The organism is uncultured Aquimarina sp., from assembly GCF_947492115.1.
Classification (GTDB): domain Bacteria; phylum Bacteroidota; class Bacteroidia; order Flavobacteriales; family Flavobacteriaceae; genus Aquimarina.
In genome coordinates, this window is sequence record NZ_CANLMM010000009.1 from 115,344 (window position 1) to 173,014 (window position 57,671).

Sequence of the window (57,671 nt, forward strand, 5' to 3'; positions counted from 1 at the left end):
GAGCAAAACATCCTTGGAACCACCATAAAATGCCTAAAGATTTAACAATAATTACTGAAAAATCCATAGAATTTACTTCATTTTAACAGGAATTGAGGTTAAAAAATAAAATCTATTAAACTTTTTTTCGTTTATTTGCTGTCATGAAGTCAAATAAACACATAATTGCGTCCGTTTTTCTGGCACTTTTTTGTGTAATTCAGTTAGCAGAATTGCACATAATTGGTCATGAAGATACAGACTCTGAATGTGCATTGTGTTTGTTAACTTTAGATCAAGCAGAAGATGATTATGTTTTATTTTCTTCTGATATTGATATCCCAGAACCAACAGTTGTTTCTTTGGATATTGTTAAAACAAATTATGTAAACAGATATTTTGACTCTTATTTTGGATGCTTACCAACCAACAAAGCTCCTCCTGTTGCATAATACCTCTATGTCATAATATCCATTATATCTTGGATATTACCCTCTTGTATTGATAGCAAGTTTCAGTTTTATTTTTACCCATGAAAAGATACACATTAGTGTTAGTATCGATTTTAGGGACTCTTATTTCGAAAGCTCAGGATTGTACAATTAGTATTTCAGGAAGAGTAATCGATTTTCATGATGGTGTCCCCTTAAAAGATGCAACTATTACATTTAACGATCAAACCATTGTCACTGATAAAGAAGGAAATTATATAATTTCTGATCTATGTCCTGTTGCGTATGCTTTTACCATTTCGCATCCAAATTGTAATTCGCAAGTGATTACTCTAGACGTAGCTGAAGTAACTAAGAAAGATTTCTATTTAGAACATCATTTAGACGAATTGCAAGAAGTAAAAGTTTCTGGTAAAAAGCGTACCAAAACATCTTCTGCTCAAGAAGAGACAATAAGTAAGGATGTTATAGAGAAATATAGCAGTGCAGCCCTAGGAGATGCTCTTAAGGAAATTACAGGGGTTTCATCGCTTAATACTGGCTCTACTATTGTAAAACCAATTATACAAGGTTTAAGCGGAAGTAGAGTGCTAATAATGAATAATGGTGTTCGAATGCAAGATATGGAATGGGGAGATGAACATGCGCCCAATGTAGATATCAATACAGCAGGCAACCTTACTGTCGTTAAAGGAGCAGCAGCACTGCGCTATGGAGGAGATGCTATTGGAGGTGTTATTGTTATGGAGCCTAATAAAGTTCCTGCAAAAGATACATTAACAGGAAGAACAATCATTACAGGTGCTTCTAACGGAAGAGGAACAACGGTTTCCTCCGAAATTATAAAAGGATACAAATCAGGATGGTTTTTAAAGGCGCAAGGAACCCTAAAACGTTTTGGTGATGTAGAAGCTCCTGATTATGTTTTGTCTAATACAGGTATTTTTGAGAGAGGTGGATCTTTATCTTTTGGAAATAATAAATTTACTAATGGATGGGATGTGTATTATTCCTACTACCAAAATGAAATAGGCGTTCTGGCGGCATCTCATATTGGAAATGCAGATGATCTGATAGAATCAATAAATAGTGGACAACCTTCTGTGATAAACGATTTTACATATACCATTGATAATCCAAAACAAGACGTCACCCATCATTTGGGGAGACTGCGCTACTTTAAACGCTTCGAAAAGTTGGGCAAATGGACCACACAATATGATTTTCAGCATAACCAGCGTTTTGAGTTTGATATTAGACAAACGGAAGAATTAAGAAAAATACCTAGTTTAGATTTAGAACTTACTACACATACACTTACTTCTGATTTCGTATTGGATTCTAAATTTGATTACAATTTAGATTTTGGATTATTAGTACGTTATCAGGATAATTTTGCCGATCCCAGTACAAGAGCAAGGAGGTTAATTCCAGATTATGATAAATATGATGCGGGGTTATTCGTAACTGGGAAATACAACCTCAATGACAATATAACTGTCGATGCAGGGGTTAGATATGATTATAACCAAATAGACGCTAAAAAGTTTTATATAAAAACTAGATGGGAAGAGCGAGGTTATGACCAAGAGTTTAATGATCTTATCATTGCTGATGAAGGTACGCAATGGCTTACAAATCCTAAATTTGAATATCATAGCATTTCTGCAACAACAGGTTTTAATTATGTTTTTGGAGAAAGCTATGAACTAAGAGGTAATTATGCGTTGGCGCAAAGAGCTCCTAATCCTGCGGAGCTATTTAGTGATGGTTTGCATCATTCTGCTTCCAGAATAGAATTAGGAGATTTAAGAATAGAACAAGAGACTTCTCACAAAGTTTCATTTTCTTTTCAAAAGAGTGATGAAAATTGGGGTTGGGAAATAGCTCCATATGCTAATTTTATTAATGATTATATTGTTTTAGAGCCCACCGATGTAGAATTGTCGATTAGAGGAGCATTTCCAGTTTGGGAATATAGACAAACAAATGCTAGGTTATTAGGAATTGATGCTAAACTGAATAAAAAATGGTTTCCTAATTGGAAAACAAACCATAGTTTTTCTTTAGTAAAAGGAAGGGATATTGAAACAGAAATTCCTCTGATTAATATACCAGCGGCTAATGTAAGCAATTCACTAATTTTTCATAAAGAGAATTGGAATGACCTAGTAGTAAGTCTAGAAAGTGAATATACATTTAGACAAAATGAATTTCCAGATAATATCATGGTTTTTTCACCACAGGAACAGGAAGATGTGCTTCTCGAAATTAATACACCACCAGGTGATTATCATCTTTTGCATCTAAATGCAGATATGACAGTACCGTTTATTAAACAGAACAAATTAAATATTGGTGTTACCATAAATAATATTACAAATAATACATACAGAAACTATTTAAACCGTCAGCGCTTTTTCGCAGATGAAGTGGGGCGGAACTTTTTATTGAGATTAACTTTTAACTATTAAATTTTAAAATGATGAACACACGTAAATTTTTATCAATGTTAGCAATTGCAGGCTTATTCGCATCTTCATGTTCTGATGATGATGACAACCCTGTTGTAGTAAATGAAGAAGAAGTAATCACAACAATGAACGTTACTTTAACGGCGGGAACAGATGTTGTTACTTTAACCTCTGTTGACCTAGATGGTCCTGACGGACCTAATGCTCCAGTTGTAGAAGTATCAGGATCTTTAGCAGCTAATACTACGTATACAGGTGCGATAGAATTATTAAATGAAAGTGAAATGCCAGCTGAAGAAATTAACGAAGAAATAGAAGAAGAAGCAGATGAGCACCAATTCTTTTTTGAAGTAGCAGGTACTCTTAATGCTACAGCTGCAGCTACGGATACTGAAGCTGACTATCCACCATTAACAGGTACAAACCCTGTAGGATTAGCTTTTGAATTAGTTACTACAGATGCTAGTACAGGTAGTTTAACTATTACCTTACGTCATATGCCTACAAAGCCAAATGATGGAACTTTAGCAGATGCTGGTGGAGATACTGATATTGCTCAGTCTTTTGATCTTACTATCGAATAATAATTAGATACCATAATTATCAAAGCTATAACAGATTAGTTGAGTTTGTTGCAAAACAAACTGTTTATCAAGTCAAGGCTCTTGAGGAGTAGTTACCTCGAGGGTCTTGATTTATCTTATCAAAACACAATTAAAATTGAAACAGCATAAATCATAAGTATAAATAATAAAGTTGAGTTTGTGTATTTATTATTAGTACAGATTTGTTTCAATAAAAGACCCTTAGTATAACGTGTACTAAGGGTTATTTTTTTGAGGAATTTTTAACCATTCTAAGCAAGATTAGGCATAAACTTTGCTTAAATTTTATTAAAAAATTATTAAATTTTTGGGTTTGTAGGTAAAAAAAACTGAGAATATGGTAACAAAATGGCTGCAAAAGATACTAATATATAGTAAACGCTGATTTTTAGTGGTTTAATCTCAATAATTTTAAAGAGATATTATGGCATCGTTAAATGTGCATTACCACTTAAAATTTGCTCGAATATATAAAGATTTGATCTTATATTCGCGGCGTAAAAACCTAATCGAAAAAACAGCAAAATTGAAACAATCATAATTATTGTATAAGTTGAGTTTGTGTTAAATATTATAATTTAGTTTCAATTCAGACCCTTAGGAGTAGTTAACCTAGGGGTTGTTTTTTTATAATAACTTTTTCTTCATAAAGTGGTATTTTTAAGTTGACGTAATTGAAAACAAATTCATAATATATTTAATTACGTTTTTAGGAGATTCCCTTTTAGTATCTATACTCACAATTTTTCATTTTTTACGAAAACTTGTTAAGTAGTTTTCGTTCATAATTTAAGTCCCATAGCGGTAATATTTTAAGGATTTTAGATTTTTACAAACAACAAGTTTACCTGCAGATGTATTATATAGGATTTGATATTGGGAGTTCATCGATAAAAGCTGCTTTAGTTCATTCTACTACAGGCGAAAACATAGCCTCTATTCATGAACCAAAACGGGAAATGAACATTATCTCTGTCAATAGTAATTGGGCAGAGCAAGATCCTGATTATTGGTGGGAACAGGTATGTATTGCAAGCAAACGATTATTAAAAGAAAATTCAATTTCTTCAGAATTGGTTTTAGGTATTGGAATTTCCTATCAGATGCATGGACTTGTATTAGTGGATCATGATGGTAAGTTATTAAGAAATTCTATTATTTGGTGTGATAGTAGAGCCGTTGCTGTTGGTAATAAAGCTTTTGAAGACTTAGGGACTCAGAAATGCAAAGAGCATTTACTCAATTCTCCAGCAAATTTCACAGCCTCTAAATTGAAGTGGGTGCGAGATAACGAACCTGAGATCTATAAAAGCATCTACAAATTTATGTTGCCCGGAGATTATATAGCGTATAAGTTTTCGGATACTATTTGTACCACAATATCGGGCTTATCAGAAGGAATACTTTGGGATTATGTATCTCAAAAACCAGCCGAATGGCTTTTAGAGTATTATGATATTGATTCAGCTCTTATTCCAGATATTGTAGATACATTCTCTAATCAAGGTAGCGTTAGTATTAAAGGAGCTAAAGAAAGTGGATTTAAAGAAGGAACCCCTATATTTTATAGAGCGGGTGATCAACCCAATAATGCATTGTCCTTAAATGTTTTTAATCCAGGAGAAGTTGCCCTTACTGGAGGAACATCAGGCGTTATTTATGCCGTTGCAGATAAGCTACAAGGCAACGAGCCAGTTAAGTATAATAATTTTGCGCATGTAAATTATAAAACCGATAAGCCGGTAATAGGAAAATTATTATGCATCAATGGTGCTGGAATTCAATATAGATGGCTTAAGAATAACCTGCACTTAGAATCAGATTCCTATCAAACCATGAATGCACTGGCTGCAGAAGCTCCCGTGGGAGCCGATGGCTTGCAGTTGATACCTTTTGGTAATGGTGCCGAGCGAATGTTTGAAAATAATACTATTGGGACTCAATTGTGTAATATAAACCTTAATAAACATACCAAAGCACATATATGTAGAGCAGCATTAGAAGGGATAGCATTTTCCTTTGTATATGGTATGGAGATCCTAAAGAATGATGGAGCAGACATACGAGTGCTAAGAGCAGGAAATGATAACTTATTTAGATCAGAGATATTTTCTAATACCATAGCTACTTTAATCAATCAAGAAATAGAAATTTATAATACTACTGGTGCTATTGGAGCAGCAAGAGCTGTTGGAAGAACCCATAATACCAGTAATAGCTTTGAGAAAACAATTGCTAAAAATGATAAGGTAATGACTTTTCACCCACTTAAAAATAGTGAAGATTATCAATTAGCATATGAAAAATGGAAAAACGAACTTAATAGAATTTTAATTCATAAAAAATGATACTACTAGGAAACCAAGAATATTTTAAAGGGATTGATCAAATTAAATACGAAGGAAAAGAATCTGATAATCCTTTAGCATTTAAATATTATGATCCAGAAAAAGTTGTAGCTGGAAAAACATTAAGAGAACATTTTAAATTTGCGATTGCTTATTGGCATACCTTCTGCGGACAGGGATCGGATCCATTTGGCTGGGGAACTCAAAATTTTGGATGGGATGTGTCTTCAGATCCGATTCAGGCTGCAAAAGATAAGGCAGATGCCGCTTTCGAATTCATTAGCAAAATGGGTTTTGATTACTTTTGTTTTCATGATTTTGATCTTGTACAGGAAGCACCCACATTATTAGAATCGGAAAAGAGATTATCTACGATTGTAGAATATATCAAGGAGAAAAAGAAAGAATCTGGAATAAAACTACTTTGGGGTACGGCAAATTGCTTTTCGAATCCAAGATATATGAACGGTGCGGCTACCAATCCAGATTTTAAGGTGTTAGCACGAGCAGGTGCACAAGTAAAATTAGCCTTGGATGCAACCATAGCCCTAGACGGAGAAAATTACGTTTTTTGGGGAGGTAGAGAGGGTTATATGTCTTTATTAAATACAGACATGAAACGAGAATTAGATCATTTGGCACAGTTTTTAACAATGGCCAAGGATTATGCAAGATCTCAAGGTTTCAAAGGAACATTTTTTATAGAACCGAAACCAATGGAACCTACAAAACACCAATATGATTTTGATACAGCAACATCTATAGGGTTTTTAAAAGAACATGGATTGGATAAGGATTTTAAAATCAATATCGAAGTAAATCATGCAACGTTAGCGCAGCATACATTTCAGCATGAGATAGAAGTCGCTGCAAGTGCCGGTATGTTAGGAAGTATCGATGCCAATAGAGGAGATTATCAGAATGGATGGGATACAGATCAGTTCCCGAATAATATTTTGGAAGTTACCGAAGCAATGTTAGTTTTCTTGAAAGCAGGTGGATTGCAAGGTGGAGGAGTTAATTTTGATGCTAAAATCAGAAGAAACTCAACAGATATAGAAGATGTTTTCTTAGCGCATATTGGAGGAGCAGATATCTTTGCAAGAGCTCTAATAACAGCCGATAAAATCATTACATCATCGTCTTATGATAAATTAAGAAAAGATAGATATAGCTCTTTTGATGGAGGAAAAGGGAAAGAATTCGAAAGTGGAGCATTGCAATTAAATGATCTTTATAAGATAGCTTTGGATAATGGTGAAATTTCCTTAACAAGCGGAAAACAAGAATTATTCGAGAATATTATCAATCAATATATTTAATCAAAAACAATCGATTTCTATAATAGATGTAGATGATACAAAATACCTTATATACGTCGGATGATCCAGATTGCGTTTCGCTAGTGCTTGGTAATGCAAATGGAGCTAAATTAACAGTAACTAATTATGGAGCATCTGTAGTAAGTCTGGAGATTCCGAATAAAAAGGGTGATTTGATCAACGTAATTGCAGGATTAGATAATGTAGCAGATTATGAAGAGGTTTCTTATCATCCAAGTGCAAAGTTTCTAGGTGCCTCGATAGGGAGATATGCTGGTAGAATTAGAGAAGGTAGGATTAAAATAGACGATGAACAGTATGCATTATATGATCAAAATGAAGTTCATCTGCATGGTGGTTTAAAAGGGTTTGATAAAAAGTTTTGGAAGTTAGAAAGTACAGGAGATAATACCATTACCTTTTCTTATGATAGTAAACATCTAGAAGAAGGATATCCAGGAAATCTAAGGGTAAAAGTGATGTACCAATTATCTAATGATAATGAACTCATTATTTCCTATCATGCTACTACAGATAGAGATACTTTTGTTAATTTAACAAATCATGCATATTTTAATTTAGATGGATCAGGAAGTATCTTAGACCATTCTTTGCAACTAAGTTGTTCGGATTATTTAGAAGTTGACGCACTTCAATTACCAACAGGACAATTAAAATCGGTAATGGGAACTCCATATGATTTTTTGAAACCGAAGAGTTTACAAAGTTTGGAAAATTATGGACTCATTGATGACACTTTTGTTTTTAGTTCAACTAATAAAAAAGTGGATAATCAAGTTCCAAAAATTAGTTTAGTATCTGATAAAAGTGGGTTAAAAATGGAAGTAAGGACGAATCAACCTGCAGTAGTTATCTATACTCCAGAAAGTTTTCCTGATTGGAATTTCAAAAATCAATCGATATATGGTCGCTTCCCTGCGATTTGTTTTGAGTGCCAGAATTATCCCGATGCTCCAAACCACCATCATTTTCCATCTGCTTTGGTAAAAGCAAATGACAAATATGAGAATAGAACTATTTTTAAGTTTTTAGCAATACAAATTTAGGAGAGTTTTTATTGCTCAATGCTATAATTACATTCTTCTGGTAGATTCTCTTTCTATAAGATTTGTTTTAATGACCTTAGTAGTATGCGAAGTTTCTATATTTTCGTTTTCTATTTTATCAATTAATATTTTGGCTGCAGCTTCTCCAAGATACGTACTATGTTGACTAACTGTAGTAATAGAAGGTGTGACATGGCGAGGCAAAACACCGTTGGTAAATCCAATAATAGAAATATCTTCGGGTACTTTATATCCTTTGTATAGTACCATTTTAAGAGTACTAATAGCAGAATCTTCTTCTAGGCATAAGATTGCATCTACTTTTTTCGAGTCTAATAGTATTTTTAGCAATGTATCTACATCATTAAACTCATCAACTTTTAGAATATAGTCGTCATCAATAGGAATATCTGCTTCTAATAAGGCTCTTTTGTAACCGCTAAGTCTAAGTTTTCCAACACTAAGTTTATGAATGTTAGAAACAATTGCAATGTTTTTACAACCAGTTTTGATAAAATAATTTACAGCATTATAAGAACCTTCTTCATCATTAACTATAACTTTATCACATTCTATCTCATCAGTTACTCTATCAATCATTACAATAGGAATACCCTGATTTATGGCATTCTGAAAATGTTTAAAATCTTGTTTAATTTGAGTTTCTTCTGCAATAGATAAAATGAATCCATCCAAATCAGAGTTTTTTAGAAGCTCCATTACTGTCATTTCTTTTTCTAGGGATTCATTAGAAATACAAGTTATGAGGTTATATCCTTTTTGAGTGGCAATTTTTTCGATACCCACAAATACTTTGGTAAAGAAATGATTGAGCATATTAGGAATAATCACTCCTATTGTTTTGGTATTTCTTTGTTTGTCGTTGTTATAAAAGCTATTATTTGATTTATATTCTAACTCTTTTGCATATTCCTGAATCATAGATTTTGTTCTGGTGCTAATCTCATAGCTATCATTGAGAGCTTTTGAGACTGTAGCAATAGAAACGTTGAATTCTTTGGCAATATCTTTTAATGTAATTCTCTTTTTTTTCATGACGATAGTGAATACTTTTTACTTCTAATTTTTTAAAAACCAATAGGGACAAATGGCTAATAAAAATTCATGTAAACTTCCCTTTTTGTAAAATAATCTTAATAATTCGATCTACAATGATGCAATATTCGGATTGCAACAAAATTTGCACATATTGCTTCAAATATTTCAGAAGTCTTTTGATAAAGAGTTAAATACTTGTTAGTATTTTATTTTTTAGCAATGAACAAATGGAAAGGATTATTCTTACAAGAGAAAGATAGGTGTAATTCCAAATTACAAGAAACATTTATTTGATTTACAAGGGTTTATGTGTTTACGAAAAGTTTTCGTAGAATTTGCTATTAAACTATGCGAATTAACAACTATTCGATTATAGAGTTATAATTTTGAGCATTAACTAAATTTTTAACACAAATTCATTCATATTTATAATCATTCTGCGCAGATAATTAGATGTGGATTATTTTAACTAAAACGTATGTAATTATGAAAACTTATTTATGTATTTCTTCCTTGTTTTGTTTGTTTTTATTTTCTGGTTGTTCAGATGATTTAAATGCAGACAATCTTCCAGAAACTGCGGAACTAGAACAAAAGTCAATAGATAGTAACGGATATATTAGTGATAACCGAACAGATGGATATAACAAAGGTTATTTCTGGACGATTTATAAAGAAGGTGGTTGGGGTAGATTGCGTTTTCCCTATGCGAACCAGTATGGTGGTAATTTCGAAATTGAATATAAGGATAATCAAGATATTGTTGGAGGTAAAGGGTGGCGTACCGGTAATGGTAGAACTATAAATTATAATATAGGAACACTACAAGGATCATACAATTTCGTTGGTGTATATGGGTGGACACAAACGCCATTGATGGAATACTACGTGGTTGAAAAAGGGAGCATTCCTGGACAAAATCAGAACAGAAATTATAGAGTTAACGGTAAGAATTACAAATTCAAAAAACAATTAAGATCGAATGCTCCGTCTATATTGGGAACAAAAACATTCTACCAATATATTAGTGAACACGGAAATGCTCCAACAGGGTCTAATCAGAAAGTAAATATGCAAGCACATATTAACCATTGGAATCAGCATGGTGGTCATCAGGGTAATCTAAGAAATTTTGACTATCAAGTGTTTGGAATCGAATCGTATACAGGAGGTTGGGGAAGAATCAACGCCAGTATATGGTAGATTATATATAATTAGATTTAAAAACATAGGATCCATATTCTGTAGAGTATAGATCTTATGTTTTTTGTTTTAAACACATTAAGTAAAATAACAATAAGAATTCGTTTTTAATTCAGAATATGCAAAAGGGTTTTAGTTATTTTTTTCTCGGAATAATCTTCGTATTCCTTTCCTGTAACCAAGAAGATTTTAATAAAAATGATATAGATAATTTGGTATTCATAAAGGGTGGCTCTGTTAAGAATAACAAGTCAAATCTTTATAATAAAAATGTATTTGTAAAAGACTTTTATATAGGAGCACATGAAGTGACGCAAAAGGAATGGAAAGCAATTATGGGAACTAATCCATCCAAATTTAAAGGTGATAGTTTGCCTGTAGAAATGGTAAGTTGGTATGATTGTGTTGAGTTTTGTATCAAAAAAAGTGAGCAAAAAGGTTTGGTGCCATATTATAAAATCTACAAAGATTCTACAGATTCTTTTAATACTTCCCAATTTGATAGTATCAAGTGGTTAGTGAAAAGAAATCCAAAGGCAAATGGTTATCGTTTACCAAGCGAAATCGAATGGGAATATGTAGCGAGCGGCGGACAACAAAGTAAAAATTATATCTATAGCGGTAGCAATAAGATCGATGATATCGCTTGGTATTGGAGAAATAGTGGCGATACTATCTTAGACCAACAATGGAATTATATAATTATAGAAAAAAATAAATGTAGGACACATATAATCAATAATAAAGAACCAAATGAATTAGGTGTTTATGATATGACTGGAAATGTAAGAGAATGGTGTGATGATTGGTATGAAGATGAGCGGATACCAAGAGGATTATTTCGTGCCCAAAGAGGCGGTGGATGGATTGGTCTCGAAGTTTATTTTAAAAATAGTGATCGAGATTACTTCGAGGCTAGTGGCATCGGACCTGATCAAGGTTTTCGTATTTGCAGAAACAAAAGTTAGATTTTAAAAATGATAAAATTTGATTGTAAATAACTAATTAAAAAGATTGATTGACCATAAAAAGTATCCTAATTAGGGATTATGGAAAACTTCCTTATAATAGAAATCTGAGAAATAGTTTTTTAAACTATCATATATACATAGAATGCTTCATAATTTACAACATTCGCTTCAAATTTTCTACCTGTTTGCTACCCCAACAGATAGTTTTGACTTTAATAAAATTTTAAGTAAAAATTAGATGAATTGTTAAACTATGCTTTTTAAAATTAAAGATAGTGTAACACTTGTAAGATGTTTCCTTTTTGTTCAAAAGGAAATACAAAGCATTTGTCTACTTGTAAATTACTGAAATTAACAATCAACATTAAATTATATAATAACCAAAAACAATTTATGGAATCAGTTTTAGAACAATTGGATTGGGTGGTATTAGGAGTATACTTTTTAGCACTTATTGGAGTAGCTGTATGGGTGATATTACAAAGAAATAAGGATACTGCGGATTATTTTCTCGCAGGTCGAAATGTAGGTTGGTTTGTTATAGGAGCTTCTATTTTTGCATCTAATATAGGTTCTGAGCACGTTGTGGGATTAGCAGGTACTGGAGCCGAATCTGGTATGCCTATGGCACATTATGAATTGCATGCATGGATTGTATTATTACTAGGATGGTTGTTTTTGCCTTTCTACATGAGAAGCAAAGTATTTACAATGCCAGAATTTTTGGAGAAAAGATTTGATAGCAGATCGCGTTGGTTTCTATCTGTTTTTTCATTAGCGGGATATGTGATAACTAAGGTTTCTGTGACCATTTACGCAGGTGGTATAGTAGTGTCTGAGTTATTAGGGATTCCTTTTTGGTATGGTGCAATTGGTATTGTAGTTTTTACTGGAGCATATACCATTGTGGGAGGAATGAAAGCAGTAATTTATACAGAAACATTACAAACGGTTGTGTTGATAGCTGGTTCTATAATTATAACTTATTTAGGATTGCAAGAAGTCGGTGGATGGGAGAACCTAAAAGCAACAGCAGGATCTGATCATTTTAATATGTGGAGACCAATGTCTGATCCAGAATTTCCATGGACAGGATTGCTGTTTGGAGGAACAATAGTAGGTATTTGGTATTGGTGTACTGATCAGTATATAGTACAGCGTACCTTAGCCGCAAATAATATAAAAATTGGGAGACGTGGAGCAATTTTCGGAGCGTATCTTAAGATATTACCAATTTTTATTTTTCTAATACCAGGTATCATAGCTTTCGCTCTTGCTAAACAAGGAGTGTTGTCTTATGATAAAGCAGATGAGGTATTTCCTGTATTGGTAAAAACGTTATTGCCAACCGGTTTAAAAGGGCTCGTAGCAGGAGGTTTGATGGCGGCACTAATGAGTTCCTTAGCATCTGTTTTTAACTCTTGTTCCACGATATTTACTATTGATATTTATAAAAAATTAAAACCTCAAACCCCAGAAAAGGATTTGTTGAATATCGGAAGAGTTGCTACTGCTTTAGTTGTAGTATTGGGAATTATATGGATTCCGATTATGAATAAAATAGGAGGAGGAGTTTTATATCAATATTTACAAAGTGTACAGTCTTATATAGCTCCTCCAATAACAGCGGTATTTATTCTGGGGATTATATGGAAAAGGGTAAATTCGAAAGCGGCAATAGTAACTTTATTTTCTGGGCTCTTGGTTGCAGCACTAAGAATAACTGCAGAGATTGTGAAGGATGATTTGTCAGGTTTCGCTTATGAGTTTGCAACCATAAATTTTGCTCACATGGCAATCTTTATGTTTATTTTTTCGGTAATTGTATGTATCGGTACAAGTTTGGTAACTACAGCACCAGATTATGCTACCATTCGAGGTCTTGCTTTTGGAACCTTGTCATCAGAACAAAAGAATGAAACAAAAAATAGTTATACTGGAATTGACATTGCTTTATCTGTACTGCTAGTGGTAGTAGTTGTTTCTATATTAACATATTTTACAGGGTGATAATAAAGACTATTTGGGTATCAATTGAAGATAGCTTCTTTCCAAGCTTTTTTTAAAAAAGTGAAAAATATTATATTTTTAGAATAGAACTTTTTTGATATATCAGCAAGAAATAAAGATCAAGTTGTTTTCAATTACAAATGAAAAGAGAGCATTTTTTATTAGATTTAGGAAAACAAACAAAAATGTCAATGGGTTTTGACGAGGAAGATGCTACGTATAATTTAAAAAAATTATACCGGTCTGAATATATCAACTGGATCATCTTCAGTGTACTATTATTCTATTCTTGTGTAAACTGTCTTACAGCACAAGAAAAATCTGAGCATTTTAATTTCGTAAGTGTCAAAGATGGTGTATCTAAAATAGCAGTTCCAGTAATTAATCAGGATCAGAATGGTTTTATCTGGATCGGAACCGCAGGAGCTGGAATCAAGAGATATGATGGAATTGACTATGTATCCTACAAACACAATCTAAAAGACACCACATCCTTAAGAGGTAGTTTTATTTATTGTTCGTATGTAGATAAAAAGAATAGACTTTGGGTTGGATCTGAAAATGGTTTAGACCTTTATGATCGGGAACGGGATCATTTTATCAGAATCAAAATACTAAAGCAGTTAAGAGAATTACAGCAAGCTAGTATTGCAATCAGCAGTATTGTTGAGGATGTAGAAGGAAATTTATTTGTTGGAACTTTCGAAACAGGCTTGATTAAGTTAGATCCTGAAACGAAAACAGTAGAACGAATTAAGAACGTAAACCTCGATAAAGGAAGTCTATTAGATATTAATGACCTAAAAGTAGACCAGAAAGGAAATTTATATGCGGCAACTAATTACGGTTTAAGAAAATATGATCCCGTTTCAAATACCTTAGGTCTGGCTACTTTTGAAACAGAAAATGGGAAAGCATCTATTGAAACACCTTTGCAAAAACTTCTTTTTGCTGCTGATGATATTTGGCTAGGATCTATATCAGATGGTGTCTATAATATCAATAGTGTTAACTCAAATCGATTTACAATTCAGAATTTTCTTTTTTCAAAAAAGAAAATCTTATCGATGATTACCAATTCCGATGGTACTATTCTTATCGGTACCGAAAACGACGGATTATTTCATATAACTGACAAAGGTGTCATCATTAAAAATTATCTTTTTGACAAGAACAATGAAAATAGTATTCGATCAAATTCTATATGGTCTCTGTATTTGGATCGTAATCAAAGGATATGGTTGGGATATTATAATAAGGGTATAGCAGTTTATGATAAATTGTACGATAAGTTTAAAAATATCGAAAGTCTTACCAGTAATCCTAACTCTTTAGAGTCTGGATCTGTAACAGGAATTGTTCAGGATGCATCAGGTCTATTTTGGATTGGTACCGATGGTGGCGGAATAGATGTTTATAACCCCAAGACACAGAAGTTTATTCATATTAATAAGATCAATACCAAAGACTATTCGAACCTAACTTCCTATGATATTCAGACTATTTTTATTGATAGTAAAGAAAATGTATGGGCAGGTAGTTGGAGTGGTGGTCTTTTTTTACTCAAAAAAGGAACAACTAGATTTATTAATTATACCATAGAAAATACAAATGGAGAACTCTCATCTAATAGTATTATAAGTTTTGCAGAAGATAAAGAAGGTATTATATGGATAGGTACTTTTTTTGGCGGTTTGATGTCATATGATCCATCTACTTCCAAGTTTATGCATCATAATTCGGTTGGATTTACAACCTATGGAATTCATACTAGTGACATTCGTAAAGTGTTGGTTGACTCCAATAACAATCTTTGGATCGGGGCAACCAACGGTTTGTATATAGCTAATAAAAAGGATGATGGTCATTTATCTGTACGATTCTTAGGTGGTAATATGAAGAATGCTAACCAAAATGCAACCAACATTAACCATATCTTATCTATTTACGAAGCTTCAGATGGTTCCGTTTGGTTTGGAACAAGAGGTGGAGGATTATGTAGATACGATCCAACAAAGTATAGTTTTACTTGGTATGACGAATTATATGGATTGGAAGATGAAAATGTTTCTGCTATTATAGAAGATCAGAATAATAATATCTGGACAAGTGGGAATACAGGAATTCATAAATTAGATCTTAATAATGGAAACATTACGGATTATAATATTAACGATGGATTATTATCGAATGATTTTAATTTTAATGCAGCATTTATAGACAAACAAGGAACTATTTATTTTGGAAATTATGATGGTATCGATTATTTCAACCCAGAACGTATAGAGACCAATAATAGTTCTACAGAATTACATCTTACCGATTTTAAGTTATTTAATAAAAAGGTAAATCTTAATGATCCTGAATCGCCATTGACTAAGGTAATTTCCGAAACAGATAGTATATCCTTAAGTAATGAGCAGTCAGTTTTTACCATAGAATATACAGGAATTAATTATACACGTCCAGAAAAAAATACTTACGCTTATTATCTAGAAGGATTAGCAGATGATTCTTGGAATTATGTGGGTAATATGAGAAGTGCTACTTATACAAACCTAGATCCAGGTGATTATACTTTTAATTTAAAAGTTGCTAATAATGATGGGCAGTGGAGTGAAAAACCTTTACAACTGTATATAAAAATCTTACCTCCTTGGTGGAAAACTAATATTGCTTTATTATCATATATTTTACTGTTCTTACTAGGGATTTACATACTTAATAAAGTTACCCAAAATAGAATTAAAGAAAAACAGCAAATAAAATACGAAAGAGAAAAAAGAGCCAAAGAAGAGGAGTTAAATAATAAGAAGCTACAGTTTTTCACCAACATATCTCATGAGTTTAGAACTCCTTTAACGCTTATCATTAATCCGATAGAAGATATACTTAAAAACGAAAAACTAAATCTTCCTAAAGAAGTCACCGAAAAACATTTGGTAATTCATAAAAATACGGATCGATTATATCGATTAATAAATGAATTAATGGATTATAGAAAATTAGAGGTTAATAAACTAAATGTTAAGGCAAGGAAAGTTGATGTCATAGCGTTCATTAGAGATATAGTAAGTTATTTTGTAATTGAAGCTTCACATAAAGAAATAACGCTCGATGTTCAAAAAGAAGTTAATGAGCTTACTGCATGGGTAGATGTTGGCATGCTCGAAAAAATTGTTTTTAACCTGTTGTCTAATGCATTTAAGGTAACTCCAGAAGGAGGTAAGATTACAGTTGGAATCAAAAAATCGGGGCAACTGCTTTTGGATAATCTTGATAATAACATCTCTAACGAAAGTTTTCAGATCAGTATTTCTGATACTGGACCAGGACTTAAAAAGGAACAAGTAGATAAAATATTTGAGCGATTTTATCAGGTTGATAACTTAAACAAGTGGTATTATGGAGGTACAGGAATCGGTTTAGAAGTAGTAAGAAGTTTTGTAGAATTACACAAAGGTAAGATTGATGTAGATAGTGTAGTAAATGAAGGAACTACTTTCGCGGTAACCTTACCACTAGGTAAATCACATTTTAAGGAAAGTGAAGTGGTATCTGAAGAAGAAGATTCCGAAGTATTGCTAAAAACTAAGTTCATAAGTCATGTTCATAATCAGAACTTAGAAGAGCAAATAGAAGAGGAACAAAAATCCAATAGATTACTTATCGTAGAAGACAATACAGAATTAAGAAATTATCTTAAAACCGAATTGAGCAACCACTATAAAGTTTATGAAGCTAAAAACGGAAATGAAGGTCTGGAAATAGCTAAGAAAGAGGCGCCAGATATTATCATTACAGATGTAATTATGCCCGAAATGGATGGGTTTGAATTTTGCTCCAGGATAAAAAAAGATATAAAAACGAGTCATATTCCTATACTTATGCTTACTGCTAAAACTATGGAAGATGATAAATTAAAAGGTATAGAATCTGGTGCAGATGTTTATCTAAACAAACCATTTGATATGAGGGTGTTGAAATCATATCTAACACAAATGCTTACCATTCGACAAATACTTTTTAATAAATATTTTGGAGATATCAGCGATGCAGAAATTAATGAACATAATACATCATTAGATAAGGAGTTTATTCAGAAAGTCTTAAATCATATTTATGAAAATCTGAGTGATCCTAATTTAAGCGTAGAGTCCTTATCATCGGAATTACATCTTAGTAGAAGTCAGTTTTACAGAAAAATAAAAACACTTACTGGACAGACAGCGAATCAGTTTTTAAGAAACATAAGGCTACAAAAGTCAAAGGAGATTTTAGAAAGCGGTTCTACTAATGTTAGCGAAGTTTGTTATAAAGTAGGTTTCTCTTCTCCCTCCTATTTTACAAAATGTTTCAAAGCACAGTTTGGAATATTACCTACAGAAGTTAGTGTGAATGAAGAGTAATCTTACTTCAAAATACCGCTAACATTACCCTAAGTCTTTACTATTTCCTGGATTTCATTTTTGTTGAGATATTTTTAATACAACTACTCGCTATTTATCAATACATCAAAAAAGAGAATCAAAACTTCCTTTCTTGATAATTTCCTTCATCATAGAAGCCATACACTATAACGATTGAGGCAAAAATTACTTAGAATGTTGTAAAACAGGCGTTTTAGAAGCAAAATGCAACAAATGTTTTAGTATATGCTTTATATGTACTACTGTTTTTTTGATACTGTACATAAATTGTTAAAAATTTATTAATTGTTTAATCAGGATGAGAAAGAAATACTCTAACATTAAAATTCTAGCCGAGATATTCTTGATAGTAGTGGTGTTGGGATTGTTTGTTTTTATCCTTGATTTAATCTCATGAAAAACAATCTGTTTAATAGGTAATAATGACAAACACGAATTCCAGAAAAATATTTAAAAAACTTTATAAAATTAATAAGCTCCTTATAGTATGTATACTTCTTCAATTAAGTATAAGTTGTAATACAAAGAAAGAGGATGAAAAGGAGTATAAATATAAGGATCCTAAATTATCTACAAGCGAAAGAGTAAATGATTTAATCAGTCATATGACACTTTCAGAGAAAGTATCACAGATGCGATATGACGCTCCTGCTATAGAACGTTTAGGGGTTCCTGCTTATAATTGGTGGAACGAATGTTTGCATGGAGTAGCTAGAGCAGGAAAAGCAACTGTTTTTCCACAGGCAATTGGGATGGGAGCAACTTGGGATGCACCATTATTATTTGATGTGGGTACGGTGATTTCTGATGAGGCAAGGGCTAAACATCATCGATTTATTAAAGAAGATAGAAGAGGGATTTACCAAGGATTGACTTTTTGGACTCCTAACATCAATATTTTTAGAGATCCTAGATGGGGAAGAGGTCAGGAGACCTATGGAGAAGATCCTTATCTCACCAGTAGAATGGGAGTTAATTTCATAAAAGGCTTACAAGGCGATGACCCAAATTACCTTAAAGTGGTAGCAACAGCAAAACATTTTGCAGTGCATAGCGGTCCAGAAAAATCAAGACACGAAGACAATTACCATACATCTGATCGAGATCTAAAAGAAACGTATTTGCCTGCTTTTGAAGCTGCAATTAAAGAAGCAAATGTACAATCGGTAATGTGTGCATATAATAGGTATAGAGATGAAGCTTGTTGTGGAAGTAATTTATTATTAAATGATATACTTCGAAAAGAGTGGGGGTTTGATGGTTATGTGGTTTCGGATTGTTGGGCAATCAACGATTTTTGGGAGCCAAATAAGCATGAATTAGTCGAAACCCCTGCTGAGGCTTCTGCTCTGGCAGTAAATAGAGGAACTGATCTTAATTGTGGAGATGTATTCGACCCTAACCTAAATGATGCTGTGCTTCAGGGTTTAGTAGATGAAGATAAAGTAGATCGAGCATTAGCCAGGTTAATGGAAGCAAGATTTAAACTAGGAATGTTTGATCCAGAAGAAATAGTGCCTTGGTCAAAAATATCGTATGATGTTGTGTGTAGCCAAAAGCACTATCAGTTATCTGAAAAAACGGCAAGAGAATCTATGGTGTTATTAAAAAATGACAACAACACCCTTCCCTTAAAGAAAGATATTAAATCAATTGCAGTAATAGGACCTAATGCAAATGCAAAACAAGTTCTACTAGGAAATTATCATGGAACTCCTTTAAATAATATTACACCCTTAAAAGCGATTCAAGATAAACTTCCAAATGCACAAATAAACTATGCTAGTGGAAGTCATATAGCAAAAGGTTGGCCTTTATTACAACCGATACCATCATCGGTACTTAAGAATGGTGACACTAATGGATTAAAAGGAGAATATTTTGATAACAAGGAATGGAAAGGAACCCCTAAGGTAACTCGAAATGACAGTATTGTCAACTTTATATGGGTGTCCACAAAACCATTCGAAAATGCTACATCTGATAATTTCTCTGTAAGATGGACAGGAAAAATTGTTCCAGAAGAAAGTGGAAACTATAGAGTAGGATTAAGAGCTAGTAGTGCTGGTAAATTGTATGTAAACGATTCATTGAAAGTTGATTTTAAAGATGATCACGAACCTAAAATGAAGTATTTGGATATGAACATGGTAGCAGGAGAATCTTATGATATAAAAATCGACTATTATAATTATCATACAGATCCACAGGCACAGCTAGTTTGGGCCAAATTAGATCAAGACCTTTTGGCTCCGGCAATAGCAGCAGCAAAAAAATCAGAAGTTGTTGTGTTATGCCTTGGACTATCTCCAGATATCGAAGGAGAAGAAATGCCAGTAGTCTTAGAAGGTTTTGATAAAGGTGACAGATCAGAAATTTCACTTCCAAAATCTCAGATAAATTTAATGAAAGAGATCCATGCATTAGGAAAGCCAACGGTGTTAGTACTGATGAATGGTAGTGCACTTGCTATTAATTGGGCAGATGAAAACATCCCTGCTATTCTTGAAGCATGGTATCCTGGAGAGTTTGGAGGTAAAGCTATAGCAGATGTCTTGTTCGGAGATTATAATCCTGCAGGAAGACTTCCTGTAACCTTTTACAAATCTGTCGAAGATCTTCCAGATTTCAAATCTTATGATATGACCAATAGAACATATAAGTATTTTAAAGGAGAGCCTTTATACCCATTCGGGCACGGTTTGTCTTATACCAACTTTACATATGCTAACGTGGGAATTCCAGAAACAATCAAAGCAAATGAAGATATTAATGTAACTGTACAGGTTACAAATGCAGGAGAGATGATGGGAGATGAGGTGGTTCAATTATATATCTCACATAATGATAAAGAGTATAAAGGAGCATCGCACTCTTTAATTGGATTTCAACGAATCAATCTTAAAGCCGGAGAAACCAAAAAAGTAAGTTTTACGGTTACTCCTAAACAGTATGCTTGGATTACTACCGACGGACAAGAACAAATTAAATCAGGAGATATTCAATTACATATTGGAGGAAAACAACCAAGTGATCTTGGTAAAACAAAAACAAGTACAACACAAATCTTAACGAAAACATTAAAAATTAAAAGTTAAAGAAAACTTAAAATTTAACGTAATTATCAGAATATTCTTACTAATTTTAAGTGTGTTCTGGTTTTAAAAGTAAGTATAACCTTAATAAATTATATATGATAAAACTTAAACTCGCAATTATTGCATTGTTTATAATTGGGACACAGCATGTTTTTTCGCAAGAAAAAAGTGTGATTAGTGGTACAATCACTGATCAATCTGGTTTGCCCCTGCCAGGAGTTAACGTTTCGGTCAAAAACACCAATAAAGGTGTATTAACAGACTTTGACGGTAATTATGAAATCACAGGAATATCAATAGGAGATATTTTGGTGTTTTCCTATGTTGGGATGCAAACAATAGAAAAAATTGTTGTGCAACAAGAGAAAATTGATGTCGTAATGATTCAAGAAACTACCGATTTAGAACAGGTCGTAGTTATTGGTTATGGACAGAGTAGAAAAAAAGACCTTACTTCTGCAGTAGCTACAATTAGTGCAGATGTTTTAGAAAAACAAACTGTTACGAATATAGACCAAGGAATTCAAGGTTTAGTATCAGGAGTAACAGTAACAAGAAGTACAGGAAGACCAGGAGGAGCTGTATCCGTAAGAATACGTGGTACAACTTCGGTTACAGGATCTAACGAGCCATTATATATAATTGATGGAGTAAACGTTCAGAATTCTGAAGATAATTCCTTTAATTTTTCCCGTTTTGGAGGAACAGGAGGGCAAACCGCTTTGAGCCCTTTATCAGCATTGAACCCGAATGATATCGAATCGATTACAGTATTAAAAGATGCTTCTGCTGCTGCAATCTATGGTGCACAGTCTTCTAATGGTGTGGTTCTGATTACTACCAAAAGAGGAAAAACGGGGAAAGCCAAAATAAGCTATGAAACCTATGGAGGGATTCAGACGGCTCCTAAATTATTGGATATGATGAATCTTAGAGAATTCGCAGCATATTCGAACGAGGTTAGACAATCACCATCAACGAATTTGCCACCAGCACCACAATTTGAAGATCCAAGTATTTTAGGAGATGGAACAAATTGGCAAAGAGCTATTTTTAGAGCAGCACCAATAATTAATCATCAGTTATCAATCTCTGGAGGAAAAGAAAAAACAAAATTCTATGCTTCAGCGAATTATTTTGATCAGGAAGGTATTGTAATTAACTCAGGTCTTAGAAGATTTGGATTACGACTAAACTTAGATTATAAGTACAATGATTGGATCAAGTTTGGACATAACATCAACCTAAGTAGTTCATTAGAGCAAATTGGATTGAATGACTCGCGAAATGGTACTATTATCAATGCCTTAAGACAAACTCCTGATGTGCCTGTTAGAAATCCTGATGGAAGCTTCGGTTCTCCAGAAAATGGTTTAGGTAATACAGGAGCATTAAATCCAGTAGCTGCCTCTGAAATCAGAAATAGTACGCTAGAAAGATTCAAAATGAATGGAAATATTTATTTAGATCTTAAATTAGCTAACAATCTTAAGTTCAGAACAGATTTAGGGTATGACTACAATACTGCTAAAACACAAAGTTTCTTCCCTACTTTTGATTTTGGATCGCTTTCTAACGGGTTGAACTCTTCTTTTAGAGCAGCCAATGAAGGCTTATATTATCTATTCAAAAATTACTTAACCTATACTCCTAGTATTGGAAACCATAACTTTGATATTCTACTAGGAACAGAAGCTCAGAAAACGCAATTCCAAGGATTATCAGGACAAAGATCTAACTTTCCTAGTAATGATGTTCCTGGTTTAAATACTGGGGATGCTGAAACATCCTTATCAGAATCATTTGAAGGTGCAGCTTCTCTCCTATCTTATTTTGGTAGAATTAATTATGATTATAATTCAAAGTATTTACTTTCAGCTTCCTTACGATATGACGGTTCTTCAAAATTTGGACCTAATAACAGATGGGGATTATTTCCATCAGTGTCAGCTGCATGGGTAGTAAGCGATGAACCTTTTATGGAGAGTATTTCTAGCGCTTGGAGTTATTTCAAGATTAGAGCTGGATATGGAACCAGTGGAAACCAGGATATAAATAACTTTCTATATCTAAGTTTTCTTAGAAATCAAAATACTGCACTCGGAAGTGGATTTAGTTTAGCTAATTTTAATAATCCTAATGTTGCATGGGAATCCTTAATCTCTCCTAACTTAGGAGTAGAACTTGGTTTCTTGGATAATAATATTAGATTGGATGTAGACGTATATAGAAAAACATCTAAAGATTTCTTAGCTACCAGACCTATACCAGGTTTCTTAGGAAGTTTAAATACCTTATCTTTTATAGGAGTGAATGCACCAGTAGAGAACTTTGGTGAGATGATCAATGATGGTATTGATGTTACTTTGAATACGAAGAATATTACGAATGAAAAATTTAGCTGGGATACAAACATTGTATTCAGTTTATATCGTAATGAGATTACAGAACTATCAGGAGAAAATGATGCGATTATTGGAACATTACAAGATGAAGAAATAATTGCGAATCTAACAAGATCAGAAGTAGGACAGCCTATCGGAATGTTCTATGGTTTTGTAACCGATGGATTATTTAGAGATATTGATGATTTGACGGGAACGGATCCTGCAGCTATTCCTGCAGAAAGTTCGGTAGACGAAGCGAATGGTACCTGGTTAGGAGATGTACGATTTAAAGATTTAAATGGTGATGGAGTGATTGATGATAATGATAGAACATTTATTGGAAATCCACATCCAGATTTTACCTTTAGTATGACCAATAATTTCCGATATGGAATGTTTGATTTATCAGTATTCTTACAGGGAACCTATGGTAACGACATTTATAACTATACTAGAACATATATCGAAGGAGTTAACCGATTCAATGCAAATCAGGCAACTTCAGTAATTGATAGATATAGTGCAACCAATACGGATGGAAGTTTACCAAGATACTCTGATGGAGATAAAAACGGAAACAATAGAGTATCAGATAGATTTATAGAAGACGGTTCTTATCTAAGAATCCAGAGTATCACTTTGGGATGTACATTACCTAAAGACACCTTTGGAGAAAAAATTAAGTTTTTCGATCAGATAAGAGTATATACAACAATCCAAAATTTATACACATTTACGAATTACTCAGGATACGATCCTGAAGTAGGATCACTAAATCAAAGTGCTTTATTCAAGGGTATAGATTTCGGAAGATATCCCGTTCCAAGAACAATGACGCTTGGACTTAATGTACAATTTTAATAAGAAAAAGAAAATAATATGTTGTTTAGTATGAAAAGTATAAAGAGAATTTTTACATATGCTATTGTATTGACCTTTCTCTCATCTTGTGGTGATGATTTTTTAGAAATAGATGTTGTTGATTCTATTACCGAGGATAATTTTTATCAAACAGATGAGCAATTATTAGCAGGAGCTAATTCCCTGTATGGACAATCCTTTTTTACAACAAATGATAAGTTTATGTATTCGTTGGATATGTTAGCGGGTAACTCGATTGGTTTTGAATCAGATGCTCCATGGAGATTGTTCTCTGTGGGAGTAAATAACGGAGTGTTATTAGAAGGTTGGGAAGGTTTCTATAAAGGAATTGCTGATGCCAATCAATTATTAAAAGTAGTAAGTCAGCCATTAAGCGAAGAAATTTCTGATGATGTCAGAAATCAGGTAGAAGGTGAAGCGCGATTTGTGCGAGCTTTTTCTTATTTCTACTTAGTGCGTTTATGGGGAGAAATTCCGGTGATCGATGAGGTAACTTCAGATACTTCTTCGTTGTATCCTTTAAACACAGTTTCTAGTATTTACGCTTTTATAGAAAATGATTTACAAAAAGCTGCCGAATTATTACCTACAAGTTCAGCAGGATCAATAAGAGTAGGAAAAACGGCGGCGTGGTCTTATTTGGCAGAGATGTATTTAACGCTAAAAGATTATGATAAGGCTAGAGACTATGCTCAGATGGTTATAGATAGTGGAATACATAGTCTACAACCTAATTATCAAGATCAATTTATAAATCCATCTGCTAGTGTAAATGGAGAAGGAATCTATCGATGGGTTTGGACATCTATCAATGGATTATGGGGTATTCAGAATACCAATCAAGCATATCTTATCGCTAGTGATGATGTAATTGGAAATGATGGATCTTTTGGTTCGGTATCTCCAAGTATCGATTTGTTTCAATCCTTTGATAAAGTTACCGATGCTGGAGAAGAAGATCTCCGTAGACAATGGATTATTTGCGAACCAGGAAGATTCTATCCTGAATTATTAACGAGTCAAGGAGGATGGACATTCCCAGAAAACGGAGATGATTCTGCGACAAGATTACGCTATAGAAAATATGTTGTAGGATCACTAGATGAGCATCCAGACGTGTTTTTTATGAGAACTAATATGAGTACTCAATTAATGAGATATGCGGATGTGTTATTAATATATGCAGAAGCAATTATGGGTAATGCTGATTCCACTGGAGATGCTGCTGCAGTCGATGCTTTTAATCAAATAAGAAGAAGAGCTGGATTATCCGAAAAAGGAATGATTACAAGAGAATCACTTATGGATGAAAGAAGAATCGAATTTGCTTTTGAAGCAGGTAAATTCTGGTTGGATTTAATAAGAATGGATAGATCGACTGCAAGATCAATTATTAGTAGTCAGGATAGAGGAACAGTGAATACCTTAGTTCCTTTTAATGTAGAGTCATTGTTTATAGACAGTATCGATGATGATGACTTTTTACTACCAATTCCATCTGCAGAGTTATCGTTTATAGATACAGCGAGTCCTGCAGTAGACTATGTAATTAATGACTAATAAATAAGTAATGATGAAAAAAAATAAAGAAATGATGTATATCAAGAAGTTACTTGTTTTGTGCTCAGCAGTTAGCTTATTGGTATGTATATCATCCTGTGGAGATGATAACGGAGATGGACTTCAATTCGGAGATCCACAAATAGTAAATATAGTATCACTGGGAGATGAGCCCGCCATCAATGAAGGATTTCCTGCAGAACTAGTAAGAGTAGAAGGTACTGGATTGAATGATATGAAGGAAATTATCTTCGATGGAACAGTGAACACCTTTTTTAACTCTACATTAAATTCTAGCGTAGCATTATTTTTTAATGTTCCGTTTGATGCTGATCAGGGGAGTCGTTTTGGAAATCAAACCGTAACCTTTACAAACCTTTATGGAGAATCTGTTTCTACAGAGTTTACCATTAAGCAACCAGCTCCTACCTTAACGGTAGCGGACACATTTTCACCATCAAAAGGAGAAGCAGGTGTAGAAATGAGAGCATTTGGAAATTGGTTTTTTAATGTAGAAGATGTACTTATTGATGGAGAATCGGTAGGTGATTTTACCGTGGTTTCTCCACAGGAAATCTTATTTACCTTTCCTGAAGGAAAAACAGAAACTACAGAATTTACAGTAGTTACAGCGGGAGGAATGGTTTCTAAAGATTTACCAATCGTTGGTGGAGTTGTTCAGATCTTATTCAGTGATTTTGACGGAAACGGAGTACCAAACATTAATAATGATTATAATGCAGATTGGTTTAGTTATGGTGATCATAGATTCGAGATTAGCAATGGTTTAGGAGTAGATGGAAGCGGTGGTGCAGAACTTGTTTGGGATGATACAGGCACAGACGGTTTTACAGGAAGTGGTCATCAAGAAGTAGCACCGGTTACTACCTCAACAGATTCTGAAAATGCTTTTGTTGTTCTCGATATTAATGGAGATGATTATCCAGGAACTGTTATGGAATTTATTTTAAAAGATGCAACTACAGACAACTGGATTTTTAAAGTTCCTCTAACAGGATCAGGATGGCAAACACTAAGATTAAGACTATCCGATTTTGGTTTTGGCTTCGATGTCAATAATCAAAGTATGGGAGATCCAAATCCCGCTACTCTAGTGGCTATAAGAATGCAAATTAGTCATGAGGGAGATACAGGAGTAGTACCATCAGGGTATAGATACGATAATCTTAGACTAGAGGTATTGGAGCTAGACTAAAGCCCTTTTCAAAATAATATAACAGTAACGCATGTCCGGAGGAATCATATATAATTTAATAGGTCTTACTCCTCTGGATATGTGTTCTATAAAATAATTACTATGAGAATAGAAAAAGTATATACTAAGGTTTTCTATGCCTTAATTTTTATCACACTGATGAACTTTGTAGCTTGTTCTGATGATGATAATACGTTAAGTTTTTCAGCAATCCCGCCAGTAGCAGAAGAAGCTTCTGAAATCAATTTTACGAGTTTTACAGCTAATTGGAGTAATGTGTTTTTGGCTAGTGGGTATGAGCTGGATGTAGCTACAGATCCTAATTTTGGATCTTTTGTTCAGGGATACGAGAGTTTAGCAGTAAATCAGTTATTTCAGGATATATCAGGTTTATCCTTAAATACCCAATATTACTACAGAGTAAGAGCAATTGTAAATGGTGAAGTTTCAGAAAATTCTAATACCATAAGTGTAGAAACTAATGAAGAGTTTCCAGAGGATGTAACGCTAAAATCAGCTACCGAAAATAATTTCTTTGTCGGTGTAGCAGTATCAGAAGCCAGAACAAACATCACTGCTTACGATGCGCTTTACACCACAGAATTTAGTAGTATTACTGCTGAAAATGATATGAAAATGGCCTCTATTTTTACTGGAATAGATGGCTCAGGGAATATTATTTACGATTGGAGTAAAATTGATGCGTTAATCGATTATGCAGAAGCTAATAATCTAAATGTACATGGACATACCTTAATATGGCATAGAAGTATTCCTGCAGCTTTAGAGAATTTTACAGGAACAGATCAAGAGTTCGAGGACCTAATTGAGCAGTATATTACAGATGTGTTTACAAGATATCAAGGTAGAATTAATTCTTGGGATGTTGTAAATGAAGCAATCGATGATGATGCGAGTATTCAATGGAGAAATACATTGTTCTTGCAGCGAATGGGTGATAATTATGTAGAGAAGTGTTTTGCTTTTGCTAGAGCGGCAGATCCGAATGTAAAATTGTTTTACAACGATTACAATATGACCTTCGATGGCACAAAAAGAGGAAAAGTACTAGATATGGTAGATGATTTATTAGCAAGCGATCTTATCGATGGTGTTGGATATCAAATGCATATTGATTATAACTTCCCAACCAAAGAAGAAATACAACAAGCTACGGATGAATTAGTAGCAAAAGATGTATTAGTTCATTTTGCGGAGTTAGATGTAAAACTTAATGCAGCGAATGATCTAACAGATCTTACTGAAGAACGATCTCAGGCGCAAAGACAGAGAGTACGAGAAGTAGTGGAGATTTTTAATGCGATTCCGCAGAATAAAAAATATGCCATTACTGTTTGGGGATTAAAGGATGATGATACCTGGTTAATTCCAGAGAATAATGGAAGACCAGAATGGCCTCTTTTATTCGATGAATCCTTAGAAAGAAAACCTGCTTATTTAGGATTTTTAGAAGGACTATAACACGCACATAATATCCTTAAAACCGAGGAAACCCTGTAAATTAATATAGTTTACAGGGTTTCTTTTTTTTTAAATAATCTAAAACAAAATAATAGCTTAGAACGAAATAAAAAGGTATATGCATTATTAGGATACCGAGAAACAATAGTAAAATCAGTAAAAATTTTAACGAAAACGTTTTCGTTAAAAAACACTAAATTTTCCATCAAAAAACAACATAATAAATATTTGAATATCAGATATTTGCGTTATCTGTCAGCAAGATTAATAGATAAGAACCTCTTGTTACTTCCTCAATTTTTTAACGCTTTTTATAAGGATTTGATTGTCAGGTAATTGTTTGAAAGAAAATATAATAGTTTTGGGTCAACTAATTATCTAAAACACAAACTTCTTATGAAAACAATTACAACTAATCTATTCACATTATTGTTGCTCTGTGTTATGGTGGTATCAGGACAAGTCACAGTTCAGATCGAAGATCTAAATGTTGGTGGTCCTTATGCTGGAGCTATCGATACACCATTTAATGGAGTTGCTTTTTATGGCAATGGAGATAAAGCAGAAGGTATCGTAAATCTTTCCACACTCCCCGGTTTGTATCGTGTAGAAATTACAGGGGCTTCTTCCAATAACAATGAAGCAAGGATCGATTTAATGCTTGCCGGAAATAGTTTGGGCTCATTTGGTTTTTCGGGAACCTCAACGTCCACCAACACAAAAGAGATCACTATATCAGGTACAAATCCTGTTGCATTGACATTAGAATTAACCACAGATAATGGATCTAACGATACCTTTTTGGATAAAATCACTTTCACTTTTTTAGGATCTCCACCTCCACCAAGATCAGCTCCAGTAATTCCATCAGTACCATCGTTTGAATCTGGAATCTATAGGAATATGTTTGTAGAATCTGGAAAAACAGAAGCTGCTGTAGCCCAGAAAATGAATGCTATTTGGGATCAATATTTTGTTAATGGTGATAGTAACAATGAACGACTTTATTACGAAGTAGGAAATGATATGGCGTATATCTTAGATACAGGGAATAATGATATTCGTTCTGAAGGAATGTCTTATGGAATGATGATCTGTGTACAATTAGGTAAAAAGGCTGAGTTTGATAACCTATGGCGTTTTGCCAAAAGGTATAGTCAGCATCCCGAAGGTACCCAAAGAGAAGGTTTATTCTCTTGGCAATTAAACAGAACTAATTTTTCTATGATTGACCAGAATTCTGCACCAGATGGTGAGGAGTATTTTGTAACCGCTTTGTTTTTTGCCGATAGACTTTGGGGTAGTACAGGAGGTATTAATTACCGCGCAGAAGCAAATTACATTTTAGATAGTATGCTAAACAAACCAGCGCCTAGTACAGGATCTTGTCCAACAGGTCTGGTAGATCTAGACGAGCGACAAATAGTATTTGGAATTTGTGGTAATTCGGCCAGTTTTACAGATCCATCGTATCACCTTCCGGCTTTTTATGAAATATGGGCGTTAGAAGCAGACAATAACAATCAATTATGGGCAGAGATGGCCAATGTAAGTAGAACGTATTTATTGCCCAGAGCGGCACATCCACAAACAGGATTAATGCCTGATTATTCAGAGTTTGATGGTACACCAGTAAACCAAGGAAACCATGGTAATTTTGAGTTCGATGCTTGGAGAAATATTATGAATATGGGATTTGACTTTGCATGGTTTCAGAAAAGTAAAAATAGCATTCAGCCGTTGATTGATAATCAGATAGATTTCTTTAAAGATAAACCTGGATATAGTTCTTTATGGACTTTGGATGGATCTTTTAGTAGAAATAATGATCACTCTCCAGGATTAGTAGCTTGTAATGCTGTAGGAGCTTTGGCATTAGAAGATGCAAAAGTATGGCCTTTTATCGATGAGTTTTTTGATACCCCTATTCCGGCAGGTCAATATAGATACTACGACGGGTTATTATATATGATGAGTTTTATGCACTTATCAGGAAACTTTAAAGCTTTTTCTGATGGTATTGATATTCCCGATTGTAATGGTACTCCGTTTCCCACTGCAACCGTTAGTGCTACAAATGAAACGACGCTAGGAGCAAATGACGGAAAAATTACCTTTACGTTCTCGGATGTTTCTGGGAGAAGTGTTATAGAGTTTAGTAACGATGGCGGTACAACGTATCCATTACAAGTAAATGATAATGCAGGATCTGCAACATTTAATGATCTTTCTTCAGGTAATTATAACGTATGGGTGCGTTGGGGTAACAATGATTGTCCTACTAATTTAGGAAGTGTAGTAATTGCCGAAGGGGATCCGGTAGATCCAATACAGACACCTTTTACAAGCCATAGCATTCCTGGAATCATTCAGGCAGAAGATTATGATAACGGAGGACAGGGAATCGCTTATAATGATGCCGATGCTAGTAATAATGGAGGACAAGGAAGAACGAATGAAGGAGTAGATATACAAAATACCAGCGATACCAATGGAGGTACTAATGTAGGCTGGACTGCTAATGGAGAATGGTTAGAGTATACTATTGGTAGTATTAGTATGGGAACTTATGATATTGTTTTAAGAGTAGCCAGTACTCAAAGTAATACGAAATCAATAGCTTTAAAATTAGGAACATCTGTTTTAGGATCTGCCCAAATCCCAAATACCAATGGATGGCAATCTTGGCAGGATGTTATCATACCTAATGTAGAAATTACCAATGGAAATGCAAATCAGGTTTTGCGATTAGATATATCCGGAGGATTGTACAATGTAAATTGGATAAAATTTCAAGCACCTGATAATTCTGGAGGTGGTACTACTTGCGACAAAATAGAAGCAGAGGATCATGTAGAGAATTTTTATCAGCTGACCAATACGAATGGAGTAATGACCAATATTGGTTATTCGCATTGGTTAAAGTTTGATAATGTAAATGTATCAGGCGGTAAGTTTACCTTCAGATATTCCAAAGGGAATAACGAAAATGGATATATGAAAATTAGACTCGATAACAATCAGGAGAGCAATACCATTGCAGAAATCTACCCAGAAAGTACCGGAAGTTGGAATACTTATATAGAGAAGACTGTTGATGTCTCTGCTTCAGGGAATCATGTAGTATATCTGTATTTTCATAATGCAAGCAGGAATATTCAATTAGATTGGATCAGTTTCGCTTCGGGATGTGATCAGCGAGCAGCAGATGAAACGATTGTAAAAGATGAAGCAGTCACAGTACAAGTGTATCCTAACCCAAGCAAGGGAACCGTAAATCTTAAGTTATCCGAATATAATAGTATCAGAAATATTACACTATTTGATATTTCAGGCAGAACCATACGAAGTATATCTGATATTCAACAAACGGAATACAGTTTCAATAATCTTAGCAAAGGTGTCTATATCATTAAGGTGAATAATAAGCAAAAGCCTATTGTTAAGAAGGTCATTGTTCATTAATAGAGAAACTATTATAGCACGGATTCAAACAGTCATAAATTTATTTTTATGACTGTTTGTTTTTTAAGAGTCTTATGGCGGATAAGAAACTAATACCATTTCATATGAGAATTGGTATTTGATATGAGCGTATCATTTTTTACTTCAAAGAATACTCCTTTTTAGTTGATCTCTTTTTGCATATTTCAGCGACAAAACGAATGGTAAATATTTGTTAAACAAATTTATATGTAGCATTTCTCGATGCTTCTTATTTTTAAATCTAATGCAATTATTGTATTTTTGTTTAATGTAAAATGAAAAGTATTAAACAAAATGAAAGAAGGATTAGAAGAATTATGTACTGTTGTAATAGGAAAAAAAGGACTAGAGGATAGTTACACGTTTTACAAAAACAGGATGATACGACATAGTTATGATAAAAATATTTTCAATTACGGTCTTATGGAATGGGTGCAGCCTGGAGAGATAAACAATATCATAAAAAGAAGGATCATCAAAAACTGCAGAAATAAGTACAAAAGGAATATCCGTAGAATTTTAGATTTCAATCTTAGAATGAACTAGTATTCTGAGAGGGACGTTGCTTCCCGTTGCTTATTTGTAGATCTAAAACCAATTAAAAATAAAAAGTTTGAAAAAATCTGAGTATAAAGTTCATATTGTTGGAGCTGGGATTAGTGGTTTAATTGCAGCGCAAGTTCTAGAAAAATCTGGGTATCATCCAGTTATTATCGAATCAGAAGATAGTTGTGGTGGTAGAGTAAAAACAGATCAGATAGAAGGATATGCTATAGATCATGGTTTTCAAGTATTACTCACCTCATATCCAGCGGCGAAACAATATTTAGATTTTAGTGAACTAGCGCTTCAGGAGTTTTTGCCAGGAGCCGCAATATTTGAAGATGGCAAGCAGAAAATTATAGGAGATCCTCTAAGAGATCTATCATTACTATGGCCTACGATTACTGCAAATATTGGTAGCTTTTCTGATAAGAGTAAGATTTTAAAACTCAATCAGATTTTAAAAAAAACAACCATTCATGATATCTTCGAAGAAAGAGAACAAACCACGGTATCATTTTTAGAAGATTTTGGATTTTCTAGTAAGATCATCCATCAGTTTTTTAAACCTTTCTTTACTGGGATTTTCTTAGAAGAAAACCTTCAGACTTCTTCTAGGATGTTCAAGTTTGTTTATAAAATGTTCGGAGATGGTAATGCGGCTATCCCTAAATTGGGTATTGGAGAAATAGCGAAACAATTGGTCTCTGCACTAGACCATACTTCGTTTATATATAATACTAAAGTTGAAAAGGTAACTGAGGGTTTAATTGTAACTACAGAAGGGAAAGAAATCGAGAGCCATTTTACCATCATAGCTACAGAACCTAGTTTTATAATTCCGAACCTGAAAAATCAGCAAATCACTTGGAAAAGTTGTGATACACTGTATTTCGAAACAAAAGATCGAGCAATCCATAAACCATTAATTGGTCTTATCCCTCATAAAGAAACGCTAATTAATAATATCTGTTACCCAACGGTTTTACAACCCAATACCACTTCTGACAAAGAGCTATTGTCGGTAACGGTTGTTAGATCACATAATTTATCAGAAACCGAGTTGATAGCAAAGGTTACAGCAGAATTGGCAGAACATTGTTCTATTCAAGTAGATCGGTTTATAAAGCGTTACGATATCTCTCATGCACTACCTGATATCACGAATCTACAGTACGAAATGTTACCTTCAGAAACTCGATTAACACCCACTATTTTTATAGCAGGAGACCAGCAACTTAATGGTTCTTTAAACGCTGCAATGATATCTGGAGAAAGAGCCGCTATGGGAGTTATTGATGCTTTAGAAAATGGAATCGTAATAGAAGAACTTACCTCAGATTCCATATAAATCTGGTATTTCATAAAAATATCTTTAGTGCTCGTTTTTATCTGCATGAATTTGAAAAATTTAGATGAAAATGGATAGATTTTCATACAATTTCAATTTTTTTAGCGACGTATTACTTTAATTTTTTCAGGAAATCGTAGACAGTATTTCATAATTCATCGGTGGTCTTTATTACGTTTTAAACATCTGTTATTCAATTAGTTAAAAACAAATTGTTACTGAGCATATTTTTCTAGTTTTTAAATATACATAAATAATTTTTATGCTTCTTATTATAAATATAAATAAAAACATATGAATTAGACTTGGTAATTTTACACCCAGAACATAGTAATAATATCAAAAAGCTATTAGTATGGAAACAGATATAAAATGGTCTTCGAGTGCGATACAAGTTCATAACGAAAAATCGATACTCACACTTCAAATCAACAAATCCAAACTCTTTACTTTTTCCAAAATTATTGCGCTGGTTGCATTCGTTTTGTTATATGCAGTTGTCGCTGTAATGAGTTATTTGGCAAATAGTGTATTGTTTTCAGAGCTTCTAAAAGTTGGAGCAATACTAGGACTTGTTGCTTTCTTGGCATTTAAATCAAAGAATAATTTTAAATCAAAATCAGAATAATTATGGTATCTACAGAAGTTACACACAAGGTACAATTGGTAGATGGAGTATTTACACCATCAGAAGCATCCGATGTGATTAATAGTTTAATCAGAGAAAAAGTAAATTTTCATAAGTTACACAGGCTATCCATTTGCGAAGGAGATATGCATAGCGATACGAAGTTTGATGACAGCAGAGTATCTCAGCTATTACAGGAAAAAGAAAATTTCAAACCTATTTATAAAGAAGCAATGTTAGGTGGTAAGAGAGTGAAAATAAGTGGTGTTTTAAACATTGAAATTATTGATTAACTCCTTATTTAATATTTAGAGATGAATTTACATCTTTTGGTTGATAATTTAACCAATCCAGCACTACTCTTCTTTGTATTAGGAATTATCGCTTCTCAAGTAAAAAGTGATCTTAAAATTCCTCAAAACTCTTCTAAGTTTATTTCATTATATCTCTTGCTCTCCATAGGTTTCAAAGGAGGGCAAGAGTTAGCTCACAGTTCGTACAATGTAGATATCACTTATGCGATTGCTGCCGGAATTGTCATGGCGCTTTTAGTTCCTGTGTACACATTTTTTATTTTAAGATTAAAATTTACGGTAGAAAATGCGGGTGCAATTGCTGCGGCCTATGGTTCTGTAAGTGCGGTTACTTTTGTAACGGCAGTGAGTTTTCTGGAGATGGAAGGAATTGATTTTGGAGGACATATGGTGGCGGTGATGGCGCTTATGGAAGCACCTTCTATTATCATTGGAGTATTATTACTACGATTATATTCTAATGGAAAAAAATCTGCTAACGAATTATTCCAGTTGGTGAAGCATGCCATTACCAACGGAAGTGTTCTTTTGATTCTAGGGAGTTTAGTGATCGGTTTTATAGCCAGTGATGCACAAGCAGAAGGAATCAAACCATTTACCACAGATATTTTCAAAGGATTTTTGGCCGTATTCTTATTAGATATGGGAATTACCAGCGGTCAGAAAATCGGGGCATTGCTTAAAAAAGGATGGTTTGCTTTCTTGTTTTCTATCGTTATTCCGTTGATTAATGGTCTATTCGTAGCAAAGATTTCTGGAGTATTTTTATCTAATGATGGGGATCGATTTTTACTAGCTATTTTGGCTGCAAGTGCTTCGTATATTGCTGTACCAGCAGCGATGCGAATTGCAGCACCCAAAGCCAATCCTAGTTTGTATCTGCCAATGGCATTAGCAATTACATTTCCATTTAATATTACCTTAGGCATGCCGATTTATATGTACGTCATTCAAAGTTTTTAGTATACATACTAGAAGAGACATTATGTGAGAAGTGAAGACTGAATTTTAGTATCCTATAATAAGAAACTAAAATTCAGTTTTCTCTTACTATAAGATTGAAATTTACCTAAAGCTTTTTTCCTTGCTCGATGTCAAAAATCAAACAATCTCCAGCAATGACATTTTACCACTGGCATGATCTTTTTTAGTAATAGTATAAACCGATAAAAATGCTCCTACTTCATGCTCATGTTTTGTATTTCGTACATTTTCTTGCAGATGTTTCTTAGTAAGTTTTACCAATTCTAGGGGTGCATATTTGGTTTTAAAATAGTAAGTGTTAAATGGAATACACCTACTCCAACCTCTTTTATTTTCTTTATAGATATGAATCCACTCGTTAGCACCTTCGAGTTCACAGAAATTACCATTTGGTAAAATGGTAAACCCAAAAGGATGTATATCTGCTTCCTGATCGATATTGGAAGAAATGACTTTTTTAAGATGCTCTAGGCGCAAAGGGTTTTTGGCATAATGCAATAATACTTCCATTCTATGCAGAAAATCAAAAACTTCCATTTTTTGCATTCCTTCAAAATGACGCATGACTTTATATAGGAGTTGTTGTTCTTGTTTCATCTTCTTACTATGATTGATTCCATAATACCCATCCCAATGAAAAATTTACTACCGGAAGTATCGTTTCCTGAATATCACTAAATCCATACCCCGCTCCAAACTCGAATCTAAGATTTAGTTTTTTCCAATATGTTCGCTGTAAACCATATACTCCAGCAATGGTAATGAAATAAGCATCTCTAGGATTAAAATCACTAAAAACAGTATTAGCATTCGAAAAAGAATTGGCTAATCCAAAGTAATTTGCCGAGTTACGAGTAGTATTTTTTCCTTTTCCTTGCCGCCTTCTAAAGTTGTAATAATATCGGTAATCGATGTCCAAAGTAGGATATAATACGACACGGGTTTCATCCAGGAAATCATTTTCTATCGTTCCCAGTTCTACACCTAATTGTAGACTTAGAGTAGTAGCATTGGTTACTCCTTTTTCATATTCCAAACTAGGAGTAATTAGTAGATTTCCTTTTAATAGGTGTTTGCTCGTTCCAGTATTAGTGTTTTGAGCATACATTAGGGTAGTACATAAGAGTACTATGACGATGAGTTTGTGTTTCATAAAAGATACGTATAGTTTCTATTACTTTAGTGTAGTTTTAAGCCAATTTGTTACCCATTTTTGGGGAATTATTTCCTGTTTTTTTACTGTATGGCTTTTGTGGCAATAGTTTCTGGATATAGTAGATATCCTTTATCCGTATAATGTATCACAAAATTGATGACCGTTGGGGTAGGTTCATTAATATCTTTACGAGAAATTCCGTTTAGACCTCTTTTAGGCATTACATCTTTAATAATTCTTGCTTTCCATAAACCAGATTGTTGAATTAGCATTTTTAAAGTAGCTCTATCATCATGGATAACAGCACTGCTTTGATCTACAGTAATATCTGTTAGTGTACCTTGTGTAGTAACAACAAAACTACATATAGTGTATCCCTTGGTATTATCGGTAGTAAAATGTTTAGAGAGATACTCATAAAAATTAGTATCCTTTTCGGGAGATTGATATCCTAGTTTTGTATAGCGCGCCATATGTTTGGTACAAGAATTACATTCTTTTATGTTTTTCATTCTGGCAGCTTCAATACCATCATCTAATTTAATATAAGGTGTATCAGTATATTTTTTTAAAGTGCGTGATCCAAATGGGTATCCTTCTCCTTTAATAAATCTACCATTTTTATATTCTTCTTTAAAAACAATTCTATTTATAGTGCTACGAGATAATGTCCATTGACCATCTGGAAGTCCATTTTTCAATTTTCCCTTTATGATAGCATGTCTGTGGTATTTGATGATTATAGTTTTTCCTTTACTATTTCCATTTTCTACTTTTTTCTTGCCTCTTTTTGTATAGTATTCCAAGATTTTAGCGGTATTATCCTCGTAGCTATAAGTTAAATAAGGTTTTCCATTTTCATACCAGTGTTTCCAAGTCCCTACTTTCTTCCCATTTTTATAAACGCCTTCCATCAATTTGTTACCATTTTCATAATACACGATAGCTTTTCCTTCTAATAATCCATCTATGATAGTGGCCTTGGTAGCAATAGCATCATTAGCTATATAATAATCTTCAAAAGCGCCTTCGATCATTAGGTTTTCGGGATTTACTTTGGCCAATCTGTAAAAGAAAGCACAATCTTGCGTAACAGGTCTTTCTGCATTATCCAGGTGTATTTTTACACTGTCTTTGGCCACAAACCGAAAACAAGGATCAAACCCTTGTTGTGCGATAGCGAGTTGAGTGAAAAGGATACTTATAAGTAGAAAGTTATATTTATTCATCATAGTTGATTCAGTTAGTTATCCTTTTAGTGTCAAAAATGTAGAAAGTGTTACTATATAAGTTTAGTTTTTTATTCATTACTCTTGTAAACCATAATATTCAATAGCTTTTGATTTTAAAGGGTTTTTTGACCAATCTTCCCATGTATTGGTGTAAGGATCATAACCACATTTAAGAGGTTTACTATAAAGATTTTCAGGATCTTCGATATATGCTCTGCAATCGGTGCAGACATGTCTAAACTCACAACCTTTACATACATTTATTTTATCTTTAGAGATATTCCAGTACTTTTTAAATTCTTTTTGCTCAACTACTTCATTTAGACTTATAGCTGTTATGTTCCCATAACTTTTCATCATAGAAGGACAGTTTTTGATATGACCATTGGTATCAATGGAAATTTTTCTGTTTAGGCAGGAATTAAATTTCTGGGATTCTGTAAATGTACTAATATTAACAGAAAATAAACTTGAGTCGATGATACCACAACATTTTTCGTTACTTATAATAGTATCTGTAATTATAATATATCCTCTTCTACTATCAATTGGGGAGATGAATTTGTTTTCACGACCTCCGTAATACCTAAAAGAAGAAACTCTACCATTAGTAGACATAAAATTTTGAATTGTTTCTATCTCAAAATCATTGTCAAAAGGGATTGTAAAATCTATCGAGATGATAGATGATTTTTGATCATCCAAAAATTCTACAATTGTTTTAATTTCTTCCAGAGAAATCTTTTTAAAAAAACGAAACTCAACATGTTTACAACGAAGTTCGTTTAGATTTTCTAAAGCGTGATATATATTATAATCACTTTGTTTTCCCACATCTATAATTGCATTAGTAATTGTATTTGGTTGATACCAATTCATCGACATTTTCGGGAATAATTCGGGAGTAGTAGTAAAGAATATAAACTCATGATCAATTAAAAACTCAAAATATTCATCTATAACGGTATCATACTTATGGTCATATTTCTTTTTAATTTCTAAAATAGAACTACCTTCATGGTTTTTTATTAATTCATATAAATCATTAGGAATTAGTTGTATAGATCCTCTATGAAGATCACAAATAGAACTTCTTTTAGCTCCTTTTACAGGAATACAATTTGCAATAAGTTTAAAAGGAGTTTCTTGTTCAATTTTCATAGGGTAAAAGTTTTTGAAATGGGTCTGTAAAAACTATAAGGGGTCATTGCATCTGTATCTATATAATTAATTGCAATTGTATTATTTTGTTGCTTGAAACTTCTATTTTTTTTAATTTCTGCTTTTTGAAACGTAAGTGGCAAGATGGGTTGTATTTTCTTTATATGGTCCATATTACTTTAATATTGATTATTTAGAAACTAGATATTCTGCTATGTTCTTTTCGATGTAATAATTGCAATGTTTTGAAACCCAATCTAATTGGCCTTGCGGATTTACTTCCAAGAATACATAATTGTCCGACTTGTCTACAATAAGATCTATGGATCCTGTAGAAAGTCCAGATTTTTTTATAAAATTTAGTATTTGTTGTTCAATGTGTTTTGGGAAAAGTACAGGAACATTTCTATTAGGTTTTTCTCTATTGTAATTACGGTAATCGACTGAAGTTTTGGAGTCGTTTTGTGATAAGATAGCCATAGGATACAAGGTGGTTTTGAAAAAGAAAACTCGGATTTCATACTTTTTTTCAATCTTTTCTTGTACCAATGTTGGAGCAAAATCGTCTTTCATGGATGTAATCATATCTTCGGATACCACAAAGGTACCTGCTGAATATATTCCCGAATCCCGAGCTTTTATCTTTATACCATATCGAATGTCTTTGGTTATAATTTGATCATAAGTATTAAAAAATGATTGTAATTCTTTTTTGGAAGTTGTTATTAATGTATCAGGGATTCGAATTCCACAATCTTTTGCTTTTAACAAATAATCAATTTTATAATTTTCAACCTCCTTATGATAACTACCAATATATTCTTTAGTATCACCAAGAATATCTTCTAACGATTTTAATAAACTATCTTCCTCCTTTTTTAGATAAGCATATAAAGATGAGGTGGCATTTCTAAGTGTACTTGGTAAAAAACGTATACTTCCACGACGATGCCATATTTTTTCAACTTTGCTTATATCTACACTTGCAATTTTTGTAGTGCAATTTTGATTTGTGATCTTAAGACTATTTAAAGGAGTATAGTCAGAGAAGTTAATTCGTTTTACATTTTTGGTGTAATGTTGAATCCATTCCATAGTGATATTTGTGGTAATGTCATTTGCATCACCAATTACGAGGATCATAGTATGTAAAATATATTAGTTTTGAGTTATAATTTTGAGAGGCAATAATTTTTATCGTCTATCTAAATTCCATAGGATCAGATGATATCATTTCAGATGTATAATTATAAGAATATGTTTTTTTTAGAGAGTAAGACTGATTCAGTATATAAAAATGATATTATCTGTTATCAATAATCTGTAATCCCGTTCCTTCTGGATATCCTTTTCTACCATTTACGTGCCACTTAAGCATTCCATAGGTTATACTATCCATCCGTTTTGAGTTATATTCCCTATCTATTAATGACTTAATTTCTTCGTGATATTCTCTAGGAGAGTGGTGCAATAATAACCAAACTGAGATCGGTTTGCCGGTTCTCCTTGGATCTGGAAATCCATATTTTTCGGTAATTTCTATAATCCTTTTTGTGTTTTTGTGATCTATGACTAGTTGTAGTTGCCAAATAGAATCCCATTGTTTTTGATACTGATTACTCTCTTTATCAAGGTTTTTAATTTTCTTCCTGTAGTATTGATCATTCCGAACCATTTCTTCTAACTCTTTCCAGAGTTTTTCGTTATTGATTTTCCGAAAAGCCTCTTCGATCACTATTTCCGTTGGCTGTGCCTGATTACAAGAAAACATAAAAAATATCGTTATCAGAAAAAAACATCGTAATATCATAATGAGTTTAATCTAAAATTATTTATTCTGTAAAAGAAAATGGACTCCCTTTTCTTCCTGTTAAATGCCATTTTATCATATTGTATTCCATGGTTGGCATTCGACCACTTTTATGTTCCTCTATTAATAGATCCGAAACTTCTTCTTTATACTCTTCAGGAGTATGCTGAAATATTAACCATGCTGGAACAGGGCTTTGTAATCTGTCAACATTTGGAAACCCATAGGTGTTTGTAATTTCGATCAATCGTTTTACATTGTTATTATCGATTATGATCTGCTTACTCCAGAATGAATCACGTTTAAACTTAATTAGATTTGAATCCAGTTGCTTTTTTTTAAGTTCAGTAATAAATAATCTTCCTTTTTGATCTAGTTCTACCATATTTTTAAGCTCTTTGGTCAACTTTTCTCTATCCTTTATTAGCTTTTCATCTTTAGATAATGAATCACAAGAAACTAGTATCAATATGATTAATGTTTTTAAGATTAATTTCATTTGTTGTTGGTTTATAAATATTTTTCCAAGATAAACAAAATAGTATATTTCGTTTATTGTTTATAGCGAGTTATCCATAATAGACAACTCGCTTTAAAAGGTCTACTCGTAGCAGATTGTATCACCTACAGAAAATTTTCCATCATCATCATTATCTGACCAGACATCAGGTTCATCTGCTCCATTGATACAGGTAGGATGGTCTGTACCACCAAGTATTTTTGATAAAAAATTATTGTTCAATTCCTTACTTTTAAGTTCAAATATTGTTTTCATAATTTTCTTTTTTTAAGAGTTATTTACAGTCTACGAATTCTAAACATTCTCCAGCATCTGGATGTCCATTACCATTTGTATCTTCGTAAACATCACATGATGTTGTTCCATCGGAGTTAGCCATAGTTGACTCAGTAGTTGTTCCTCCATAAATACTACGTAATCCAATTTGTTCGATTTTTAAGCTTTCAAATTTTTCCATGTTGTTTTTAAATTAAAATAATTTGTACCTACTCTATGATTAAAGGCTTTTCGGTTTCCGCCTTGTCCGTTGCGCAACGGTTTATTGTTGATTTTTAGATTGTTCGATCTTTGGATGCATTAGCTTTTCAATATTAATCACTCATAATTATTGATTCTTAACTCCTTAACTTCTATCTTCTGTCTCCCAGCACCTAACACCCAACCTCCTTACCACTCATTTTTCATTTATCAGTTTGGTTTCAGGTTTCTGCATCGGATTTTGGGTATCCGAGGACTGAGGCTCTCGAAGTCCGTATTATAACAAAGAGGGCTTCGAGTGCGTCAGCCTTTAATCTCTAAGAACTCAAAAACTAACTCACTACCAACTCTGCATATAAAGGATCATTTTGTATCATTTGAGCTAATCGTTCTTTATGAATATGTTTCTTTTTGCGAGTGTAGCCTTCTGATAGTCCGAAGCGACTAGCGATCTCCTTCATACTTTTTCCTTCAAAAAACAATTGTAGTAGTTGTTTACTTTGGCTACTTAATCGTGTAAAATGTTTGTAAAACAGGTCCTGCTCATCGGCTCTTGTTATTTGTTCTATTACAGATTCCGAGGGATCTAACGTATAGTTTTCATGAAGTTCCTGAAATGCTAATATGTGCTGTCTACGCCACTGGTTTCTCCATTTGTTTTTGCAAATCCCAATAAAATAGGTGTGAATAGAGGACTCCAAAGAAGCCAAACTACCAGAGCGAGCTTTGTGATATAATAATACCATCGCTTCCTGAAAAATATCTTCTACATCTTCGATAGTACCTTGATACCGTAGGATATATTTTTTTACAGCTGGTAAGTCTTTTTTATAAAATGATTTTAGCACCAGATGATCCCCTGAGATAATCCCTGCTATGATATGTTTGTTTGTTGTTGAGTTCATGTTTTCCTTTTTATTTCCCTATTTAATTTTTGACATAAGAATTCTTGTCGATGTTTAAAAACACCGTGATATAAGACAGCAATACGTGTTTGAAGTAGTAGGTGTTCAGACTTTCGTTAACCTTCCAATTATGGCAGCCATTAGGGGAATCAATATCCTATCTGTTACTATGTTACTATTTGGGATATCATAAGGGTGTATCCCCTTAACAAACTACCGCTGGATAGTAATTTACTGGCTGTAGGCATTCCTGTAATGCTTGCCACCCCATTGTTGATAGGGGTACCCTCTTATCCTCATATACCGATTTGGCACCTGGTTCATTTTCACCAGCCAGATACCTACTCATGCGATAAAAACTTAGGGCATTGGTATAGTTATCATGATCTAATAAGGTTTTAGTATCTACCAATTGTTGGGTGAGATTTTCTAGGAGTTGCACTCTGTTTTCTACTTGCGTACGTGCCAGGTAGTCTTTGTCAAACTCTTCTTTATCGATAAAACTAGGAATCCAATTAGGATGTTGCTCCATATAATTTTTGGCTTTGTCTACAATTAGTTTGTTCTGATTGGCAATACGCCCGTATTGTCTACGCTGATCAGGAGTAAGATTTACTGTTTTACCAGTAAGTATCTGGCGAATGCCCAGTAAATGCCCATCTAGCTGTGTTAATTCTTCTTCTGTAAAGCTAATGCTTATTAAATTTTCTAATGCCATTACGGAATTCTATAAAGTTACTATTGGTTTTTACTGTAGTTTTGTAACTGATCAGATTTTTGGAACTACGTTTTTGTCATGGCAAATATATGTGCGAGAATTACGTTAGTGCAAATACAGTATTATTGTTTTCTGAGAATTTCGAGTCGAAATTCCTTGAATATCGTTACTTAACTCTTATATATGGTTTGCATTTTTTATTTAAGGTTAAGCGATTTATAAATATTTAAATCATTGATAATCTTAAAGTATAAATTAATATTTTTTGATTAAAAAAAATAAATTATGTGTTTTGAGGAAATGTCTAAGTCAACTAGTGTTCTAATGGCTAAATATTTTTTATTGAGCTTATTTTGTTTGTCAAAATTAAGCGTTACCAACGCACAAATTAAAAAATTTACAATACCAGATAGCCTCATTAATAAGACATACGAGGAATTAAACAAATCCTTTACTAGTAATTACTACGATACATTAAGATGTAAGGTATACTTAAACACAATCCTTTCAAAATCGATTAAGGAAAAAAATTATCATTATCAGGCAAGAGCTTATTGTAATTTATCCTATTATGAAGAACTTGAATCGGACAAACTTAGATTAATTGATAAATCAATAGAGGTAAGTCATAATTTAAATGATAAATCGTACTTACTTCTTCCATATTCGTTTAAAGGTTTTTATTATTATAATAAAAGTCTTTATGCTTCTGCTTTAGAGAGTTATTTAAAAATGTTGGAGATAGCGGAGGAAGTTAATAGTCTAAATTATATTGATATAGCAAAACATAATATAGGTCTATTAAAAACCGAAATAGGAAAACACGAAGAAGCTTTACCCCTATTAAGAGAATCCTTTATCTATGAAAAACAAAGAAAGGAAATGGATACTTCTTCTTATCTTGAGTCTATGTTATCTCTGGCAAAATCATATACTTACAATAAAATTTTAGATTCTGCTACCATATATAATAGAAAAGGTGTTATTTACAGTAAGAGAAGCTATCCTAGAACATATGAACCATTTATTTTTAACGAAGGGATTAATTTATTTTACAAAAATAAAATTTACGAATCTAGTGATAGCATCAATAAAGCTCTTTCCTTAATGGATATAAAAAACCCACAACAAACCAATCTTTTTGTTATTGGAGAATTTTATAGAGGTAAAATCCAAGAAAAGTTAGCGAATGAAAATAGTGCATTATCACATTATTTGAAATTAGATACTTTAGTTCAAAAAAACCAACTTTTTTTAGCAGAGGTAAGAGATGGTTATGAATTTGTAATTAATAGCTATGATAGACTAAAAAAAAGAGATAAACAATTAGAATACATCAACAAACTACTGCATTTTGATAGTATTGTCTACTCACAAAGAAATTACCTAACCAATAAGTTATTCAAAGAATTTGATAAACCAAGATTACTTAGGGAAAAAGAATTAATTATTAATGAATTGAATTCTAACACAAAAAACACAAAGGTTTTATTGTGGCTGTCGATTTCCTTTTCACTGATTACTCTATTTATGTTTTATTTCCAGTATCAAAAACGAAAACTATTAAAAATAAGATTTAATAAACTACTAAAGCCTGCTATTCCAGTAGTAAATGAAAAAACACCTAATTCATCAAAATTAGAACTTGATATTTCAAAAAAAATAGTAGATAAAATATTATCAGGGTTAGAAAATTTTGAAAATAATTGTGAGTATAAAAAAGTAAATATTACTTCTAATTTATTAGCGAAAGAACTAAAAACTAATTCAAAGTATTTGACAAGAGTAATTAAACATTATAAGGATAAGAATTTTACCACTTATTTAAATGACCTGAGAATATCCTACATAACGGAAAGACTAAAAAAAGAAGAAAAATTACAAAATTATACCATAAAGGCTATTGCAAAAGAGGCTGGTTTTAACTCTGCAGAAGCATTCTCAAGATACTTTTATAAGAAAACAGGTATATATCCGTCCTATTTTATAAAAAATATACAAAAAACTAAAAATCAATTTGTTATAGTTTAAAGTGCAATTTCAATTCTAGAATAATTTGCTCTGTTTTCTAGAATTGAGACTGTCTCTTCTTGCTTTACACTTACCAATGCTATTACATTTGCCCTGATCCAAAACCAAAAGTGCACTTATAAAAATTAGGATCAAATTATTTAATAATCATAAAATTTTATCAATGGCATTAGAGAATTTGATAAGCGTAAGCTTTACAGAAGAAGAACTTACGCAATTAGATGGGCACTTATCAGGAATCCGTCAAGTTTTACAAGGAAAAACAGTAAACTTGACTCCAGAACAAAGAAGACAATACGGACGTATTGCCAATCAGAACAAACTTATTGTAGACAAAGCTAAAAATTACATGGAACAACACCAAGATTGGATACCTAGATTTGTAGACAAGGAAGAGTTTGATCGCGACTATACAGCTCGCCAACAAATAGAAAATAGAGTACAGCTATTGGAAAACCTTTCCACGCAATTAATAGATACCAAGACTTTATTAGATCATGATAATTATAATAATGCACTTAGTTTTTATCGTATGATTCGCTTTCTGGCTGGAGAAAATGAACCAGGTGCTAAAGCAGTACATGAAGATATGAAAGTACTGTTTAATCGTTCGGGAACATCCAACACAAACACTCCTGATAGTCAAGAATAATTAGCATTTAACACCTCATTTTTGGATTAAATCAATCCATATTTAGGCTTTCTATAGGGTACTGAGCCCTATTGGTAAGGGGGAACCCCATCACTAAAGTCTAAATTTAGAGATTGCTAAGTAAAATTTAGCTTTGGATATAGGGTTAAACCCCTAGTCTTATTCAAAATATGGGGTATAACGATTGAAATATGTATACCAAGAGGCAAAATATTGATTTCCCTAATGCCTCGTCCTAAATCTGAACACCTACTTATGTTTTTTGATTAAGATTTAAGACAACAAATGTATTGTAAGTGTTAATAATGAAAGAAAAGTTATAATATAAAATACTACTGCAACTACGGGTATGATATCATTATTTCATAGTCTAAGCCCTTTGATTTCAATACTTTTGGCAAATATATCTGAATAATTAAAAGCATTTTAGAATGATACGATCACCAGTGAAAATATAGGGAGTTTTACGGATTTACGTAAACAAGCTTACAGTAGTTTATCTATTTTGGCGACACTTTTAAAAACATATCATTTCACATTATTAAAAGACAAAAAAAGCACAAATGAAAAACATTAAAATTTTTAAAATCTATTCAATAAGTATCTTAATGAGCTTATTTGTATTGTTTGGATGTCAACAAGATGACATCACAACCAATGTAGAAGAATCAATTGCAGTAGACCAACCACCTAAAGAAGAAGGGTTGAAGGTTAGGCTTATCTCAGATAAGGAAATCCCTGAAATAGTAGGTTTATTAAAAAATAAATTATCAAGTAAGGCTAAAATTAAAGGTAGTAAGATTCAACAAGAAAATATCGTAATCTCCTTAGATAATGTTAAAGAGGTCTCTAAAGAAGGAGAACATACTAATTATAACTTTGCTGTTCATATAGATGGGGATCATTATACAGATGTATATGTGCTTTCTGTTGATGAACAGTCGGATGGATTATTGGGTGAACCAATAGTAATTAAATATAGCATTGATCCAAAATCTTTTGATCTTTTCTTAAAGAATGACGGAATTATTGATTACAAGAATCTAAAGGCAGATTATACCTATTACAATCTGGATAATTTTTTAGCTACTGGAGGTAGAACAAATCTCTTAAAAAGTGCTGGTTGTCAAGGAACTTTTGGATCTGCTCCTGGCGAATATCCGGAAACGCCACCAGGAGGTTCATTTATTCATAATGCTTTCGGTTTTAATTTTACAATTACTTTTAGTTCTTCCACCACTTCTGGAAGTTATACTTATACATCTACTGTTACTAATGAAAACGAAGAACAAAGTAATGTTTCTACTATAGGTAGCAGTGATATTGTAACTACCGATAGTGAGATTGTAGGAACAACAAGTGATAATATTATTCCTGATAATGCGGAGTCTGTAACAGATACTGGTAATGTCGGTAGTGGAGACGGATGTTTTATGAGGGTGATTATTAACCCAGAGGGAGGTTTTGAATTTATCAGAATGTGTCCTGATGCAGATGAAAACAATACACAAAGAAGCAATAAAAGTACAAGAGGTATATGTGCACCATTAGATTATAATGCTCTTAATATTACAGACCTAAGAGTTGAATATTTGGATGCACAAATGCCAAACTTTAATAGAGAGTTTGTTGAAGAAAATAGAGAATTTGCAAATCCATTGGTAGATTACGAGAATGGAACTCGTTCAACACCTAACAATCATGTTTTTCCAGGAAAAGTAATAGCAGGAGTAGAGGCTGGAAATATTGGTGAGATTCAAGGATTACAAATACTATTTTATACGAATCAAAATGGATATTCTCCGGAGTCTGTTGCTATGGCTTCAGCTATTACTGATGCAATAAATAATGGTAATTTGGATCATAATGCAGGAATATCAATGCTAAACCATGCAGATGAGAATGGAAATTCTAGTGAAGTTCGAAATCTAATAGAAGCTGTGATTGAAAATAATGAACTAAGTGATCAGGAGTTTTTAGAAAGTATTAATCCATTTATGGAAGAAAATACAACAACTGTAATTTTTAATTATAGATTTTCATTAGAGGTTGCTCTTATAAAAGCAAATCATCCTGATTGGGGAACTACTAGAATTAGATGGGAAGCAACGAGACAAATAATTGTACATCCAACTTTAGACATTATAGGATTAGTTCCTGGGTTTGGTGAACCAGCAGATTTAATTAATGGAGTGATATATCATATCCATGGAGATGGTATAAATGCAGCTCTTAGTTATGCCTCGGTTCTACCCTTTGCAGGATGGATATCTACAGGAACAAAAATGGGACTTAAAGTTGTTAGCTCGGCTAGTGATGTAGGTAGTAAAGTAGTAATCCGATGGATTGTACACCCAATAACAGGAGTAATAGAATTTGGTTCTAGAGCTGATTTGAGAAAAGTATTAGGGTTAGTAACAGGAGATGGCAAACATGCTCATCATATTATTCCTTGGGCGATGGCAGATCTTCCAATAGTACAGGCTGCTGCCAGAGCAGGAGATGCATTTCATATGAATGATATAGTAAATGGAATTGCTTTAGAAGCTTCTGAACATTTAGTTGGTCATGCTAATTACTCGAATGCTGTTAGAGAAGTTCTACAAAGATTAACTTATAATAACGTTGATGAAGCAGCAAGTGAAGTAGCACGATTTCAGAGATTTTTGGAGTTTCAGATTTTGTTTAATCCTGGGATTAATTTAGGAGAATTGGAAGATATTATTCGTACTTTTATTTAATGAATTATTATCTTTTAATAAATAGCATCAATATAAATACGGTAGGGACTATACCCCAGATAGTTGATGCAACAAATCTTGAAGCTTTAAAAAAGAATATAGGATTTGAGGAAGGGTTGATTTCCCTTCCTATATTACCTGAAGTAATGTTAGATAGTCAAGCATTATTGACTACTTTTTTGAATGGCGGAAGAGTAGGTTATGCTAACTGTAAAGTTTTTGAAAACTCTTTTGTTGATTTTCTAAAAGACTTTAAAATACAGGAAACGCAAGATTGGAATATTTTAGCACATCAAGATAAAAGGAGTATAGTAGGATACAAGCTATTCAGAATATGTTATAAGAACAAACAATACAAAATAAATTATGATAAAAGTCAATATTATATCCCTAATAAGCATAATTTTCGAAGTGAAGATGTTACTTATTTGGATATTAGGAATGATCAAGAATTTCGACAAATATTCTTAGATTTACAACAGAAAAAACAAAATTTTTTCCCTAAAAAAATTACAATTGATTTAACTTCGGTTGATGAAGATTTATTTCTATTTGATCATAATACTTTTATTCCAAATTCTTATATAGTTTCTAGAAAGCTAAAAGATGCGATTCAAGAAAATGAAAAATTTACAGGGTTTCGTTTTAAAGAGATTCAAGATTGTTTTCCAAAAATAGACTTTATTTGTTAGTTTGTTATCCTCTTACATATTGAAGCTTAAATAAAATTATAATATGACCAAAATCACATAATTATTTTTGTTTGTAATTAAGATGTAATTATAAGTCAAACACGAAGACAAAGATGGGTTGCAGAAGATTTACCTGTAATTTAGTGTTTTTAGTAATAAGAAGTTTTGTATTCAATAAGGAATTTACAATTGGAAGCGGGTATTACGGGTTTGATTTGTAAGTTTTTATCTAATTAGAGTTATGAATCATTATTTGGATAAAATTGGTGTTTCTTGGTATAGAAAAGAGAATACTTTACAGGAATGCACTGAGGATTTTTTAATTTTTTTAGAACGACTAAGACGTTTTGACTCTAATTTAGGAGTATTGTATAAACAAGGAAAATCCTTACAAGAATCAGTAATGCATGAAGTGAGTTTTGAATACGACTATATTAAAAAACTATTTTGTAAAACATGTAATGATCAGGATTATCCTGATATAAGTTTTAGTTTTAGTATATGGAATGGAAATATATCGGAAGGAGAATATATAAGATTAAGTACTTCATTGGGTAAATCTCAATTGGGAGTTAATAATTCTAATTGTATGTTGAGTATGCCATATAAAGGAAATCTTTATACACATTATAGTAATCCAGATGATTATAAACAATTACAAGAACTATTCATAGATCATTGGAAACCACAATATATTTGGAAAAGAGACCAATGGATTGAACTTTAATTTTATGTTAAGGCTATTCAGAATATTTTGAATAGCCTTATTTGTTTTTTTAATTACAAGCAAGTCATTACTCAGAAGAGGCGACGTATTTTGTTCAAGATAGTTTAGCAAAGGTATCGGCAGCACAACAACAGGACAAAAACCTGAAAAAAGAGATCAGAAACTATTACCATACGATCAATCATTCTACATCTTTTCAAAAAGAATCGTACTCCTACAAGATAGAACAAGACACCTTGGTACTATCATCATCCAACCACAAAGAACTAAAGTTTGTAAATATTCATGTAGAGAACTAATGAGCGCTCACCAAAAATTCAACCAAAAGTAAGGTAACATTATCCCAGTTTTTGATACTTATTATAAAGGGATAAGCAAATATTTTGGGTCTTATATTTTAGAAAGGAGAAACTTTTTCTTATTATATAGGGGAAATAATAACCAAAAGTATGCAGATATATCAAGTATATCGTATAGCTCTTTTTCGTATCCTTATATAGGATACCATATATAGCCAAGTAATAACTAAAATGTAAACGTGTGAAGAGAATAATAGTGATCATGACCATCATAACCACGAGTATTTTTTATGGTCAGGAAGAGATTCCATTAGTAGAGTATAATCAGATATTAGAACGCTTATATGACTTAGAAGAAAAAGAAGACTATGAGGGCATTCTTACCGAGCTCGATAAGATTAGTGTAAATGATTCTATATATACCGCTAATTTGGTAACCAAATCCTATTACCTACTACAATTAGAGAAATATGATGAGGTAGTGGCCATCTGTGATCAGGGACTACAAGCCGAGGATACTACCGAGGAGTATTCCTTTTACCTAAACAAAGGATTGGCATTGATACAGGCAGAAAAGTATCCACAGGCAATAGAAGTATATACCAATGCCATTAAACACTATCCTAAAAACAATGTACTGTATCACAATCTGGGATATATATACCAAAAAATGGAACAGTGGGAAAAGGCATTACAAAACTATAAACAATCCGTAATGCTCAATCCCTTCTATGAGAAAAGCCACCTAGAGATCGGTAAACTATCTTTTAAAGAAGGTCAGACGGCACAAGCATTGATGGCTTTTAATATGTATCTGATTATAAATCCCGATGGAGAAAATTCGTTTAATGCGCTTAACCTGATCAATAACTTAGTCTCACAGAAAAATGACATAGAAGCCTTAGATGTTACCATTTCTGAGGATGATGAAACTTTTGAAGATATTGATTTGGTGTTAGATAGTAGAATGGCGATGAACAAGGATTTTAAACTAAATAATAAAATCAATATTGGATTAACGCGCCAGAATCAAGCGTTATTAGAGCAATTACAGGATTATGAAGGCAATGGTGGATTTTGGGATCGCAAATATGTACCATTTTTTAATTGGATTACGGAGAATAATCATTTCGATGCTTTTACCTACACCATTTCTTATAGTATTCAGAATAAAGATTTTAAGAAAATCGTAGATAAGAATGTAGATGAGATAAAGTCCTTTATTGATGTGGCGTATGATAAATGGCAAGCCATAATGGAGGCTGATAATGAAGAGGTATTCGAAGGAAAAAAACAAAAGGTGACCTATGCTTATGAAAATTATAACTTTTTACAAGCTGTAGGGATCATGAAAGAAGGTAAAAAGATAGGAAATTGGGAAGTATATGATGATAAAGGAAGGCGCATAGGAAACGGAAAATTTAATGAAGATGGTGTACGCACAGGAGATTGGCAATGGTATGATACTTCGGGTAACATTTCTGAAGAAGAGCATTATAAAGACGGAAAACTAGAAGGACAGTATACCTATTTTTATAAAAATGGAAATAAGGAAATAGAATGTAATTACGTAGCCGGAAAATTAAACGGAGACTATAAAAAGTATAATAAAAAGGGAGCACTCATAGAACACAAACAGTTTAAAAATGGAGTGCTCGATGGCCAGTACCTATCATATCACAAAATTGGTGATCGCGCAAAGGATTATGAGCTGATGTATAAAGATGGGAAACCTGTAGGAGAGCTTAGACAATATTATGTAGATGGTTCTTTATTTAAAAAACGTTCTTTCCTAGATGGAAAAGTAAACGAAACAGAAAAATTGTATTACCATACAGGAGAATTAATGGGAGAATACGAGTATAAAGAAGGATTGTATAATGGACCTTATGTCTCTTACTATCGCAATGGGCAGAAATCTGAAGAAGGTGTTACTGCACAAGGATATTATGATGGTAACTGGAAGTTATATCATCGAAATGGTGCCTTAATGAATGCTATTACGTATAAAAAAGGAGAACTTAATGAAGCCTATTTGGAGTATGATGTAGATGGAAAGCTACATTACGATTTTACCTATAGAAATGATGAGTTTATCGCTTTTAGATATTACAATAAAAACAAGGAGATCATCGGCGAAGGAAGAAAAAAGAAAGGCGAGTTTTATTATAAAGGATATGATCCTTTAGGAAGCTTAATTACCGAAGGCTTATACGATATCAAAGGAGGAAAAGTAGGAGAATGGAAATACTATTCTGAAGGGTATATGACAAACAAAGTACCTTATGAAGATAATAAGGTACAAGGAGATAACTATAACTATTATAGATCTGGGAAAGAAGAATCAATTACACCTTATAAAAATGATTCTATTCATGGATATTACCGCAGATATCATGAAAATGGTGCGCTGGCAGAACATGGTTGGTATCAAAAAAATCTGATTCATGGCGATTGGAAATCCTATTATCCAGACGGAACCCTGAAAAGAGAAAGTTTCTATCACAAAGGGGAACAACATGGAACACAAAAGCTTTATGGAGTAGAAGGAAAATTACTATCCACCAGTATGTATGCGTATGGCGATATAGTTGCAGAAAAAAAGTATCATCCAGATGGTAGTCTAATACAAGAAGTACTCTATGATCCTACCAAAGAATCCTATACCGTTACCATAAAAGGATACAACGGAAAAACTCAATCCACTACCGAATATATGTATGGTGTAAAAAATGGAAAGTATACCAAGTATAATACCGAAGGTAAAATAGTGATTGAAGGTAGTTTTCTGAATGATAATCTACACGGTTCATGGATCTGGTATTATGATAGCGGAGAAGTAAGTAGAAAAGGACAGTATTTTCAGGGAGAATATGATCAAACATGGACTACCTATCATGAAAATGGCACAATTAATGAGAAATTTTCTTACGAATCAGGAAAATTAAACGGAGTGTATGAATCGTATAATGAAGAAGGTATTCTAATTCGTAAGATTCCGTATATCGATGATAAAATGCATGGAGAGCGAGAGTTTTATAGTCCAGAAGGAAAATTACAGGTAGTTCGCTATTATCATTTGGATAATATTATTGGCTATAGCTATCATGATAAAGAGGGTAAGCTACTACCGATGATACCTATTGATAATTATAGCGGAAAGCTGCAAGCATATTTCGATAACGGGAAACCTTCTATGGAGGGAGAGTTTAAAAATGGAGTGCTTGTAAATCAGTTTAAAGCCTATTATTACTCTGGTCAGTTAGAACGAATTAGTGATAACAAATATGGAAATATTGATGGGAAATACACTAAATATTATGCCGACGGGAAAGTAAAAGAAGAAATGATCTATGATCATGGACTATTAAACGGAGTATACAAAAAGTATTACCCAAATGGGAAGATCAAAGAAGAGGTACTATATCGCCAAAATGAACGCAGCGGAAAAGCATTATATTATGATAAAGCTGGAAAACTAACCAAAGAAAAAGTATATTACAATGACGTAGCCACAAAATAAGATAAAAAATATGCTTAGAAATCAATTAGTAGTGCTGGTACTACTGCTGTCTTTTATAGGACATGCGCAAAGTACCTCACCTTTATTTAAAGAATACAAAGCAAAATATCCCGAAGAATATTCGGTAAAATTGTTAGAAGAGAGAAACGTAGATATTCGCTTGAAGAATGGAGAGATTTTGATTACGCAAGAGGTAATGGAGGAGAATCTATACCTAGATGCCGCAGCAACATATCAATCAAAACAATCCATCAACTATTCTACTTTTTTAGAAGTAGAAGAGATAGAAGCAGCTTCTATGGTATATGAAAATGGAAAGTATAACACGATCAAAGTAGAAGATTTTGTGACCAAAGATGAGATGGACCAAAGTTTCTACGATGATTCTAAGTCGATTAATTTTATTTATCCCAATTTACAACCAGGCTCTAAATCCAAACTTAAGTATGTAGAAAAGATTAAGAATCCTCGATTTCTGGGAACCTTCTTTTTTGCAGATTTTAATCCCACAGTAAAGAGTAAACTAACAATTACTGTGGATAAGAATATCTCCATGAAATTTAAGGATTTTAATATTGGAGAACTTCCGATAAATTTTTCAGAATCCGAAAAACGAGGAAAGAAAGTGTATACTTGGGAAGTAAACCAAATGGACAAATTTGAGATAGAGCCTGGTGCTCCCAACTTTAGAAATACACTACCGCATTTGATTCCGATGATCACCGAATATGAATCCAAAGGAAAGAAAGTAAAAGTGCTTGGCGAAGTATCAGACCTATACGATTGGTACTATTCTCTAGTAAAAGATATCAATAAATCAGAACCAGATCAGGAATTAGAAAAGATAGTAGCACAACTTACACAGGATAAAAAAACTGATCTCGAAAAGGTAAAAGCTATTTACTATTGGGTACAAGAAAACATAAAATACATCGCTTTCGAATATGCTTTAGGAGGTTTTGTTCCTAGGCAAGCAAATGATGTGTTCAACAAAAAATATGGAGACTGCAAGGATAATTCTAGTATACTACAAGAAATGCTCGAAATTGCTGGCCTGCAAGGAAACTTAACCTGGATAGGTACGCGTAGCATACCATATAAGTATGAAGAAGTTCCTACTCCTTCTGTGGATAATCATATGATTCTTACCTACAAAGATGGTGATGACATATATTATCTAGATGCTACGGGAAGATACATTCCTATCGATTTACCAACTTCTTTTATCCAAGGAAAAGAAGCATTAGTAGCTGTAAATGAAAATGAATTTGAGATCAAAGAAGTTCCGGTTATAGATGCTAAAAGAAATACGCTTATCGATTCTACCTATTTAAAAATTGAAGACCAAACAATAAAAGGGAAAGGAAGTTTTAAACTATCTGGATATTCTAAAATAGATTTCTTTAATGCCTTCGAAAGAGAGAAAAAAGAAGAAAATCTAAAGTCAATTTATACCAGAGAACTTAGAAAAGGAAGCAATAAGTTTTTGATCGAAAGCTTTGAAGAAATTAATAAGTACGATTACGATAAGGATTTTACCATCAACTATGCATTCAATATAAAGGATTACATGACTACCTTGGATAATGAAACCTATATTAACCTAAACCTCAATAAAGAGATTAGTCGTTTTAAACTTAAGAAAGACCGAAAAAGTGCAAGAGAATATAGATATAAATCCTATACCAAAAATGTAACAGTACTGGAAATCCCAAAGGATAAAGAAGTATCCTACATTCCTGAAAGTTTTTCTATTGAGAACGATTTTTTTCAGTGTTCGATTACTTATACCAAACAAGGATCTTCTATTCTCTATGAATTAGAAATGAATCAGGATTTTATTTTATTAGATGTTTCTCAGCAAAAAGAGTTCAATAATTTGATTAAAAAGATTGAGAAAAATTTTAAAGAAGTGGTGATTCTAAAAGATAAAAAGTAAACAAATCCAGCACGTTTGACAATTAAAAAATTATAAATGAAAGAACTAAAATACTTAGCAATTATAATTCTTTTGACCAGCAATTTGTGGAGTCAAAAAGAACCTTACTATACAAACTACGATTGGGATGACGATCCAGTGGCTGCTATCGATCTAAAAAAATATGAGGATAAAGACATCGTAGCTTTTAAAGATAAGGTAGTTAATGAGTTCTATTTTTTGGACGATGATAGCTTTGTAGAATATGCACTGATTCATAAACTATATTGGCTAAATTCTAATGATAATATCGAGAAATATAACAAGGTATATCTTCCTTCGAGCCCCAACTCTGAAGTGGTAACCAATAAAGCTCGTGTTATTACCAAATCAGGTAAAATTATAGAATTAGATGATTCTAAAATTCTAACTTCCGAAGATGAAGAAACAAAACGCACTTTAAAATATTACGCCTTAGAAGGAGTAGAAAAAGGAGGATTTATAGAGTACTTTTTTGTTGTAAAAAGATATCCAGGATATACAGGAAAAAGAGTAACATTACAATCAGATTTCGAAAAAGAGAATGTAAGTTTCGAATTGTTAGCACCTACCAATCTGATTTTTAAAACCAAAAGCTATAATGGGCTTCCTGATGTGATTCAGGATACTACCAATACAGATAAAAATCATTGGAAACTAGAGCTTGATACCTTAGAAGCGATTGATAATGAGGAGCAAGCTCCTTATGGTGCCATGAAAAAATACCTGATCTATAAGCTAGAGAAAAACACCAATAATCCAGCTAATGATATCGTTTCGTATCGAATAGGATCTCAGAATATTTATAAAAACTTATTTCCAGAAGTAGATGAAAAGCTCAATAAAAAAATAACAAAGTTTGTAAAATCTATCGAGGATGCAGATCATGAAGATACTGCTACAAAAATTAGAGCGCTAGAGAATTATATCAAAGCGAATATATATGTAGCCGATGTAAATCGAAAAGACCTGGAAGATGTTTCGAGTATATTAGACAATAAAGTGGCTAATGAAAGAGGTATTGTAAAACTATACCTTGCTCTAAGTAAAGTTCTGAACATTAAACATCAACTCGTATATACGACCGACAGGAGAGAAATGAAGTTTGATAAAGGGTTTGAGGCCTACAACTTTTTGTTAGAAACACTGATCTACTTTCCTAAGCTTAAATTGTATATGGCTCCTACCAAAATAGAGTCTAGATTAGGGTTTCCACCAG

42 protein-coding genes (2 of these 42 cut by a window edge) are annotated in these 57,671 nt (G+C 32.9%); 30 read left to right on the plus strand and 12 right to left on the minus strand.

Annotated elements, in window-relative coordinates; genetic code table 11:
• The 7 genes from Q1A73_RS21250 to Q1A73_RS21280 all read left to right on the plus strand — a co-directional run.
• Positions 1 to 86, plus strand: partial view of an alpha/beta hydrolase gene (locus tag Q1A73_RS21250; protein ID WP_299609888.1) — the final stretch only. It extends 763 nt beyond the left edge of the window; 86 of the gene's 849 nt are visible here — the last part of the coding sequence; the start codon falls outside the window, past its left edge; the stop codon is at positions 84 to 86.
• 57 nt (positions 87 to 143) lie between these two features.
• On the plus strand, positions 144 to 431 hold the full coding sequence (locus Q1A73_RS21255; protein WP_299609890.1) for a hypothetical protein: 288 nt from the start codon (positions 144 to 146) through the stop codon (positions 429 to 431).
• Between the two features lie 80 nt (positions 432 to 511).
• A complete protein-coding gene (locus Q1A73_RS21260; protein WP_299609892.1) occupies positions 512 to 2,905 on the plus strand; it encodes a TonB-dependent receptor in 2,394 nt (797 codons plus the stop codon).
• Positions 2,906 to 2,916: 11 nt separating this feature from the next.
• Complete coding sequence (locus Q1A73_RS21265) at positions 2,917 to 3,489, plus strand: type 1 periplasmic binding fold superfamily protein (protein WP_299609894.1); 573 nt, start codon at positions 2,917 to 2,919, stop codon at positions 3,487 to 3,489.
• Between the two features lie 875 nt (positions 3,490 to 4,364).
• Positions 4,365 to 5,858, plus strand: coding sequence for an FGGY family carbohydrate kinase (locus Q1A73_RS21270; protein ID WP_299609896.1), 1,494 nt, complete (start codon positions 4,365 to 4,367; stop codon positions 5,856 to 5,858).
• Positions 5,855 to 7,180, plus strand: a complete 1,326-nt coding sequence (gene xylA / locus Q1A73_RS21275; RefSeq protein ID WP_299609898.1) for a xylose isomerase — start codon at positions 5,855 to 5,857, stop codon at positions 7,178 to 7,180. The genes Q1A73_RS21270 and xylA overlap by 4 nt, the downstream gene beginning before the upstream one ends.
• Positions 7,181 to 7,212: 32 nt before the next feature.
• On the plus strand, positions 7,213 to 8,247 hold the full coding sequence (locus tag Q1A73_RS21280; protein ID WP_299609900.1) for an aldose epimerase family protein: 1,035 nt from the start codon (positions 7,213 to 7,215) through the stop codon (positions 8,245 to 8,247).
• A 27-nt stretch (positions 8,248 to 8,274) separates the two neighbouring features.
• Here Q1A73_RS21280 and Q1A73_RS21285 read toward each other — a convergent pair whose 3' ends face one another.
• Positions 8,275 to 9,303: a LacI family DNA-binding transcriptional regulator gene (locus tag Q1A73_RS21285; protein ID WP_299609902.1), complete on the minus strand. Its 1,029-nt coding sequence runs from the start codon at positions 9,301 to 9,303 to the stop codon at positions 8,275 to 8,277.
• A 489-nt stretch (positions 9,304 to 9,792) separates the two neighbouring features.
• On the opposite strand from Q1A73_RS21285, the gene Q1A73_RS21290 reads away from it, so the two are divergent.
• The 15 genes from Q1A73_RS21290 to Q1A73_RS21360 all read left to right on the plus strand — a co-directional run bounded on the left by Q1A73_RS21290 (position 9,793) and on the right by Q1A73_RS21360 (position 35,830).
• Positions 9,793 to 10,509, plus strand: coding sequence for a glycoside hydrolase family 11 protein (locus Q1A73_RS21290; protein WP_299609905.1), 717 nt, complete (start codon positions 9,793 to 9,795; stop codon positions 10,507 to 10,509).
• A gap of 119 nt (positions 10,510 to 10,628) precedes the next feature.
• Positions 10,629 to 11,477 carry a formylglycine-generating enzyme family protein gene (locus Q1A73_RS21295; protein ID WP_299609907.1) on the plus strand — a complete coding sequence of 283 codons (849 nt, stop codon included), beginning with the start codon at positions 10,629 to 10,631 and terminating at the stop codon, positions 11,475 to 11,477.
• Positions 11,478 to 11,873: 396 nt separating this feature from the next.
• Entirely contained in the window at positions 11,874 to 13,490 is a 1,617-nt protein-coding gene (locus Q1A73_RS21300) for a sodium:solute symporter (protein WP_299609909.1), read from the plus strand.
• Between the two features lie 140 nt (positions 13,491 to 13,630).
• The gene (locus tag Q1A73_RS21305; protein WP_299609911.1) at positions 13,631 to 17,899 is read left to right on the plus strand and encodes a hybrid sensor histidine kinase/response regulator transcription factor; all 4,269 of its coding nucleotides are present in this window, start codon (positions 13,631 to 13,633) and stop codon (positions 17,897 to 17,899) included.
• Between the two features lie 443 nt (positions 17,900 to 18,342).
• Positions 18,343 to 21,018, plus strand: a complete 2,676-nt coding sequence (locus Q1A73_RS21310; protein ID WP_299609913.1) for a glycoside hydrolase family 3 protein — start codon at positions 18,343 to 18,345, stop codon at positions 21,016 to 21,018.
• A 95-nt stretch (positions 21,019 to 21,113) separates the two neighbouring features.
• Positions 21,114 to 24,266, plus strand: a complete 3,153-nt coding sequence (locus tag Q1A73_RS21315; protein ID WP_299609915.1) for a TonB-dependent receptor — start codon at positions 21,114 to 21,116, stop codon at positions 24,264 to 24,266.
• Positions 24,267 to 24,296: 30 nt separating this feature from the next.
• Positions 24,297 to 25,847 (plus strand): RagB/SusD family nutrient uptake outer membrane protein, encoded by a 1,551-nt coding sequence (locus Q1A73_RS21320; RefSeq protein WP_299609917.1) that lies wholly within the window; start codon positions 24,297 to 24,299, stop codon positions 25,845 to 25,847.
• A gap of 13 nt (positions 25,848 to 25,860) precedes the next feature.
• The gene (locus Q1A73_RS21325; RefSeq protein ID WP_299609919.1) at positions 25,861 to 27,063 is read left to right on the plus strand and encodes a hypothetical protein; all 1,203 of its coding nucleotides are present in this window, start codon (positions 25,861 to 25,863) and stop codon (positions 27,061 to 27,063) included.
• A gap of 102 nt (positions 27,064 to 27,165) precedes the next feature.
• A complete protein-coding gene (locus Q1A73_RS21330) occupies positions 27,166 to 28,545 on the plus strand; it encodes an endo-1,4-beta-xylanase (RefSeq protein ID WP_299609921.1) in 1,380 nt (459 codons plus the stop codon).
• Positions 28,546 to 28,941: 396 nt separating this feature from the next.
• On the plus strand, positions 28,942 to 32,010 hold the full coding sequence (locus Q1A73_RS21335) for a glycosyl hydrolase family 8 (RefSeq protein ID WP_299609923.1): 3,069 nt from the start codon (positions 28,942 to 28,944) through the stop codon (positions 32,008 to 32,010).
• A gap of 315 nt (positions 32,011 to 32,325) precedes the next feature.
• Positions 32,326 to 32,577, plus strand: coding sequence for a hypothetical protein (locus Q1A73_RS21340; protein WP_299609925.1), 252 nt, complete (start codon positions 32,326 to 32,328; stop codon positions 32,575 to 32,577).
• Between the two features lie 67 nt (positions 32,578 to 32,644).
• Positions 32,645 to 33,925, plus strand: a complete 1,281-nt coding sequence (locus Q1A73_RS21345; RefSeq protein WP_299609927.1) for an FAD-dependent oxidoreductase — start codon at positions 32,645 to 32,647, stop codon at positions 33,923 to 33,925.
• 355 nt (positions 33,926 to 34,280) lie between these two features.
• Positions 34,281 to 34,553, plus strand: a complete 273-nt coding sequence (locus Q1A73_RS21350; RefSeq protein ID WP_299609929.1) for a hypothetical protein — start codon at positions 34,281 to 34,283, stop codon at positions 34,551 to 34,553.
• A gap of 2 nt (positions 34,554 to 34,555) precedes the next feature.
• Positions 34,556 to 34,846 (plus strand): hypothetical protein, encoded by a 291-nt coding sequence (locus Q1A73_RS21355; RefSeq protein WP_299609931.1) that lies wholly within the window; start codon positions 34,556 to 34,558, stop codon positions 34,844 to 34,846.
• Positions 34,847 to 34,867: 21 nt separating this feature from the next.
• Positions 34,868 to 35,830, plus strand: coding sequence for a sodium-dependent bicarbonate transport family permease (locus tag Q1A73_RS21360; RefSeq protein WP_299609933.1), 963 nt, complete (start codon positions 34,868 to 34,870; stop codon positions 35,828 to 35,830).
• A gap of 138 nt (positions 35,831 to 35,968) precedes the next feature.
• On the opposite strand, the gene Q1A73_RS21365 is transcribed toward Q1A73_RS21360, so the two are convergent.
• The 11 genes from Q1A73_RS21365 to Q1A73_RS21415 form a co-directional block, all read right to left on the minus strand.
• Positions 35,969 to 36,448 (minus strand): hypothetical protein, encoded by a 480-nt coding sequence (locus tag Q1A73_RS21365; RefSeq protein ID WP_299609934.1) that lies wholly within the window; start codon positions 36,446 to 36,448, stop codon positions 35,969 to 35,971.
• 7 nt (positions 36,449 to 36,455) lie between these two features.
• Positions 36,456 to 37,004, minus strand: coding sequence for a DUF3575 domain-containing protein (locus tag Q1A73_RS21370; RefSeq protein WP_299609936.1), 549 nt, complete (start codon positions 37,002 to 37,004; stop codon positions 36,456 to 36,458).
• 83 nt (positions 37,005 to 37,087) lie between these two features.
• On the minus strand, positions 37,088 to 38,239 hold the full coding sequence (locus Q1A73_RS21375) for a hypothetical protein (protein WP_299609938.1): 1,152 nt from the start codon (positions 38,237 to 38,239) through the stop codon (positions 37,088 to 37,090).
• Between the two features lie 75 nt (positions 38,240 to 38,314).
• Entirely contained in the window at positions 38,315 to 39,400 is a 1,086-nt protein-coding gene (gene gwsS / locus Q1A73_RS21380; RefSeq protein WP_299609940.1) for a grasp-with-spasm system SPASM domain peptide maturase, read from the minus strand.
• Between the two features lie 189 nt (positions 39,401 to 39,589).
• A complete protein-coding gene (gwsG, locus tag Q1A73_RS21385) occupies positions 39,590 to 40,543 on the minus strand; it encodes a grasp-with-spasm system ATP-grasp peptide maturase (RefSeq protein WP_299609942.1) in 954 nt (317 codons plus the stop codon).
• A gap of 160 nt (positions 40,544 to 40,703) precedes the next feature.
• Positions 40,704 to 41,171, minus strand: coding sequence for a hypothetical protein (locus Q1A73_RS21390; RefSeq protein ID WP_299609944.1), 468 nt, complete (start codon positions 41,169 to 41,171; stop codon positions 40,704 to 40,706).
• Between the two features lie 61 nt (positions 41,172 to 41,232).
• Positions 41,233 to 41,709, minus strand: coding sequence for a hypothetical protein (locus Q1A73_RS21395; protein ID WP_299609946.1), 477 nt, complete (start codon positions 41,707 to 41,709; stop codon positions 41,233 to 41,235).
• 102 nt (positions 41,710 to 41,811) lie between these two features.
• The gene (locus tag Q1A73_RS21400) at positions 41,812 to 41,985 is read right to left on the minus strand and encodes a hypothetical protein (RefSeq protein WP_299609948.1); all 174 of its coding nucleotides are present in this window, start codon (positions 41,983 to 41,985) and stop codon (positions 41,812 to 41,814) included.
• Between the two features lie 19 nt (positions 41,986 to 42,004).
• Complete coding sequence (locus Q1A73_RS21405; RefSeq protein ID WP_299609950.1) at positions 42,005 to 42,187, minus strand: hypothetical protein; 183 nt, start codon at positions 42,185 to 42,187, stop codon at positions 42,005 to 42,007.
• A 352-nt stretch (positions 42,188 to 42,539) separates the two neighbouring features.
• Entirely contained in the window at positions 42,540 to 43,112 is a 573-nt protein-coding gene (locus Q1A73_RS21410) for a sigma-70 family RNA polymerase sigma factor (RefSeq protein WP_299609952.1), read from the minus strand.
• Between the two features lie 205 nt (positions 43,113 to 43,317).
• A complete protein-coding gene (locus Q1A73_RS21415) occupies positions 43,318 to 43,830 on the minus strand; it encodes a hypothetical protein (RefSeq protein ID WP_299609954.1) in 513 nt (170 codons plus the stop codon).
• Between the two features lie 324 nt (positions 43,831 to 44,154).
• On the opposite strand from Q1A73_RS21415, the gene Q1A73_RS21420 reads away from it, so the two are divergent.
• The 8 genes from Q1A73_RS21420 to Q1A73_RS21455 all read left to right on the plus strand — a co-directional run.
• Positions 44,155 to 45,861 carry an AraC family transcriptional regulator gene (locus tag Q1A73_RS21420; protein WP_299609955.1) on the plus strand — a complete coding sequence of 569 codons (1,707 nt, stop codon included), beginning with the start codon at positions 44,155 to 44,157 and terminating at the stop codon, positions 45,859 to 45,861.
• A gap of 163 nt (positions 45,862 to 46,024) precedes the next feature.
• Positions 46,025 to 46,513 carry a hypothetical protein gene (locus Q1A73_RS21425; protein WP_299609957.1) on the plus strand — a complete coding sequence of 163 codons (489 nt, stop codon included), beginning with the start codon at positions 46,025 to 46,027 and terminating at the stop codon, positions 46,511 to 46,513.
• 563 nt (positions 46,514 to 47,076) lie between these two features.
• Positions 47,077 to 49,254, plus strand: a complete 2,178-nt coding sequence (locus Q1A73_RS21430) for an AHH domain-containing protein (protein ID WP_299609958.1) — start codon at positions 47,077 to 47,079, stop codon at positions 49,252 to 49,254.
• Complete coding sequence (locus Q1A73_RS21435; RefSeq protein WP_299609959.1) at positions 49,254 to 49,946, plus strand: hypothetical protein; 693 nt, start codon at positions 49,254 to 49,256, stop codon at positions 49,944 to 49,946. Before Q1A73_RS21430 ends, Q1A73_RS21435 begins: the two co-directional genes overlap by 1 nt.
• Before the next feature lie 241 nt (positions 49,947 to 50,187).
• A complete protein-coding gene (locus Q1A73_RS21440; protein ID WP_299609961.1) occupies positions 50,188 to 50,673 on the plus strand; it encodes an Imm52 family immunity protein in 486 nt (161 codons plus the stop codon).
• A 540-nt stretch (positions 50,674 to 51,213) separates the two neighbouring features.
• Positions 51,214 to 54,495 (plus strand): tetratricopeptide repeat protein, encoded by a 3,282-nt coding sequence (locus tag Q1A73_RS21445; protein WP_299609963.1) that lies wholly within the window; start codon positions 51,214 to 51,216, stop codon positions 54,493 to 54,495.
• A gap of 10 nt (positions 54,496 to 54,505) precedes the next feature.
• Positions 54,506 to 56,434 (plus strand): DUF3857 domain-containing protein, encoded by a 1,929-nt coding sequence (locus Q1A73_RS21450; RefSeq protein ID WP_299609965.1) that lies wholly within the window; start codon positions 54,506 to 54,508, stop codon positions 56,432 to 56,434.
• A gap of 36 nt (positions 56,435 to 56,470) precedes the next feature.
• Positions 56,471 to 57,671: the 5' portion of a DUF3857 domain-containing protein gene (locus tag Q1A73_RS21455; RefSeq protein ID WP_299609967.1), read on the plus strand. The gene runs 773 nt beyond the window's last position; the window shows 1,201 of its 1,974 coding nt (coding positions 1–1,201); the start codon lies at positions 56,471 to 56,473; its stop codon lies off the right edge, out of view.

Coding starts and splice junctions, on each gene's coding strand:
- Q1A73_RS21255 (WP_299609890.1), top strand. CDS start 144: ATGAAGTCAAATAAACACATAATTGCGTCCGTTTTTCTGGCACTTTTT.
- Q1A73_RS21260 (WP_299609892.1), top strand. CDS start 512: ATGAAAAGATACACATTAGTGTTAGTATCGATTTTAGGGACTCTTATT.
- Q1A73_RS21265 (WP_299609894.1), top strand. CDS start 2,917: ATGAACACACGTAAATTTTTATCAATGTTAGCAATTGCAGGCTTATTC.
- Q1A73_RS21270 (WP_299609896.1), top strand. CDS start 4,365: ATGTATTATATAGGATTTGATATTGGGAGTTCATCGATAAAAGCTGCT.
- xylA (WP_299609898.1), top strand. CDS start 5,855: ATGATACTACTAGGAAACCAAGAATATTTTAAAGGGATTGATCAAATT.
- Q1A73_RS21280 (WP_299609900.1), top strand. CDS start 7,213: ATGATACAAAATACCTTATATACGTCGGATGATCCAGATTGCGTTTCG.
- Q1A73_RS21285 (WP_299609902.1), bottom strand. CDS start 9,303: ATGAAAAAAAAGAGAATTACATTAAAAGATATTGCCAAAGAATTCAAC.
- Q1A73_RS21290 (WP_299609905.1), top strand. CDS start 9,793: ATGAAAACTTATTTATGTATTTCTTCCTTGTTTTGTTTGTTTTTATTT.
- Q1A73_RS21295 (WP_299609907.1), top strand. CDS start 10,629: ATGCAAAAGGGTTTTAGTTATTTTTTTCTCGGAATAATCTTCGTATTC.
- Q1A73_RS21300 (WP_299609909.1), top strand. CDS start 11,874: ATGGAATCAGTTTTAGAACAATTGGATTGGGTGGTATTAGGAGTATAC.
- Q1A73_RS21305 (WP_299609911.1), top strand. CDS start 13,631: ATGAAAAGAGAGCATTTTTTATTAGATTTAGGAAAACAAACAAAAATG.
- Q1A73_RS21310 (WP_299609913.1), top strand. CDS start 18,343: ATGACAAACACGAATTCCAGAAAAATATTTAAAAAACTTTATAAAATT.
- Q1A73_RS21315 (WP_299609915.1), top strand. CDS start 21,114: ATGATAAAACTTAAACTCGCAATTATTGCATTGTTTATAATTGGGACA.
- Q1A73_RS21320 (WP_299609917.1), top strand. CDS start 24,297: ATGAAAAGTATAAAGAGAATTTTTACATATGCTATTGTATTGACCTTT.
- Q1A73_RS21325 (WP_299609919.1), top strand. CDS start 25,861: ATGAAAAAAAATAAAGAAATGATGTATATCAAGAAGTTACTTGTTTTG.
- Q1A73_RS21330 (WP_299609921.1), top strand. CDS start 27,166: ATGAGAATAGAAAAAGTATATACTAAGGTTTTCTATGCCTTAATTTTT.
- Q1A73_RS21335 (WP_299609923.1), top strand. CDS start 28,942: ATGAAAACAATTACAACTAATCTATTCACATTATTGTTGCTCTGTGTT.
- Q1A73_RS21340 (WP_299609925.1), top strand. CDS start 32,326: ATGAAAGAAGGATTAGAAGAATTATGTACTGTTGTAATAGGAAAAAAA.
- Q1A73_RS21350 (WP_299609929.1), top strand. CDS start 34,281: ATGGAAACAGATATAAAATGGTCTTCGAGTGCGATACAAGTTCATAAC.
- Q1A73_RS21355 (WP_299609931.1), top strand. CDS start 34,556: ATGGTATCTACAGAAGTTACACACAAGGTACAATTGGTAGATGGAGTA.
- Q1A73_RS21360 (WP_299609933.1), top strand. CDS start 34,868: ATGAATTTACATCTTTTGGTTGATAATTTAACCAATCCAGCACTACTC.
- Q1A73_RS21365 (WP_299609934.1), bottom strand. CDS start 36,448: ATGAAACAAGAACAACAACTCCTATATAAAGTCATGCGTCATTTTGAA.
- Q1A73_RS21370 (WP_299609936.1), bottom strand. CDS start 37,004: ATGAAACACAAACTCATCGTCATAGTACTCTTATGTACTACCCTAATG.
- Q1A73_RS21375 (WP_299609938.1), bottom strand. CDS start 38,239: ATGATGAATAAATATAACTTTCTACTTATAAGTATCCTTTTCACTCAA.
- gwsS (WP_299609940.1), bottom strand. CDS start 39,400: ATGAAAATTGAACAAGAAACTCCTTTTAAACTTATTGCAAATTGTATT.
- gwsG (WP_299609942.1), bottom strand. CDS start 40,543: ATGATCCTCGTAATTGGTGATGCAAATGACATTACCACAAATATCACT.
- Q1A73_RS21390 (WP_299609944.1), bottom strand. CDS start 41,171: ATGTTTTCTTGTAATCAGGCACAGCCAACGGAAATAGTGATCGAAGAG.
- Q1A73_RS21395 (WP_299609946.1), bottom strand. CDS start 41,709: ATGAAATTAATCTTAAAAACATTAATCATATTGATACTAGTTTCTTGT.
- Q1A73_RS21400 (WP_299609948.1), bottom strand. CDS start 41,985: ATGAAAACAATATTTGAACTTAAAAGTAAGGAATTGAACAATAATTTT.
- Q1A73_RS21405 (WP_299609950.1), bottom strand. CDS start 42,187: ATGGAAAAATTTGAAAGCTTAAAAATCGAACAAATTGGATTACGTAGT.
- Q1A73_RS21410 (WP_299609952.1), bottom strand. CDS start 43,112: ATGAACTCAACAACAAACAAACATATCATAGCAGGGATTATCTCAGGG.
- Q1A73_RS21415 (WP_299609954.1), bottom strand. CDS start 43,830: ATGGCATTAGAAAATTTAATAAGCATTAGCTTTACAGAAGAAGAATTA.
- Q1A73_RS21420 (WP_299609955.1), top strand. CDS start 44,155: ATGGCTAAATATTTTTTATTGAGCTTATTTTGTTTGTCAAAATTAAGC.
- Q1A73_RS21425 (WP_299609957.1), top strand. CDS start 46,025: ATGGCATTAGAGAATTTGATAAGCGTAAGCTTTACAGAAGAAGAACTT.
- Q1A73_RS21430 (WP_299609958.1), top strand. CDS start 47,077: ATGAAAAACATTAAAATTTTTAAAATCTATTCAATAAGTATCTTAATG.
- Q1A73_RS21435 (WP_299609959.1), top strand. CDS start 49,254: ATGAATTATTATCTTTTAATAAATAGCATCAATATAAATACGGTAGGG.
- Q1A73_RS21440 (WP_299609961.1), top strand. CDS start 50,188: ATGAATCATTATTTGGATAAAATTGGTGTTTCTTGGTATAGAAAAGAG.
- Q1A73_RS21450 (WP_299609965.1), top strand. CDS start 54,506: ATGCTTAGAAATCAATTAGTAGTGCTGGTACTACTGCTGTCTTTTATA.